This is a genomic window from Brevundimonas sp. 374 (genome assembly GCF_900102995.1).
GTDB classification, from domain to species: Bacteria; Pseudomonadota; Alphaproteobacteria; order Caulobacterales; family Caulobacteraceae; genus Brevundimonas; species Brevundimonas vesicularis_C.
This window is the reverse complement of sequence record NZ_FNKT01000001.1, coordinates 896,848-951,037: the sequence shown is the minus strand read 5'-3', so window position 1 is coordinate 951,037 and position 54,190 is coordinate 896,848. Positions and strand designations below refer to the sequence as shown.

The 54,190-nt window shown below is 65.8% G+C and carries 59 protein-coding genes and 1 tRNA gene (2 of these 60 running past the window's edge); 27 read left to right on the top strand and 33 right to left on the bottom strand.

The window, feature by feature from the left end; genetic code table 11:
- Positions 1 to 638: the 5' portion of a serine hydrolase gene (locus BLR19_RS04695; RefSeq protein ID WP_091747745.1), read on the bottom strand. 853 nt of this gene lie to the left of the window's left edge; the window shows 638 of its 1,491 coding nt (coding positions 1-638); the start codon lies at positions 636 to 638; its stop codon lies off the left edge, out of view.
- A gap of 275 nt (positions 639 to 913) precedes the next feature.
- On the opposite strand from BLR19_RS04695, the gene BLR19_RS04690 reads away from it, so the two are divergent.
- Positions 914 to 1,405, top strand: a complete 492-nt coding sequence (locus BLR19_RS04690; RefSeq protein WP_082465129.1) for a phasin family protein — start codon at positions 914 to 916, stop codon at positions 1,403 to 1,405.
- A 61-nt stretch (positions 1,406 to 1,466) separates the two neighbouring features.
- Here BLR19_RS04690 and BLR19_RS04685 read toward each other — a convergent pair whose 3' ends face one another.
- Positions 1,467 to 1,940 (bottom strand): nuclear transport factor 2 family protein, encoded by a 474-nt coding sequence (locus tag BLR19_RS04685; protein WP_091747742.1) that lies wholly within the window; start codon positions 1,938 to 1,940, stop codon positions 1,467 to 1,469.
- Between the two features lie 171 nt (positions 1,941 to 2,111).
- Here BLR19_RS04685 and clpS point away from each other — a divergent pair, with 171 nt between their 5' ends.
- Together clpS and clpA are read left to right on the top strand one after the other, a co-directional pair.
- Positions 2,112 to 2,441: an ATP-dependent Clp protease adapter ClpS gene (gene clpS, locus BLR19_RS04680; RefSeq protein WP_091747739.1), complete on the top strand. Its 330-nt coding sequence runs from the start codon at positions 2,112 to 2,114 to the stop codon at positions 2,439 to 2,441.
- Between the two features lie 13 nt (positions 2,442 to 2,454).
- Positions 2,455 to 4,755 carry an ATP-dependent Clp protease ATP-binding subunit ClpA gene (clpA, locus tag BLR19_RS04675; protein ID WP_091747736.1) on the top strand — a complete coding sequence of 767 codons (2,301 nt, stop codon included), beginning with the start codon at positions 2,455 to 2,457 and terminating at the stop codon, positions 4,753 to 4,755.
- Positions 4,756 to 4,807: 52 nt separating this feature from the next.
- Here the strand turns inward: clpA and BLR19_RS04670 are convergent, their stop codons facing one another.
- Both BLR19_RS04670 and BLR19_RS04665 read right to left on the bottom strand, forming a co-directional pair.
- Positions 4,808 to 5,953: a GNAT family N-acetyltransferase gene (locus BLR19_RS04670; protein WP_091747732.1), complete on the bottom strand. Its 1,146-nt coding sequence runs from the start codon at positions 5,951 to 5,953 to the stop codon at positions 4,808 to 4,810.
- On the bottom strand, positions 5,950 to 6,408 hold the full coding sequence (locus BLR19_RS04665; RefSeq protein ID WP_091747729.1) for a RidA family protein: 459 nt from the start codon (positions 6,406 to 6,408) through the stop codon (positions 5,950 to 5,952). The genes BLR19_RS04670 and BLR19_RS04665 overlap by 4 nt, the downstream gene beginning before the upstream one ends.
- Positions 6,409 to 6,513: 105 nt before the next feature.
- Between BLR19_RS04665 and BLR19_RS04660 the strand changes: the two genes are divergently transcribed.
- Positions 6,514 to 7,410, top strand: a complete 897-nt coding sequence (locus BLR19_RS04660) for a hypothetical protein (RefSeq protein ID WP_091747726.1) — start codon at positions 6,514 to 6,516, stop codon at positions 7,408 to 7,410.
- Positions 7,411 to 7,414: 4 nt separating this feature from the next.
- Here BLR19_RS04660 and BLR19_RS04655 read toward each other — a convergent pair whose 3' ends face one another.
- Genes BLR19_RS04655 through BLR19_RS04645 form a run of 3 tightly spaced genes read right to left on the bottom strand, consistent with a single transcriptional unit; the run spans position 7,415 to position 10,764 of the window.
- Positions 7,415 to 8,155: a polysaccharide deacetylase family protein gene (locus tag BLR19_RS04655; protein WP_091747721.1), complete on the bottom strand. Its 741-nt coding sequence runs from the start codon at positions 8,153 to 8,155 to the stop codon at positions 7,415 to 7,417.
- Positions 8,156 to 8,191: 36 nt separating this feature from the next.
- Positions 8,192 to 9,487 (bottom strand): nicotinate phosphoribosyltransferase, encoded by a 1,296-nt coding sequence (gene pncB / locus BLR19_RS04650; RefSeq protein WP_091747718.1) that lies wholly within the window; start codon positions 9,485 to 9,487, stop codon positions 8,192 to 8,194.
- An 8-nt stretch (positions 9,488 to 9,495) separates the two neighbouring features.
- Positions 9,496 to 10,764 (bottom strand): DNA polymerase IV, encoded by a 1,269-nt coding sequence (locus BLR19_RS04645; protein WP_091747715.1) that lies wholly within the window; start codon positions 10,762 to 10,764, stop codon positions 9,496 to 9,498.
- A gap of 106 nt (positions 10,765 to 10,870) precedes the next feature.
- On the opposite strand from BLR19_RS04645, the gene BLR19_RS04640 reads away from it, so the two are divergent.
- Positions 10,871 to 11,236 (top strand): response regulator, encoded by a 366-nt coding sequence (locus BLR19_RS04640; RefSeq protein ID WP_176758297.1) that lies wholly within the window; start codon positions 10,871 to 10,873, stop codon positions 11,234 to 11,236.
- Complete coding sequence (locus BLR19_RS04635) at positions 11,233 to 12,594, top strand: PleD family two-component system response regulator (protein WP_045810078.1); 1,362 nt, start codon at positions 11,233 to 11,235, stop codon at positions 12,592 to 12,594. The genes BLR19_RS04640 and BLR19_RS04635 overlap by 4 nt, the downstream gene beginning before the upstream one ends.
- A 75-nt stretch (positions 12,595 to 12,669) precedes the next feature.
- Here BLR19_RS04635 and rpmG read toward each other — a convergent pair whose 3' ends face one another.
- Complete coding sequence (gene rpmG, locus BLR19_RS04630; protein WP_003164451.1) at positions 12,670 to 12,837, bottom strand: 50S ribosomal protein L33; 168 nt, start codon at positions 12,835 to 12,837, stop codon at positions 12,670 to 12,672.
- Between the two features lie 126 nt (positions 12,838 to 12,963).
- On the opposite strand from rpmG, the gene BLR19_RS04625 reads away from it, so the two are divergent.
- Entirely contained in the window at positions 12,964 to 13,530 is a 567-nt protein-coding gene (locus tag BLR19_RS04625; RefSeq protein ID WP_091747708.1) for a hypothetical protein, read from the top strand.
- A gap of 2 nt (positions 13,531 to 13,532) precedes the next feature.
- Here BLR19_RS04625 and BLR19_RS04620 read toward each other — a convergent pair whose 3' ends face one another.
- The 3 genes from BLR19_RS04620 to rnr are packed head-to-tail and all read right to left on the bottom strand — an operon-like array spanning position 13,533 to position 16,970.
- Positions 13,533 to 13,946, bottom strand: a complete 414-nt coding sequence (locus BLR19_RS04620; protein ID WP_091747705.1) for a DUF5990 family protein — start codon at positions 13,944 to 13,946, stop codon at positions 13,533 to 13,535.
- 1 nt (position 13,947) lies between these two features.
- Positions 13,948 to 14,649 carry an NUDIX hydrolase gene (locus tag BLR19_RS04615; RefSeq protein ID WP_091747702.1) on the bottom strand — a complete coding sequence of 234 codons (702 nt, stop codon included), beginning with the start codon at positions 14,647 to 14,649 and terminating at the stop codon, positions 13,948 to 13,950.
- On the bottom strand, positions 14,646 to 16,970 hold the full coding sequence (rnr, locus tag BLR19_RS04610) for a ribonuclease R (RefSeq protein WP_091747700.1): 2,325 nt from the start codon (positions 16,968 to 16,970) through the stop codon (positions 14,646 to 14,648). Before rnr ends, BLR19_RS04615 begins: the two co-directional genes overlap by 4 nt.
- Before the next feature lie 118 nt (positions 16,971 to 17,088).
- Here rnr and BLR19_RS04605 point away from each other — a divergent pair, with 118 nt between their 5' ends.
- Positions 17,089 to 18,489 carry a pyridoxal-phosphate dependent enzyme gene (locus BLR19_RS04605; protein WP_218119314.1) on the top strand — a complete coding sequence of 467 codons (1,401 nt, stop codon included), beginning with the start codon at positions 17,089 to 17,091 and terminating at the stop codon, positions 18,487 to 18,489.
- Positions 18,490 to 18,493: 4 nt separating this feature from the next.
- Positions 18,494 to 19,657: a cystathionine gamma-synthase gene (locus tag BLR19_RS04600; RefSeq protein WP_091747694.1), complete on the top strand. Its 1,164-nt coding sequence runs from the start codon at positions 18,494 to 18,496 to the stop codon at positions 19,655 to 19,657.
- A gap of 2 nt (positions 19,658 to 19,659) precedes the next feature.
- Here BLR19_RS04600 and BLR19_RS04595 read toward each other — a convergent pair whose 3' ends face one another.
- From BLR19_RS04595 to BLR19_RS04570, 6 genes are all read right to left on the bottom strand, one after another.
- The gene (locus BLR19_RS04595) at positions 19,660 to 19,917 is read right to left on the bottom strand and encodes a hypothetical protein (protein WP_091747690.1); all 258 of its coding nucleotides are present in this window, start codon (positions 19,915 to 19,917) and stop codon (positions 19,660 to 19,662) included.
- A 23-nt stretch (positions 19,918 to 19,940) separates the two neighbouring features.
- Positions 19,941 to 20,135, bottom strand: coding sequence for a S1 domain-containing protein (locus tag BLR19_RS04590; RefSeq protein ID WP_055754798.1), 195 nt, complete (start codon positions 20,133 to 20,135; stop codon positions 19,941 to 19,943).
- A gap of 51 nt (positions 20,136 to 20,186) precedes the next feature.
- Positions 20,187 to 20,399, bottom strand: coding sequence for a cold-shock protein (locus BLR19_RS04585; protein WP_008260450.1), 213 nt, complete (start codon positions 20,397 to 20,399; stop codon positions 20,187 to 20,189).
- A 176-nt stretch (positions 20,400 to 20,575) separates the two neighbouring features.
- On the bottom strand, positions 20,576 to 21,277 hold the full coding sequence (locus BLR19_RS04580; RefSeq protein ID WP_091747687.1) for a TorF family putative porin: 702 nt from the start codon (positions 21,275 to 21,277) through the stop codon (positions 20,576 to 20,578).
- A gap of 38 nt (positions 21,278 to 21,315) precedes the next feature.
- Positions 21,316 to 22,248 (bottom strand): NAD(P)H-dependent flavin oxidoreductase, encoded by a 933-nt coding sequence (locus BLR19_RS04575; RefSeq protein WP_091747684.1) that lies wholly within the window; start codon positions 22,246 to 22,248, stop codon positions 21,316 to 21,318.
- Between the two features lie 270 nt (positions 22,249 to 22,518).
- Positions 22,519 to 22,929 carry an endonuclease domain-containing protein gene (locus BLR19_RS04570; RefSeq protein WP_255366434.1) on the bottom strand — a complete coding sequence of 137 codons (411 nt, stop codon included), beginning with the start codon at positions 22,927 to 22,929 and terminating at the stop codon, positions 22,519 to 22,521.
- 98 nt (positions 22,930 to 23,027) lie between these two features.
- Here BLR19_RS04570 and queF point away from each other — a divergent pair, with 98 nt between their 5' ends.
- Positions 23,028 to 23,489: a preQ(1) synthase gene (gene queF, locus BLR19_RS04565; protein ID WP_066554928.1), complete on the top strand. Its 462-nt coding sequence runs from the start codon at positions 23,028 to 23,030 to the stop codon at positions 23,487 to 23,489.
- A 43-nt stretch (positions 23,490 to 23,532) separates the two neighbouring features.
- On the opposite strand, the gene BLR19_RS04560 is transcribed toward queF, so the two are convergent.
- Complete coding sequence (locus BLR19_RS04560; RefSeq protein ID WP_091747681.1) at positions 23,533 to 24,300, bottom strand: EAL domain-containing protein; 768 nt, start codon at positions 24,298 to 24,300, stop codon at positions 23,533 to 23,535.
- Positions 24,301 to 24,458: 158 nt separating this feature from the next.
- On the opposite strand from BLR19_RS04560, the gene BLR19_RS04555 reads away from it, so the two are divergent.
- Positions 24,459 to 25,331, top strand: coding sequence for a DUF817 domain-containing protein (locus BLR19_RS04555; RefSeq protein WP_091747678.1), 873 nt, complete (start codon positions 24,459 to 24,461; stop codon positions 25,329 to 25,331).
- Here BLR19_RS04555 and BLR19_RS04550 read toward each other — a convergent pair.
- The gene (locus BLR19_RS04550) at positions 25,303 to 25,965 is read right to left on the bottom strand and encodes a DedA family protein (RefSeq protein WP_091747675.1); all 663 of its coding nucleotides are present in this window, start codon (positions 25,963 to 25,965) and stop codon (positions 25,303 to 25,305) included. The genes BLR19_RS04555 and BLR19_RS04550 overlap by 29 nt on opposite strands.
- 72 nt (positions 25,966 to 26,037) lie before the next feature.
- Entirely contained in the window at positions 26,038 to 26,631 is a 594-nt protein-coding gene (locus BLR19_RS04545; protein WP_091747673.1) for a nitroreductase family protein, read from the bottom strand.
- 45 nt (positions 26,632 to 26,676) lie between these two features.
- Here BLR19_RS04545 and BLR19_RS04540 point away from each other — a divergent pair, with 45 nt between their 5' ends.
- The gene (locus BLR19_RS04540; RefSeq protein WP_091747670.1) at positions 26,677 to 27,303 is read left to right on the top strand and encodes an NUDIX domain-containing protein; all 627 of its coding nucleotides are present in this window, start codon (positions 26,677 to 26,679) and stop codon (positions 27,301 to 27,303) included.
- A 20-nt stretch (positions 27,304 to 27,323) separates the two neighbouring features.
- The gene (gene cysE, locus BLR19_RS04535) at positions 27,324 to 28,151 is read left to right on the top strand and encodes a serine O-acetyltransferase (RefSeq protein WP_091749103.1); all 828 of its coding nucleotides are present in this window, start codon (positions 27,324 to 27,326) and stop codon (positions 28,149 to 28,151) included.
- Positions 28,152 to 28,163: 12 nt separating this feature from the next.
- Here cysE and BLR19_RS14770 read toward each other — a convergent pair whose 3' ends face one another.
- The 3 genes from BLR19_RS14770 to BLR19_RS04525 all read right to left on the bottom strand — a co-directional run bounded on the left by BLR19_RS14770 (position 28,164) and on the right by BLR19_RS04525 (position 30,730).
- Complete coding sequence (locus BLR19_RS14770; RefSeq protein ID WP_176758266.1) at positions 28,164 to 28,316, bottom strand: hypothetical protein; 153 nt, start codon at positions 28,314 to 28,316, stop codon at positions 28,164 to 28,166.
- Entirely contained in the window at positions 28,313 to 28,546 is a 234-nt protein-coding gene (locus BLR19_RS04530) for a hypothetical protein (protein WP_091747667.1), read from the bottom strand. The genes BLR19_RS14770 and BLR19_RS04530 overlap by 4 nt, the downstream gene beginning before the upstream one ends.
- A gap of 108 nt (positions 28,547 to 28,654) precedes the next feature.
- Entirely contained in the window at positions 28,655 to 30,730 is a 2,076-nt protein-coding gene (locus BLR19_RS04525; RefSeq protein ID WP_091747665.1) for a TonB-dependent siderophore receptor, read from the bottom strand.
- Positions 30,731 to 30,781: 51 nt separating this feature from the next.
- On the opposite strand from BLR19_RS04525, the gene BLR19_RS04520 reads away from it, so the two are divergent.
- Positions 30,782 to 31,981, top strand: a complete 1,200-nt coding sequence (locus BLR19_RS04520; protein WP_091747662.1) for an acetyltransferase domain-containing protein — start codon at positions 30,782 to 30,784, stop codon at positions 31,979 to 31,981.
- Between the two features lie 84 nt (positions 31,982 to 32,065).
- Complete coding sequence (locus BLR19_RS04515) at positions 32,066 to 32,275, top strand: DUF3126 family protein (RefSeq protein ID WP_017504669.1); 210 nt, start codon at positions 32,066 to 32,068, stop codon at positions 32,273 to 32,275.
- Positions 32,276 to 32,356: 81 nt separating this feature from the next.
- Here the strand turns inward: BLR19_RS04515 and BLR19_RS04510 are convergent, their stop codons facing one another.
- Both BLR19_RS04510 and BLR19_RS04505 read right to left on the bottom strand, forming a co-directional pair.
- Positions 32,357 to 32,608, bottom strand: coding sequence for a DUF2164 domain-containing protein (locus tag BLR19_RS04510; protein WP_091747659.1), 252 nt, complete (start codon positions 32,606 to 32,608; stop codon positions 32,357 to 32,359).
- Complete coding sequence (locus tag BLR19_RS04505; RefSeq protein WP_091747657.1) at positions 32,605 to 34,512, bottom strand: ABC-F family ATP-binding cassette domain-containing protein; 1,908 nt, start codon at positions 34,510 to 34,512, stop codon at positions 32,605 to 32,607. Before BLR19_RS04505 ends, BLR19_RS04510 begins: the two co-directional genes overlap by 4 nt.
- Before the next feature lie 151 nt (positions 34,513 to 34,663).
- Between BLR19_RS04505 and ndk the strand changes: the two genes are divergently transcribed.
- Both ndk and BLR19_RS04495 read left to right on the top strand, forming a co-directional pair.
- Positions 34,664 to 35,083, top strand: coding sequence for a nucleoside-diphosphate kinase (gene ndk / locus BLR19_RS04500; RefSeq protein WP_091747654.1), 420 nt, complete (start codon positions 34,664 to 34,666; stop codon positions 35,081 to 35,083).
- Between the two features lie 163 nt (positions 35,084 to 35,246).
- Positions 35,247 to 35,447, top strand: a complete 201-nt coding sequence (locus tag BLR19_RS04495; protein WP_017504673.1) for a YMGG-like glycine zipper-containing protein — start codon at positions 35,247 to 35,249, stop codon at positions 35,445 to 35,447.
- A 91-nt stretch (positions 35,448 to 35,538) separates the two neighbouring features.
- Here BLR19_RS04495 and BLR19_RS04490 read toward each other — a convergent pair whose 3' ends face one another.
- Positions 35,539 to 37,608 carry a M13 family metallopeptidase gene (locus tag BLR19_RS04490; protein ID WP_091747651.1) on the bottom strand — a complete coding sequence of 690 codons (2,070 nt, stop codon included), beginning with the start codon at positions 37,606 to 37,608 and terminating at the stop codon, positions 35,539 to 35,541.
- Positions 37,609 to 37,695: 87 nt separating this feature from the next.
- Positions 37,696 to 38,298: a phosphoribosylglycinamide formyltransferase gene (gene purN / locus BLR19_RS04485; protein WP_255366432.1), complete on the bottom strand. Its 603-nt coding sequence runs from the start codon at positions 38,296 to 38,298 to the stop codon at positions 37,696 to 37,698.
- Positions 38,299 to 38,440: 142 nt separating this feature from the next.
- On the opposite strand from purN, the gene BLR19_RS04480 reads away from it, so the two are divergent.
- Entirely contained in the window at positions 38,441 to 40,051 is a 1,611-nt protein-coding gene (locus BLR19_RS04480; protein ID WP_091747645.1) for a S10 family peptidase, read from the top strand.
- Positions 40,052 to 40,074: 23 nt separating this feature from the next.
- On the opposite strand, the gene purM is transcribed toward BLR19_RS04480, so the two are convergent.
- Positions 40,075 to 41,112, bottom strand: a complete 1,038-nt coding sequence (gene purM / locus BLR19_RS04475; RefSeq protein WP_091747642.1) for a phosphoribosylformylglycinamidine cyclo-ligase — start codon at positions 41,110 to 41,112, stop codon at positions 40,075 to 40,077.
- A gap of 79 nt (positions 41,113 to 41,191) precedes the next feature.
- Here purM and rnd point away from each other — a divergent pair, with 79 nt between their 5' ends.
- Entirely contained in the window at positions 41,192 to 42,340 is a 1,149-nt protein-coding gene (gene rnd / locus BLR19_RS04470; protein WP_091747639.1) for a ribonuclease D, read from the top strand.
- 163 nt (positions 42,341 to 42,503) lie between these two features.
- Here rnd and BLR19_RS04465 read toward each other — a convergent pair whose 3' ends face one another.
- The 4 genes from BLR19_RS04465 to BLR19_RS04450 all read right to left on the bottom strand — a co-directional run bounded on the left by BLR19_RS04465 (position 42,504) and on the right by BLR19_RS04450 (position 47,357).
- Positions 42,504 to 43,991 carry a Ppx/GppA phosphatase family protein gene (locus BLR19_RS04465; RefSeq protein WP_091747636.1) on the bottom strand — a complete coding sequence of 496 codons (1,488 nt, stop codon included), beginning with the start codon at positions 43,989 to 43,991 and terminating at the stop codon, positions 42,504 to 42,506.
- Positions 43,991 to 46,207, bottom strand: a complete 2,217-nt coding sequence (locus tag BLR19_RS04460) for an RNA degradosome polyphosphate kinase (RefSeq protein WP_091747633.1) — start codon at positions 46,205 to 46,207, stop codon at positions 43,991 to 43,993. The genes BLR19_RS04465 and BLR19_RS04460 overlap by 1 nt, the downstream gene beginning before the upstream one ends.
- Before the next feature lie 60 nt (positions 46,208 to 46,267).
- Entirely contained in the window at positions 46,268 to 46,948 is a 681-nt protein-coding gene (locus BLR19_RS04455) for a P-loop NTPase family protein (protein WP_091747630.1), read from the bottom strand.
- Between the two features lie 85 nt (positions 46,949 to 47,033).
- On the bottom strand, positions 47,034 to 47,357 hold the full coding sequence (locus BLR19_RS04450) for a YciI family protein (RefSeq protein WP_255366431.1): 324 nt from the start codon (positions 47,355 to 47,357) through the stop codon (positions 47,034 to 47,036).
- A 129-nt stretch (positions 47,358 to 47,486) separates the two neighbouring features.
- Between BLR19_RS04450 and aspS the strand changes: the two genes are divergently transcribed.
- From aspS to rplA, 8 genes are all read left to right on the top strand, one after another.
- Positions 47,487 to 49,319, top strand: a complete 1,833-nt coding sequence (gene aspS / locus BLR19_RS04445; RefSeq protein ID WP_091747627.1) for an aspartate--tRNA ligase — start codon at positions 47,487 to 47,489, stop codon at positions 49,317 to 49,319.
- A gap of 144 nt (positions 49,320 to 49,463) precedes the next feature.
- Positions 49,464 to 49,598 (top strand): hypothetical protein, encoded by a 135-nt coding sequence (locus BLR19_RS14960; RefSeq protein WP_255366430.1) that lies wholly within the window; start codon positions 49,464 to 49,466, stop codon positions 49,596 to 49,598.
- A gap of 95 nt (positions 49,599 to 49,693) precedes the next feature.
- Entirely contained in the window at positions 49,694 to 51,028 is a 1,335-nt protein-coding gene (locus BLR19_RS04440; protein WP_153923662.1) for a hemolysin family protein, read from the top strand.
- Between the two features lie 96 nt (positions 51,029 to 51,124).
- Positions 51,125 to 51,200 (top strand) — tRNA-Trp (locus BLR19_RS04435).
- 70 nt (positions 51,201 to 51,270) lie between these two features.
- A complete protein-coding gene (secE, locus tag BLR19_RS04430) occupies positions 51,271 to 51,585 on the top strand; it encodes a preprotein translocase subunit SecE (protein ID WP_017506693.1) in 315 nt (104 codons plus the stop codon).
- Positions 51,586 to 51,598: 13 nt separating this feature from the next.
- A complete protein-coding gene (nusG, locus tag BLR19_RS04425; protein ID WP_017506694.1) occupies positions 51,599 to 52,174 on the top strand; it encodes a transcription termination/antitermination protein NusG in 576 nt (191 codons plus the stop codon).
- 228 nt (positions 52,175 to 52,402) lie between these two features.
- A complete protein-coding gene (gene rplK / locus BLR19_RS04420) occupies positions 52,403 to 52,834 on the top strand; it encodes a 50S ribosomal protein L11 (protein WP_008259841.1) in 432 nt (143 codons plus the stop codon).
- 3 nt (positions 52,835 to 52,837) lie between these two features.
- A complete protein-coding gene (rplA, locus tag BLR19_RS04415) occupies positions 52,838 to 53,527 on the top strand; it encodes a 50S ribosomal protein L1 (RefSeq protein ID WP_017506695.1) in 690 nt (229 codons plus the stop codon).
- A gap of 64 nt (positions 53,528 to 53,591) precedes the next feature.
- On the opposite strand, the gene BLR19_RS04410 is transcribed toward rplA, so the two are convergent.
- Positions 53,592 to 54,190 carry the 3' portion of an NAD(P)-dependent oxidoreductase gene (locus BLR19_RS04410; protein WP_091747624.1) on the bottom strand. Its footprint extends 10 nt past the window's final position, so only the last 599 of its 609 coding nucleotides appear in the window; its start codon lies off the right edge, out of view; it ends in the stop codon at positions 53,592 to 53,594.

The window sequence follows — 54,190 nt, the reverse complement described above, 5'->3', positions numbered from 1 at the left end:
TTGCGATAGTTGCGGCCGTTGTAGGCCCAGTCGTGAAGACCGAAATAGCTGTAATACTGAGGGAAATCGCGCATGATCGCGCGCGCCAGAATGGCCTGGTCGCGTGCGGAGGTCACCTGACGTGCGTCCGGCAGGCCGTTTGCGGTGTAGTAGCGCGTCTGGGTCATGCCCAACTGCGCGGCCTTCTGCGTCATCATATTGGTGAAGCGGGCTTCCGATCCGCCGATGTGCTCGCCAATGGCCAAGGCCATGTCGTTGGCGGACCGCACGGCGGTGGCGCGCATGGCGTCGTCCAGGGTGATGGTCTGGCCAGCAGCCAGGCCCAGTTTCGATGGCGGCTGAGACGCGGCGCGCGGCGAGATCGTCAGCACGTCGTTCACATTGGCCTTGCCCTGAGACAGCGCCTCGAACGTCAGATACAGCGTCATCATCTTGGTCAAGGACGCTGGATAGCGACGGCTGTCGGCGTTGCGCGCGAACAGGACCTCGCCCGTGGCGGCGTCGATCACGATGGCGGCGTAGCGGCTGTTCTCCTGGGCCGAGTAGGCGGTCTGGGCCTCGATCGGCCTGACGTTTGCGCCCAGAACCAGCGAAAGCGCGAGGACGGCGAACAGGCCACGGCGGAGAAAAGCAATCATGGGCGGGACAACCCCTCGGTGAGCAGGGTGCGACAGGCCCCCCGGCCGTCACGAACAAACAGCTAGCATAGGAAGCGCGGGTTTCGTGGTGGTTAACCGCGCGTCAACGCAAATTTGACCGGCCGATCAAGGTTATCGCCGATCATATTGTGCATTGCACAAAACGCTTGAAAAACCTTCGCACGTGCAGCATATTGCGCGTCTGCGAGATCCTCTCGCGTCATTATTTCCGCCCTCAGGCCCGTCCCCAAGGGCCTTCTACCGGAGAGACGATCATGGCCGACGCCGCTGAAACCGTGAAGAAAACCGCCGACCAAGCCACCGCCGCCGCAACTTCGGCTGCCGCCAAGGTCAAGGCGCAAGCCGAAACCATGCAAGCCGCTGGCACCCAGGCCTTCCGTGAAGGCATCGACAAGTCGACGGCCTCGATGGCCGAGTTGAACGCGCACAGCAAGAAGACCCTGGAAGCCATGGTCGAGTCGGTCACCGTCGCCCAGAAAGGCGCCGAGGCCCTGTCGCAACAGGCGCTGGGCTTCGCCAAGTCTTCGTGGGAAGACGGCGTCGCCGCCTCCAAGGAACTGTCGACCGCCCGTTCGGTGCAGGAGTTCTTCGAGCTCCAGACCGCCTGGGCCAAGAAGTCGATGGAGCGCTATGTCGCCGAGCTGACCAAGACGAACGAGATCGTCACCGCCACGGTCAAGGACAGCATCAAGCCGATCAACGAGCGCGTCACCGCCTCGGTCGAAACCTTCCAAGCCGCTCGCTAATCCCGCGAACCGCCAGAAGAATCGAGAAGGCCCCGGAGTTCGCTCCGGGGCCTTTTTGCTGTCAGGGCAGGGCGGAATGGTCGTAGCTGAAGACCCGCGCCAGCTTCCACTCGGCCCCTTCCTGTTTCCACATCTGCGTGAAGCGGGCGCGACCGAGGCGCCGTTCCGGACCGTCGCCCTGCCGCTCGTAAAAGACGTGCTCGCCCGTTTCGACTGCGCCATAGTTGTTGATGGGATAGACCGCCAGACCGTCCCGCAAGGCCTCGCGCCGGGTCCGCCAAGCGTCTGGCGCGCTGCGGTCCTGACAGCGCGCGGCGTATTGCGCGACAAAGCCGTCGGCGTCGGTGGCCACGCGTCCGCCGCGGTCGTCGAAAAACTCGAAATCGTCGGTCAGCATGGCCCGAAGTCCGGCCGGGTCGCAGCCCTCGAAGAAGACAGCGAACAGTTTGGCGTCGGCCGCCATGACGGCGGTTTCCAGCGGCGTAGGCTGGGCGAAGGCGGCGAGCGAAAGGGCGGCGACGAGGGCGGCGGGCATGGCGATCGGGAGCTGTTCAACTGAGGCGCTCAACCTGAGCCGTTGACCTGCTGTGATCACGTGAAATCTTTGTCAGACGCCCTTCACGAAAGCCGTGACTGGACGCCGCTTCAATTCAGGCCATCATTCCCTATCTGAGAGCCAAGACGACTCCCCGATTACGGAACACGAATGCCCATACAAAGGCCCGGTGAGACCGGCGGCGGTGAAGGAACCGCCGTCGTCACCGAAACAAAGCCGAAGCTGCAAAAGCCCTCGCTCTATCGAGTGCTGATTCTGAACGACGATTATTCGCCGATGGAATTCGTCGTCTATGTGCTGGAGCGATTCTTCCAGAAGAGCCGGGAAGAGGCCACCCGCATCATGCTGCATGTGCATCAGCATGGCGTCGGCGTCTGCGGCGTCTTCACCTACGAAGTCGCCGAGACCAAGGTCGCGCAGGTCATCGAGACGGCGCGCCGCCACCAGCACCCTTTGCAATGCACGATGGAAAAGGACTGAGAGGAGCCTCCCTATGCCTTCATTTTCCCGTCCTCTCGAAGAAACCCTGCACCGCGCGGTGGGATACGCCAATGCGCGCAGGCACGAGTATGCGACGCTTGAGCACCTGCTGCTCGCGCTGATCGACGATCCCGACGCGACTGGCGTCATGCAGGCCTGCAACGTCGATCTGTCGGCGTTGAAAGCGGCGCTGACCCTCTATGTCGACAACGACTTGGCCGCCCTGGCCACCAGCGACGGTGAGGACGCAAAGCCGACCGCCGGCTTCCAGCGCGTGATCCAGCGCGCGGTGATCCACGTCCAGTCGTCCGGCCGCGAGGAAGTGTCCGGCGCCAACGTGCTGGTCGCCATCTTCTCCGAGCGCGAGAGCCACGCGGCCTACTTCCTGCAAGAGCAGGACATGACGCGCTACGACGCGGTCAACTTCATCGCCCACGGCATCGCCAAAAAGGCGGGCGCCAACGAGGCGCGCCCGGCCAAGGGCGCTTCGCCCGAAGAGGCCGAGGATGCTTCCGCCGTCAAACAGGGCGGCGAGGCGCTGGAAGCCTATTGCGTCGACCTCAACGAGAAGTCGCGCCAGGGCAAGGTCGATCCCCTGATCGGTCGTCAGGCCGAGGTGGATCGCTCGATCCAGATCCTGTGCCGTCGGACCAAGAACAACCCGCTTCTCGTGGGCGACCCCGGCGTCGGCAAGACCGCCATCGCCGAAGGTCTGGCCCGCAAGATCGTCAACGGCGAGGTGCCCGACGTCCTGAAGGACGCCACCATCTACTCGCTCGATATGGGCGCATTGCTGGCCGGCACCCGCTATCGCGGCGACTTCGAGGAACGTCTGAAACAGGTGGTCAAGGAATTGGAGAACCACGACAACGCCGTGCTCTTCATCGACGAGATCCACACGGTGATCGGCGCGGGCGCGACCTCGGGCGGGGCGATGGATGCCTCGAACCTGCTGAAACCGGCCCTTGCGTCCGGCACGCTGCGCTGCATGGGATCGACGACCTACAAGGAATATCGCCAGCACTTCGAGAAGGACCGCGCCCTGGTGCGTCGCTTCCAGAAGATCGACGTCAACGAGCCGACGGTCGAGGATACGGTGAAGATCCTGAAGGGCCTGAAGACCTACTACGAGCAGCACCACAAAGTCCGCTACACCGACAGCGCCGTCCGCACGGCGGTGGAGCTGTCTGCGCGCTACATGACCGACCGCAAACTGCCGGACAAGGCGATCGACGTAATCGACGAGGCCGGGGCGTCGCAGATGCTGCTGACCGAATCCAAGAGGAAGAAGGTCATCGGCCAGAAGGAAGTCGAGGCCGTCATCGCCAAGATGGCCCGCATTCCGGCCAAGTCGGTGTCCAAGTCCGACACCGAAAGCCTGCGCGAATTGGAAACCGACCTGAAGCGCGCCGTCTTCGGTCAGGAACAGGCCATCGAACAGGTGTCGGCGGCCATGAAGCTAGCGCGGGCGGGTCTTCGCGACCCGAACAAGCCGATCGGCAGCTTCCTGTTCAGCGGCCCGACCGGTGTCGGCAAGACCGAGGTCGCCAAGCAGCTCGCCGCCACATTGGGCATCGAGATGCAGCGTTTCGACATGTCGGAATATATGGAGCGCCACACGGTCAGCCGTCTGATCGGCGCGCCTCCCGGCTACGTCGGCCACGACCAGGGCGGGCTTCTGACCGACGCCGTCGATCAGCATCCGCACGCTGTCGTGCTGTTGGATGAGATCGAGAAGGCGCACCCGGATGTCTACAACATCCTGCTGCAGGTGATGGACAACGGCATGCTGACCGATGCGGTCGGCAAGAAGGTCGATTTCAGGAACGTCATCCTGATCATGACCACCAATGCCGGCGCCGCTGACAACGCCCGCGCCTCCATCGGCTTCGGCCGGGGCAAGGTCGAGGGCGAGGATGACAAGGCCATCCAGCGCCTGTTCGCGCCGGAGTTCCGCAATCGCCTGGACGCCATCGTGGCCTTCAAGCCGTTGCAGGCCGACACGATCCGCTCGGTGGTGACCAAGTTCGTCCTTCAGCTGGAAGCCCAGCTGGCGGACCGCAACATCACCATCGAACTGACCGACGAAGCCGCCGACTGGCTGGCCAAGAACGGCTTCGACGAACTGTATGGCGCGCGTCCGCTGGCGCGGGTCATCCAGGACTCGATCAAGAAGCCGCTGGCCGACGACATCCTGTTCGGCCGCCTGACGCGCGGCGGACACGTCAGGGTCCAGCTGAAGGACGGCAAGATCGACTTCGACATCACGAGCGCCAGCGCGCCCGCGAAGGCCGAGGAAGAACAGACGGCCTGATCCTTAAAATGGTGATGGCGAAAGGCCCGGCTGGCAGCAGCCGGGCCTTTTTCTATGCCTGCTTGTAGGGCGACAGTTCTTCGGTCATCGCCCGCATCTGCGCTGCGACAGCCGGGCGTTCGCCGTCCAGATAGCGGGCGACGGGATCGCGCAGGGCGGGGTCGGCGATGAAATGGGCGGAATAGACGGGGGAGGGCAGGTAGCCGCGCGCGATCTTGTGGTCGCCTTGGGCCCCGGCTTCGACGCGGGACAGGCCACGCGAAATGGCGAATTCGATAGCCTGATAGTAGCAAAGCTCGAAATGCAGGAAGGGCACGTCTTCCAGCGTGCCCCACTGACGGCCGTAAAGCGCGTCTCGGCCGATGAAATTCAGGGCGCCGGCGATGGGCGTCTCATCCCGAAACGCCATGACCAGGGCGATCCGGTCGGCCATGGTCGCGCCCACGCGGCTGAAGAAGTCGCGCGTCAGATAGGGCCGGCCCCACTTGCGTGAGCCGGTGTCCATGTAGAAGGCGAAGAAGGCGTCCCAGTGGGCCTCAGTGATGTCGGCGCCGGTCAGGACGCGGATATCCAGATCGGCCTGGGCGTCGCGGCGCTCGCGCTTGATGGTCTTGCGGCGGCTGGCCGACAGGGCGGCCAGGAAATCGTCGAAGGTCCGGTAGCCGTTATTGCGCCAGATGAACTGGATGTCCTGGCGCGGCAGCAGGTCCGCCTCGATCATGGCCGACCATTCCGGCTCGGTCGGGAAGTTGACGTGCAGAGAGGAGACGCCCAGCCGTTCGACCAAGGTCACCGCCCCCTGGATCAGGGCCTGACGCACGGTCGCGGCGTCGGTCTCGGGATGATGCAGGAAGCGCGGGCCGGTCGCGGGCGTAAAGGGCACGGCGCCCAGCAGCTTTGGATAATACCGGCCGCCGGCCCGTTCGTAAGCGTCGGCCCAGCTGTGGTCGAAGACATATTCGCCCTGGCTGTTGCCCTTCAGATAGAGGGGCATGACGCCCAGCACCGCGTTGTCTTCACCCCTCAGGGCCAAGTGGCGTGGAGCCCAGCCCTGGTGCGGCGCGGCGCTGCCCGAGGCCTCGCACGCGTGCAGGAAATCATAGGAGACAAAGGGATCGCCGGTGGGCAGCGCGCACGCGTCCCAGGCCTCTCGGCCGATGTCGGCGATCCCTTCGTGAACCGAGATCTGAAAGATCAGCGGATCTCCACGATCGCATCGATCTCTACGGCGAAGCCGAGCGGCAGCTTGTACACGCCGACGGCCGAGCGGGCGTGCTTGCCAGCGTCGCCGAAGACCTCGACCATCATGTTCGAGCAGCCGTTGATCACGGCGGGAATGGCGGTGAAGTCGGGGCCGGCCTGAACGAAGCCGCCCAGTTTCACGATGCGGACCACCCGGTCCAGATCACCATCGCAGGCGGCCTTGATCTGGGCGATCAGGTTCAAACCGCACAGACGCGCGGCTTCCAACGCCTGCTCCGGCGTTACGTCCACGCCGACCGTGCCCTTGATCCCGCCGTTCGCGTCGTTCGACAGCTGGCCCGAGATAGTGACCTGATTGCCCGAGCGGACATAGGAGACATAGCTGGCCACCGGCTTGGCGGGTTCCGGCAGTGTGAGGCCGAGTTCGGCGATGCGGGCTTCGATGCTCATGGGGGCTCCTGTTTATCTGGGCGCGGTTTAGCGCGGGGCAAGGGCGGCGTCACCCGTTCGGCGCGCTTTAAAGGTTCGCCAACCGCGCCGTGTCATGATGCGATCATGGATACGCACCTGACCCCCGACGTCGCCGCCTTCCATGCCGTGCTGGCACGGTTGTCCCCCAACGACCGCGGGCGCGTGGACGCCGCCGTGGTCCCGGCCGCCCAAAAGGCCGCCGAGGCCGCGCCGCATTGGGACTTCGAGATGCCCGCCAAGGCGGTGAATGCGCTGTTGGGCCCTGATGCATCCGATGATGTGCGTCGAGGCCTGGTCGCCGCCTGGGCGCTGCAACTGCCCGACCGAGCGGCGGCGATGAACCTGCCAGCCGAGGTCATGGCCCTCTATCCCTACTGGATCGAACAACTGGCGGGGTTTCTGGAGAAGGCCGAGGACGGGTACGTTTTCGACCACTGGTCCAAGGACGTGCGCTTCACCCTGGCGCTCAGCGTGCCGGGCGCCAAAAGCCAGGTCATAGACCTGTCGTCGCCGGTCGGGCCGGGCCAGATCGTCAAACACGTCCGCGACGGCTGGGGCGTCAAATCGCTGTTCCGCTATCTGGCGGCGGGCGCCAAGCGCGAGCCTTGGCTGGAGGTGCACACCGAGAGCCGCTGGCTGCGCGGCTTCAACGAGGACGGCTGGAACGAGGCCTGGGCCACGGCGGCGGAGTTGTGCCGCGCACGGCCTGAATTGGCGGGCATGATCGGCTCGAGCTGGTTCTACGATCCGCCCCTGACAGAGATCAGCCCCCGTCTGGCGCACCTGCGCCTGAACCCGTTGAAGGGCGGGGCCTTCATGGTCCACCAAGGACCGGGCGAGATTCACACCGAGCGCGCCGGCACGGCGTCGGCGTCGAGGAAGGCGCTGATCGACAGCGGCGAATACACCGCCCGGTCCTGGCTGATGATCTGGCCTCGCAAGGAGCTGATCGCCTGGGCGGATCGACGCAAGGCGGCCTGATCCCTCAGGCTGTCGCCATCCGCCACGCCGCCGCGACCGGCTGGATGTCCAGATCGGCCGCCTTGGCCAATCGGATCAACCGATCGATATCCTCCGGACGGCAACCATACGGCGTCGGCGCGTCGCTGACGTCGTGGCCATAGGCGATCAGCCAGCCTTTGGATGAAGCCGTCTCCGAAACCAGCGCCTCCAGATCGTAGCCGGGCAGGCGACGGCTCTCCAGGCCGATGGCCTGCAGCAGGTTGCGATCCGAACGCCCGGCGTTGATCCCGTCGCGGACGCCGCGCCCGCACAGGAAGCGTTTGTCGATCACGGCTTTCGATCCGAGGGCGCAATCGCCGAAGGGATAGGCGAAGGTCTGCATTTCGTACCCGTCCAGCCGCTCGGCCACCCAGGCGGCGTTGCGCGCCAGGCTGGCATCCAGTTCCGCCGGCGAGAAGGTCAGGGTCGAGACATGTTCATAGGTGTGGCAACCGACTTCGTGCCCGGCCTCATGGAGGGCTTGCAGGTGCCCCACCTCAAACTGGGGCAGGTCAAGATTGCGACCGCCGGCCAGGCCGCCGCAGACATAGTAGGTCGCCCTGACTCCGTGCTGAGCCAGGATCGGTCCGGCCTCGGTCCAAGCCGATGCCGGGATGTCGTCGAACGACAGGCTGAGGACGCCGCGCGCAGGTCGCACGTCGGCAGGACGAATATCGAGATAGCGGCCGGCGCGGCGACGCATCTTGTCGAAAAAGGCGCTCATGCCCGCCTTGTCGCACGACGGGCTTAAGGGCGGGTTTCAGACCGTGACGGGTTGAGCGGTCAGACCGCGCAAGCCGAAGACGCGGCGATACCGTTCGATCTCGGCGGGATCGCCGACCGCTTTCGCCGGATTGTCCGACAGTTTGACGGCGGGGCGTCCGCCCGCCTCGACCACCTTGCAGACCAGAGAGATGGGCTCCAGCTCGGGCGCGAAGGCGGGCGAACAGTCGCGAAAATCATTGGTCAGATTGGTACCCCAGCCGAAGCTGAGACGCGCGCGACCGTGGAAATGGGCGTGGGTCGCCTCGATCCCGTCGATGTCCATCCCGTCCGAGAAGATCAGCAGTTTCTCCTTTGGGTCTCGCCCATGCGCGCGCCACCAGTCGATCAGGCGGTCGCCTGCCGGGATGGGCGGGGCCGAGTCGGGACGGAACCCGGTCCAGTCCGCCACCCAATCGGGCGCCTGCTCCAGAAACGCCTCCGTGCCGAAGGCGTCGGGCAAGACGATCAGCAGATTGCCCGCATAGTGCCTGCGCCATTCGTCCAGCACCGCATACGGCACCTGGGCCAGCGCCGCGTCGTCTGGCGCCAGGGCCGCCAGAACCATCGGCAGTTCGTGGCCGTTGGTGCCGATGGCTTCCAGGTCGTTCTCCATGGCGTGCAGGACGTTGGACGTGCCGATGAAGGATTTGCCCAGCCCTTCCTTCAACGCCTGAATGCACCAGCGTTGCCACAGGAAGCCGTGCCGCCGCCGCGTGCCGAAATCCGATAAGGCGAGGTCGGGCAGAGCGCGAAGTCGCTCGACCTTGGACCACAGCCGCGTCTTGGCGCGCGAGTACAGGATGTCCAGTTCGAACCGGCCCAGCCGCCGCATCCCGACCCGGCAGCGCAGCTCGTTCAGAATGGCCAGCGCCGGGATTTCCCACAGCATCACCTCGGCCCAGGCGCCCGAGAAGGTCAGCACATACTGCCCGTCCTGAACTGACAGGTCGTAGTCCGGCAGGCGATAATCGGTCAGCCAGGCGATGAAGTCGGGCGAGAAGATCTGCTTCACACCATAGAAGCTGTTGCCCGCCAGCCAGACCAGTTCCTTGTTGGTAAAGCGCAGGGTGCGGGCGTGATCCAGCTGCTCACGCAGGGCGTCGATATCGATCTCGTCGGCCAGACGCACGGTCTTGGTGCGGTTGATGACCTGGAAAACGACCGGCACGTCGCGATGCTCGCGCCAGATCATCTGCAGCATCAGCAGCTTGTAGAAGTCCGTGTCCAGCAGGCTGCGGACGATCGGGTCCAGGCGAAAGCCATGGTCATAAGCGCGTTTGGCGAGATCCATGTCTTGTCCTACGGCTTCAACGCGCGGCCCGCCACCACCGCATCCTTGCCGAACTTTTCGCGCAGCACATCGACGGCGCGCTCCGTCTTCAAGGCGCGCGTTTCGGTGGTCTGGAACAGGCCGGCGGGCGCGTCCTCGGCGTCCTGCACGTCCGCCATGCCGATGCCGATCAGGCGATAGGGGCGGCCCAGCTCGGGTTTCAGCAGATCGCGCCCCGCGGCGAACAAGGCGCGCGCGGTCTGCACCGGGTCGGGCAGGGTGACGCGGCGGGTCACGATCTTGAAGTCGGTGCGCCGCAGCTTGAGCACCAGCACCCGGCTGGCGACGCCGTCGCGCCGGGCCTTGGATGCCAGTTTCTCGCACAGGGGCCACAGCTCGGCCTCCAGCGCTTCGGCCGACGTCAGGTCTTCGTTGAAGGTGGTTTCGGCGCTCATTCCCTTGCGGTCGCGCTCAGGGTTCACGGCGCGGGCGTCGCGGGCGTGCGCCAGATCGTGCAGGCGCAGACCGGATTCGCCGTAGCGTTTGACTAAATCGCGAACGTCGGCCCGCGCCAGATCGCCGATGGTCGAATAGCCGTCGCTGCGCAATGCCTTGCCGAACACAGGCCCGACGCCGGGCAGGGCGGTTACGGCGCGCGGCGCCAGCAGGGCCTGGGCGTTGGCGGCCCCGACGACGGAGAAACCGCGCGGCTTGTCCATCTCCGACGCCATCTTGGCCAGGAAGCGGTTGGGCGCCAGGCCGATGGAGACGGTCAGGCCGGTTTCCTCCTCGATCTGTTTCTGGAAGCGGATCAGCTGCAGCGCCGGCGGGCCGCCGTTCAGCCGCTCTGTGCCCGACAGATCAACCCAGGCCTCATCCAGCGACAACGGCTGGATCAAGGGCGTCAGCTGTCCCAACGCCCCCAGAATGCGCTGCGATTCGAAGACGTATTTGGTGAAGTCCGGCCGGATCACCACGGCCTCGGGACAGGCCTTCAGCGCCTTGAACATGGGCATGGCAGAGCCAACGCCATACTGGCGCGCAACATAGCAGGCGGTGGAGACCACGCCACGCTTTCCGCCGCCGACGATCACAGGCTTGTCGCGCAGTTCGGGCCGATCCCGCTTCTCCACCGAGGCGTAGAAGGCGTCGCAGTCCATGTGCGCGATCGACAACTGGTCCAGTTCGGCGTCTACGACCACGCGCCGCGATCCGCACGCCGGACAGCGGTTCTCGCGCGGCCCGGCGGGATCTTCGCCGGTCCACAGGCAGTCGCGACAGATGGCCTTGATGGCCACGCTTAAGGTCTCCGTAAGGTTGGCTTCACCCCAACTTAAGACTGGGCGCCTACGAATGCGACCAACGAGGCGTCCCGCGTTCGAGGGGCGCGCAGGTCAGGTGATGATGTCCAAGAAAGTCCTCATCGTCGAGGATAACGAGCTGAACATGAAGCTTTTTCATGATCTGCTCGATTCCCAGGGCTATGAGACCCTGCAGACCCGCGAGGGCATGCAGGCGCTCGCCCTGGCGCGCGCCCATCATCCCGACCTGATCCTGATGGATATCCAGTTGCCCGAAATCTCAGGCCTGGAAGTCACCAAATGGCTGAAGGACGACGAGGAGCTAAACCACATCCCCGTCATCGCCGTCACCGCCTTCGCCATGAAGGGCGATGAGGAGCGGATCCGTCAGGGCGGCTGCGAGGCCTATATCTCCAAGCCGATCTCGGTCATGCATTTCCTCGAAACCATCCGGCAGCACCTCGGATGAGCGCCCGTATCCTCGTCGTCGACGATGTGGACGTGAACGTCCGCCTGCTCGAAGCCAAGCTGACCATCGAATATTACGATGTGCTGACCTGTAACGACGGCCTGTCAGCCCTGGCCATCGCCGCCGAACATCAGCCAGATCTGATCCTGCTCGACGTCATGATGCCCGGCATGGACGGGTTCGAGACGTGCCGACGGCTGAAGGCCCAGGCCGAGACGCGCCATATCCCCGTCGTGCTGGTCACGGCGCTGGACGGGCGCGAGGATCGGATCAAGGGGCTTGAGGCCGGCGCCGACGACTTCCTGACCAAGCCCATCGACGACGTCATCCTGTTCGCGCGCGTCAAGTCGCTGACGCGGCTGAAGCATGTCATGGACGAACTGCGCGAGCGCGAGGAAAGCGGCCGTCGCCTGGGCGTCGATTCGGACAATGCCGCGCGGCTGCGCAGCGAGGGCGGGCGGGTTCTAATCGTCGATGACGACCAGCGTCAGGCCGAGAAGATCGCCCAGGAACTGGGCGGCGAACATCGCGTCACAATCGAAACCGATCCCGAGGCGGCGTTGGTCGCGGCCAAGGGCGCGCTGGATTTGATCATCGTCAACGTCGCCGCCGCCAGCTTCGACGGCCTTCGGATCGTCGCCCAGGCCAAGTCGGGCGATGCCCGCCGCGCGCCGATCCTGGCGATCGTGGAGCCGACCGAACGGCCGCGCATGATCAAGGCGCTGGAACTGGGCGCCGCCGACATCCTGCCGCGCCCCGTTGATACCGAAGAACTGTCGGCGCGGGTTCGCACCCAGATCCGGCGCAAACGCTACACCGACTTCCTGCGCCAGAAGCTGGACAGCAGCATGGAAATGGCCGTCACCGACGCGCTGACCGGCCTGCATAACCGGCGCTACATGACCGGCCAGTTGCAGGCGCTGGTAGGTCGTGCGGCCCAGGGCGGGGCCCAGGTGGCCGTGCTGGTTCTGGACATCGACCACTTCAAGTCGGTCAACGACAGCTTCGGCCACGACGCTGGCGATGAGGTGCTGGTGGAGTTCGCCGTGCGCCTGGCCACCAATGTCAGGGCCGTGGACCTGCCATGCCGCATGGGCGGCGAGGAGTTCGTGGTAGTCATGCCAGGCGCCAGTCTGGAAGACGCCGGCCGCGTCGCCGAACGGATTCGCCGCGACGTCGCCTCCGCGCCGTTCCGCGTCATGGGCGGTAAGGAGCAGATCACCATCACCATCTCGATCGGCGTGGCCGCCACGACCGGCGACGGCGATACGCCCGAGGGCTTGCTGAAGCGCGCCGACGAGGGAGTTTATGAGGCGAAGGCCGCCGGCCGAAACCGGGTCATCGCCAAGGCGGCGTAACGAGGGCGTCCAGACAACGAAAAACGCCCGGCTGGAGACCAGCCGGGCGTTCTCAATTCTCAGCGGATCAAGGACTTACTTGATTTTGCCTTCCTTGAACTCGACGTGCTTGCGCACGACAGGGTCGTACTTCTTGACGACCATTTTCTCGGTCATGGTGCGGGCGTTCTTCTTGGTGACATAGAAGAAGCCGGTGTCGGCCGTGGAGTTCAGGCGGATCTTGATGGAAGCCGGTTTGGCCATCGGAATTACCTCTGCGACGGCGAAAGCCGCTTAAAATAAGAGGCGCGGAACATACTCAGGATCGCCCCAAAGTCAACGGGCGCGATGCCACGTTGATGAGGCGGAACGCACATATAGTCTGACCGCATGAAAATCGCATCCCTGCTGGCCGCTGCGGCCCTGATGTCCTTGTCATGCGTCGGCGTCGCAACGGCCGATCCGGCTCAGTCCCAGGACGATTTCCTTGCGCGGTTGAACGCCCTGTGTGGCCAACGATTCGAAGGCCGTGTCGTCACCACCGACGCCGCCGACGCCAGGTTCGCCAGCGAGCGGCTGGTCATGAATGTCCGCGACTGTTCGCCGGATGAGGTGCGTATTCCCTTCGCCGTGGGGTCGGATCGTTCGCGCACCTGGGTCGTGACCAAGACCGACACGGGCCTTCGGCTGAAGCACGATCACCGACACGCGGACGGCACGACCGACGTGCTGCACTGGTATGGCGGCGACACGGTCAAAGCCGGCACGGCCGAGCGTCAGCAATTCCCGGTCGACGCCGAATCGATCGCCCTGTTCAACGAAAACGACGCGGCCGTTTCGACCACCAATGTTTGGGCGATGGAGGTTCATCCCGACCGAGTGTTCGCCTACGAACTGCGTCGTCCCAACCGGCATTTCCGCGTGGAGTTCGACCTGACCAAGCCGATGGCCGACTAGGGTCAGACTGCGCGCCAGGCCTGGATCGGCCGCACGGTGGCGCAGGCGGGGCCGCCGTCCTTGGTGCGGCCGGGCAGGACGACTTCCAGCACCACGCCCTGGCGCGCCTGGGCCAGCAGATCGGCGGGAATGTCGTGGACGTCGATTTTGGCGCGTCGGCTCCATTCGCTGGCGTGCTGGCCTGCTGACGTGCCGATCGCAATATAGACGAACCGCCGCGTTGCGCCCTCGCGCCGCACGAAGGGGCCGGTCAGGCGGCCATCCTCGGACACGGTGACGGGCGCGTCGAAGCTGATCGGACCGTCGGCGGCGATGCGCGGCTCGACCGGCATGTTCGCCTTGTTCTGCAGGCTGTAGGCGACGCCCGCGACCGGATCGGCGATCGTCAGGCGCAGGGTGATCGTCGTTCCGGCCATGTCAGTCCCTGTGCTCGACCGTGTGCCGACCCCGCACCATCCGAACGAAGGGCAGGGGGCGGTTCGGGTGTTCCAGCCGCTCGGCCAACTCCCCCAGCACGAAACGGGTGATGGCCGGCAGGTCCAGTGCGCGCGCCTCGTCCAACGGCAGCCAGGCGATCTCGTCCAATTCGCCCGACCCCGCGGTCGGCTCCGGGCTCAGCAGGGCATCGGCCGGGGCCATGAAGAAGCGGGCGTCGAACCGGCGGGTCCGGCCCGGCGGCGTAATGGCGCGCGCGACATAGGACAGGACCGACAGATCGGGCAGCGCGCCGGCCTGGCGATACTCGCGCCACGGGCCGGCGACGGAGGCGGGGGGCGCCGGCCGCCCCAGAATGAGCCCTGTCTCCTCGAACGTCTCGCGCACCGCCGTCAGGGCCAGGGCGCGCGCACGGCGAGCGGGCAATTCGCCTTCCAGTCGCCGCGCAACCTCGCCCGACAACTCATCCGTCGCGGCGGCGTTGAAGTCGCTGCGATCGATCCGCCCACCCGGAAACACCCACTTCGACGCCATGAACACATGGCCAGGCGCGCGCCGCCCCATCAGCACCTCGGGCCGATCGCCGCCACGCGTCAGGATCAGCGTCGCCGCATCCTTCGGCCGCTGAGCCCCGCCGACACGCGGGGCGTCGGCCAGATCCTGAGCGGCGTCGAAAGGGGTCACTTGCGCCTGCCCTTCCTCACACCCTTCAGGCCGCCGGAGGGTTTGGAGCCGTTGCGGGGCTTGGGGCCGCCGGGACGGTTTTTGCCACGCATGGGCGGGCCGTCGCCGCCTCTTCCCCGCATGCCGTAGCGTGGGGCCGGAGCGTTGGGATCGCGAGGTTCGGGCTCGCTGAGCATTTCGAACACCAGACCGCCGGTGACGGGCGTGGCTTCGCGCAGCTTGACCTCGACAATTCGCCCGAGAGTGAAGCGTTTGCCGGTGCGTTCGCCGACCAGGGCGTGGGCGCGATCGTCATGGGTGAAATATTCGCTGCCGAGCGTCGAGACAGGCACCAGGCCGTCCGCGCCCGTATCCTCCAGACGAATGAACAGGCCGAACCGCGTCACGCCGGTGATCCGCCCGGCGAAGGTCGCGCCGACGTGCTCTTCCAGATAGGCGGCGATGTAGCGATCCATGGCGTCGCGCTCGGCGGCCATCGACCTGCGCTCGGTCATGGTCACGCCCTCGGCGATGGCCGGCAGTTCGGCGATCTCGCGGTCGGTCAGTCCGTCCTTGCCCAGATTCAGCGCCCGGATCAGGCCGCGGTGGACGATCAGGTCGGAATAACGCCGAATCGGCGAGGTGAAGTGGGCGTAGCGATCCAGGTTCAGGCCGAAGTGGCCGATGTTCTCAGGAGAGTAGATCGCCTGCATCTGGCTGCGCAGGACCACCTCGTTGACGACATCGGCGTGTTCGGTGTCGCGCGTTTCGTCCAGCAGCTTGTTGAACCGCTTGGTCGTGCCGGGCTCGCCCTTGTTCCAAGGCTTGCCGATGGTCGACAGGAAGTCGGCCAGGTTGAAGATCTTCTCCTGGCTGGGCGTATCGTGGACGCGGTAGATCAGCGGCGTCTTCTTCTGCTCCAGCGTTTCGGCGGCGCAGACGTTGGCCTGGATCATCATCTCTTCGATCAGCCGGTGCGCCTCCAGCGAAGCGCGCTTTTCGATGGAGGCGATGCCGCCCCCTCCTTGTTCATTGGCGGGCGCCATGCGGATGCGGCGTTCAGCCGATTCGATCTGCAGCGGGCTGCGCTTCAGCCGGCCCTTCAGCATGGCGTGATAGGCGTTCCACAGCGGATAGAGGATCGCCTCCATGATCGGGCCGGTCGTGTCGTCAGTTTGCCCATCAATGGCGGCCTGCGCCTGCTCGTAGCTGAGCCTGGCGTGCGACCGCATCAGGCCGCGCACGAACCGGTGGCCGGTCTTTCGTCCGTCCTTGTCGAAGACCATCCGCACGGCGAGACAGGCGCGGTTCTCGCCCTCCTTCAGGCTGCACAGACCGTTCGACAGCACTTCCGGCAGCATCGGCTCGACGCGATCGGGGAAATAGGTCGAGTTGCCCTTGTCGCGCGCCTCGCGGTCCAGCTGGCTGCCGGGGCGGACGTAGGCGGCGACGTCGGCGATGGCGACCCAGACGATCCAGCCGCCTTCATTCTTCGGATCCTCGTCGCGCGCCGCATAGACGGCGTCGTCGTGGTCGCGCGCATCGGCGGGGTCGATGGTGATGAAGGGGACCTCGCGCAGGTCTTCGCGCCCCTTCAGAGTCGGCAGGGCCTGATCCTCGGCCTCGCGTTCGACCGCTTCGGAGAAGCCGGTCGGGACGCCGTGGGCATGGATAGCGATCAGGGAGGCGGCGCGGGGATCATCCTCCTTGCCGATGTGCTCCAGGATCTTGCCGCGCTTGGGACCATAGCGCTGCTCGCCCTTTTCGATGGCGGCCAGGACTAGGTCGCCGTCGCGAAGGTCGCCGGATTGGGCCTGTGGCACCAGCAGCACGTCCTTGGAGCGGCGATCGACCGGCTCGACACGGGCTTCGCGCGCTGACTTGCGGATCACGCCCAGGACGCGATTGGTCCCCACGTCCAGCTTCTTGATCAGCCGGGCTTCCCAACCCTCCGCGCCGCGCTGGAACTTCACCAGCACGCGGTCGCCCAGGCCAGGGGCGGCCTTGGACTTGTCGGGCATCAGAATGGCGCTTGGGGCGTCGGGACTGGCCTCGACCAGGCGCACATACAGTTCGCCATCTCCATCGCGTTCGATCACATCGGCGACGCCGACGGGGGGCAGGGCGCCGGCTTCGGAAAAGCCCTTGCGACCGCGCTTGCCCAGGCGCCCTTCGGCTTCCAGTTCGCGGATCATTTCGCGCAGGGCCCGGCGGTCACCGCCTTTCAGCCCGAAATAGCGCGCGATGTCGGTCTTCTCGGCCGATCCGGCCTCGCGCAGAAAGGCGACGAGGGTGTCTTTGTCGGGGAGACCGGCGGGCGGCCTCTTGGATGATTTGGTCATTATGTCTTTCGTAGCGCGGAACCGCGCCCTTGAGTAAATCTTGAGGGGTCAAATCTTGCGTGAGTTGACCATGTGAAGGCGGGGCTTCAGCTTCCGCCCGCCCCGAATGGAGTTTTCGATGTCCCTGACCGCCCCCGCCCTGAGCGCGACCGTCTCGTCGCCGCTGGATCTGATCGGCAAGACGCCGATGGTGGAGGTGACGAAGATCGACACCGGCCCGTGCCGCCTGCTGCTGAAGCTTGAGTCCCAGAACCCCGGCGGTTCGATCAAGGACCGGATCGCCATCTCGATGCTGGACGCCGCCGAGCGCGAAGGCTTCCTGAAGGAAGGCGGCACCATCGTGGAGGCGACGGCGGGCAACACCGGCCTGGCGCTGACGCTGGTCGGTCGGGCCAGGGGATATAAGGTGCTTCTGGTCATCCCGGACAAGATGTCCAAGGAAAAGATCCAGCATCTCAGGGCGATGGGCGCCGATGTTCGTCTGACGCGTTCGGACGTGCCGCACGGCCACCCGGAATACTACACCGACATGGCCGAGCGTCTGGCCCAGGGCATTCCCGGCGGCTTCTACGTCAATCAGTTCGCCAACGCCGCCAACGCCGAGGCCCATGTGAAGACGACGGGCCCCGAAATCTGGGAGCAGACGGGCGGTCAGATCGACGCCTTCGTCGCCGGCATCGGCTCGGGCGGCACGATCACCGGCACGGCGCAGTTTCTGAAGAGCGTGGGCTCGAAGGCCCAGATCATCCTGGCCGATCCGGTCGGCTCGACCCTGGCCGGCATCGTCAACGACGGCGTGCCGGGACCGGAAGGCAGCTACACCGTGGAGGGAATCGGTCAGAACTTCGTGCCCGACACGGCGGACATGAGCCTGATCGACAAGGCCTATTCGATCCCCGACGCCGAGGCGATCGCCACGGCGCGCGAGCTGCTGCTGAAGGAAGGCATCCTGGCCGGCTCTTCGTCCGGCACCCTGATCGCCTCGGCGCTGCGCTGGTGCCGCGAGCAGACGGAAGCGAAGACCTGCGTGACCTTCGTCTGCGACACCGGGGCCAAGTACCTGTCCAAGGTCTACAACGACGCCTGGCTGGCGGATCAGGGCCTGGGCGAGCGCGAGCTGCATGGCGACCTGTCGGACCTGATCAACCGCAAATACGAGAAGGGCGATGTCGTCGTCGCCGGGCCGGGCGACACCTTGGACACCGCCTTCAAGCGGATGAAGGGCGCCGACGTCTCGCAACTGCCGATCATCGAAGACGGCCGGCTTGTCGGGATTCTGGACGAAAGCGACCTGATCCGCATCATGAACACCGACGAGATCACGCGAAAGGAACGGTTCGCCAAGCCGGTGGCCTCGGCCATGACCCGCGATCTGGACACGCTTCAGGTCAATGAGCCGCTGGACGCCCTAATCCCTGTCTTCGACCGCGACCGCGTGGCCATCGTGCTGGACGGCGAGCGGTTTGTCGGCCTGATCACCCGCACCGACCTGATCAACCACCTCAGCCTGAACCGGTAAGTCCATGAGCGACAAGAAGAACAGCCAGGGCTTTTCGACCCGCGCCATCCATGCCGGCCAGCATCCTGACCCGACGACGGGTGCAGTGATGACGCCGATCTACGCCACCTCGACCTACGCCCAGGAAAGTCCGGGCGTGAACAAGGGTTATGAGTATGCGCGGGGCAAGAATCCGACGCGCGAGGCGTTCGAGGCCTGTATCGCGGATCTGGAGGGCGGCACGCACGGGTTCGGCTTCGGCTCGGGCATGGCGGCGACCTCGACGGCGCTGGAGTTGCTGGATGCGGGCGATCACATCGTCACGGGCGACGACCTGTATGGCGGCTCTTGGAGGCTGTTCGAGCGGGTGCGTCGGCGAACCATGGGGCTGGACTTCGCCTATGTGGACCTGAGCGACATCGCGGCGGTCGAGGCGGCGATCACGCCCAAGACGAAGATGCTGTGGGTCGAGACGCCCACCAATCCCCTGATGAAGCTGGCTGATATCGCCGCCCTGTCGATGGTGGCCAAGGCCCATGGGTTGCTGCTGGTGGTGGACAACACCTTCGCCACCCCGTTCTGCCAGCAGCCGCTGGGCCTGGGGGCGGACGTGGTGATGCACTCGGCGACCAAATACCTGAACGGCCATTCGGACATCATCGGCGGGGTGCTGGTGACGGCCGACGCCGAGTTGGCGACGCGGATCAAGTTCCTGCAGAACTCGGTCGGCGGTATCATGGGGCCGTTCGACGCCTTCCTGGCCAACCGGGGACTGAAGACTCTGGCGCTGAGGATGAAGGCGCACTGCGAGAATGCGCTGACCATCGCGCGCTGGCTCGAGGCGCGCGCGGGGATCGCCAAGGTCATCTATCCCGGCCTGATCGCCCACCCGCAGCATGAGCTGGCCGCGCGCCAGATGAGCGGCGGTTTTGGCGGCATGGTGACGGTGATACTGGACGGCGATCTGGAGCGCACCAAGCGGGTGCTGGAGCGGGTTCAGGTCTTCACCCTGGCCGAGTCGCTAGGTGGGGTCGAAAGCCTGGTGAACCACCCGGCCATCATGACCCACGCCAGCGTGCCCAAAGAGGTTCGCGAGGCGGGCGGCGTGACTGACAACCTGATCCGGCTGTCGGTCGGGGTCGAGAATGTCGAGGACCTGATCGCGGATCTGGATCAGGCCCTGGGCTGATCTCAGCTGGAGGGAAGGGCTGTCTGGTGGCCGGTGACCGGCGGCAGCTTCTTCTTGGGGGCGGCGCGCTTGACCGGGGCCTTTGCGGGCTTGGGCAGGGCCGCGCGGCGAGCTATTTCGGTGTCGATGACCGGGATGATATCGCTGGCGGCCATGACCTGGGTCGAGGCGCCGTGTTCGACCAGGCGGGCGGCGTTGGCGCGCAGCGTCGTCAGGTCGGCGTCGGTCATCGCGGGGATCATGTCGGCGAGCGGGGTCATGTCGGCATCCGTATGCAGAAGCCTCAGGGCTGGCGCGACAGGCGCCAGCCCTTCAGCTGATTGAAGGCGATTTCCACCGTCACGCGGTCGCCCAGCAGCGAGACGCCCGTCTGGGCGCCCAGCGAAGGCAGGACTGTGATCAGGTGGCCGTTGTCCAGGCGAACGCGACGGCCGCCGAGCGGCATCAGTTTGATGACCTCGCCGTCGAAGGCGATCACGCCGGCCCTGGTCGGGGCCGGCTCGTTCGTGTTGGACGCGTGGTGCGTGTCCTACTCCGCCGCCGTAAGGCGACCGGCGGACTCTTTGCCGGAGCGCGAATCGCGCTCGATTTCGTAGGAAATCTTCTGGCCTTCGTTCAGCGAGCCGACGCTCGAGGTTTCGACGGCCGAGGCGTGGACGAAGACGTCCTTGCCGCCGTCATCGGGCGCGATGAAGCCGTAGCCTTTGGTGGGGTTGTACCATTTTACAGTGCCGGTAGCCATTTGGAGACCTCCGTCTGGCGTTGACCGCAGGGAGGGATCCCTGGTCGGCCTGTCGGGTCTGAATGGGATCGGCTTTTGGACCTCGGTGCGTGATGCAAAGGGAGCAGCGGCGTTACGCAGAGAGATCGACCAGACCTAGATGGGCGCCCGACAACCGTTACGCAAGGGTCTGGCGATCAGAAGGCGTAGGCGACCTTGGCGACCAGGGCGTCCTCATATTGTTCGCCGAAGGTGTGGGCGTCGGTGTCGTAGTAGCGCAGGTCCAGTTCCAGGGCGTCGGTGAGGGCGTAGGTCACGCCGGCGTTCCAGCCGGTGTAGTCGGGCGCGCCGTTCTGTTCGCGGCGACCGACGGCGACCGTGCCGTTCAGCTGGGGCGTGAAGTCCCAGCCCAGGCGGCCCTCGATCCAGGTGAAGCTGTCGGTCGAGCCGGCGGCGTCGGGCGAATACTGGACCTGCAGTCGCGCGCTGGCCGGGCCGATCGAGCGGCTGGCGTTGCCGGTGATCTCCCAGGCGTCCTGATCATAGCCGGCTTCGGCGTCGAGGCGGTTCTTGTAGGCGACGTTGAAGTCGAACCGATAGCCGAAGGCCTCGGGCTGATAGCCGACCACGAACTCGGCCTCGACGTTGGAGCCGCCGGCCTGGATCGTCTGGAAGCCGGGGCCGACGTAGAACAGGCCGTCAGTGCTTTCCCAGGTCGCCGAGCCGAAGGCGTAGCCGTCGTTGCCGGACTTGGACGCATCCTTGGAGCGGTTGTCCGTGCCCGCGCCCAGTTCGAAGGACCAGGCGTCGCGCGCGGCAGGCGCCGACTGAGCGGCGGCCGGCAGGGCGACGGCGAGCGCGGAAACGGACAGGGCGGCGAGGATGGTCGTGCGGATCATGGGGGCTCCAACGCGCGAGGTGCGGATTGGCGCCGCCTTTAGCGTGCTCCGGCCTTGATGGCGAATTCCTCCGTGGCCTGAGCGAACTCTTGTCGCAGGCGCGCGAACAGTTCGGCGGTCGGCAGGACGTCGTGGATGGCGCCCGCGCCCTGGCCGGCGGACCAGACGGTCTTCCAGGCCTTGGCCTCGTCGCCCATGTCCAGCTTGTGCTCGGGCAGGGTCTTCGGATCGATGCCGTTCTCGATCAGCGACTTGCTCATGAAGTTGGCGGGGATGCCGGACACGGCGGGCGTGTGGACGATGTCGGTCGCGCCGCTGTCGATGACCATCTGCTTGTAGGCGTCGGCGGCCATGGCCTCGGTCGTGTTGATGAAGCGCGTGCCCATATAGGCGAAGTCCGCGCCCAGCATCAGGGCGGCCGCCACGTCCTGACCCGTCGAAAGCGCGCCCGACAGGATGATGGTCCCCTTGAAGAAGCTACGAACCTCATTGACCAGGGCGAAGGGGTTGATGATGCCCGCATGGCCGCCCGCGCCGTTGGCGACCAGGATCAGACCGTCGACGCCCGCCTCGGCCGCCTTTCGCGCATGGCGAATGTTGGCGATGTCATGGAAGACCTGACCGCCGTAGCCATGGACCGCGTCGACCACGTCGCGCACGGCGCCCAGGGAGGTGATGATCAGCGGCACCTTCTCCTCGACCGACACCATCATGTCGGCCATCAGCCGGGGGTTGGTCGGGTGGACGATGTGGTTGACACCGAAAGCCGCGGCCTCGGGCTTCAGCCGGCCTTTGATTTCATGAATCCAGTCGCGATAGCCCTCGGTCGTGCGCTGGTTCAGCGACGGGAAGGTGCCGATCACGCCCGCATTGCAGGCCTCGACCACCAGATCCGGTCCGGACACCAGGAACATCGGCGCCGAAATGATCGGCAGGATCAGACCTTTTTGCAGCGAAGCGGGAATGGCCACGGACGTCTCCTTTGGTTTTCTTTCGCTACGCTTAGCGGGCTGTCGCCGGGGAAGGCAATCGGGGGGATTTCAGACGGTGGCGCGAAAAAATGAGTCTAATTCGTCTAATCTCGGGTCGTAAGCGGGGTGACAGCGGGCAGGGGCTGGCGGCGGGTGAAAACCGGCCATCATACGACGGTTCGGGCGTAGGGTCGGTCGATTGACGCTGGTCGCTGCGAAGGCGTTGAAAGGGCGAGGGAAGCCGTCCGGGATTAGGATGGCTGGTCCGTCTCAATCCTCCCCCACCGGGGGAGGGGGACCGCGAAGCGGTGGAGGGGGCTGATCGCGCACCTGCCGATAAATATGGTCCACCACGGCAGCCAGTTCGCTCAACACATCCCGCGCCGGGATACGAAGGACGGAAATACCGCGTGCGTTGAGCCATTCTGTCCGCCGTTTGTCGTGCTCCACCGCCTCAGCTCGGGAATGGCTTTCGCCGTCCACCTCGACCGCGAGGCGGGCGTCCTCGCAATAGAAGTCCAGAATGTACGGACCGATGGGGTGCTGGCGGCGAAAGCGAATGCCGTCGAGCCGGCGCCCTCTGATGTGCTGCCACAGGAGGACTTCCGGCAGGGTCATCGTGCGGCGCAGGTCGCGGGCGCGGGCGACGGTTTTCTTAGGTGCATAGGTCATTTGCGTCATGGACCGCATACGCGGCCGGCCCCCTGCACCGCTTCGCGGTCCCCCTCCCCCGATGGGGGAGGATTTTCATCTGAGCGGCAAGCGCCTAAATGCCCGGCATGACACACTACACCGACAACCTCAGCCAGCTCGGCGCCCAGACCGCCGCTCCGACCAGTCCCGAGACGGCGGTGCTGGAGCGGGTGCCGAACCCGCATGCGGATACGCTGTATCTGGCCCGGTTCACGGCGCCGGAGTTCACCAGCCTGTGCCCGGTGACGGGCCAGCCGGATTTCGCGCACATCGTCATCGACTATGCGCCGGGCGACTGGCTGGTCGAGTCCAAGAGCCTGAAGCTGTATCTGACCAGTTTCCGCAATCACGGCGCCTTCCACGAGGACTGCACCGTCGCCATCGGGCGGCGGCTGGCGGACTTGCTGGAACCCAAATGGCTGAGGATCGGCGGATACTGGTATCCTCGCGGCGGCATCCCGATCGACGTCTTCTGGCAGACCGGTGCGCCGCCCGAAGGGCTGTGGCTGCCGGACCAAGGCGTGCCGACCTATCGCGGGCGGGGATAGTCAGAGGTCGCGCGGCCGCCGTTCAGCGGCTGGCGCGTGGCGATCAGGCGCTCAGGGCCACAGGCGCAGCCTGGTCAGGCCAGGCGACAGGAGACAAGGCTTCCAGCGCCGGCTTCGCCAGCAGATAGCCCTGCATCAGATCGACGCCGAGATCGCGCAGGACATCATGTTCGGCCAAGGTTTCGATGCCTTCGCAGACGGGCTGGATGCCCAGGTCCCGCAGCATGTTCAGCGTGTTGCGCACGATGGTGCGCTTGACCGTGTTGGTGTCGATGTCGCGCACCAGGGCCATGTCCAGTTTGACGATGTCGGGCTGGAACAGGCTGAGCAGGCCCAGACCCGCATAGCCGGCGCCGAAGTCGTCGATGGCGGTCTTGAAGCCCATGGCGCGATAGGATCGCAGGATATTCAGGATGTGGTCGGTGTCCATCACCTCGCTCTCGGTGAATTCGAAGATGATCCGATCCACCGGGAAGTTGGTGCGCATCGCCGCCGCCAGGGTGGCGCGGATGCAGGCGCGCGGCTCATAAACGGCGTTGGGCAGGAAGTTGATCGACAGGCTGGCGCCGCCCGCCGTCATATCCAGACCGGCGGCGAGATCGATGGCGGTCGTGCGGCACAGCTGATCGAAGGCATAGCGGTTGTCGTGGGAGATATGCGACAGAACCTGACCCGCGCCCCGGCCGTCCTTGCCCCGCACCAAGGCTTCGTAGGCGAAGACCGTCTGGTTCGTCACATCGACGATCGGCTGGAACGCCATGGTGATCGGCAGGTCAAACCCCGCCCCATCTCTGCAGCCTGCGCAAGACATAAGCTTCTCCTACTGGCCGGCAAGTCTATGGCGGCAGGCGTTAAAGACTGATGTCGAACAGGAAATTCGCTCTCGGGTTCCTTTCGTGCGGTTGAAACTCCGCAGCGCGGGAGCGGTCCGCTCTTGAAGTTTCTCGCTGCGCCGTCACGGGTAATGCGATGAACCACGCACTTCCGCTCGAAGCCTGGGGGCGCCGTCTGATGACGCGGGCGGAGGCGTGGGCGGATCGGTCGTGGGCGCGGCGCCAGGCCTATGAGTTCCTGTGGTTCGGGCTGAAGCAGGGGTGGGCGTGTCTGTTCGGGGGGCTGATGCTGGCCCTGATCCTGGGGACGTTTCTGCTTTGGCCGGAAGGGGCGCCGGTGTCCCGTTACGATTTCCTGGCGGTCGGGGCGGTGGTGATCCAGGCGGCGATGCTGATCTTCCGGCTGGAGAGCTGGGAAGAGGTGCGGGTGATCTTCCTGTTCCATGTAGCGGGGACGATCATGGAGCTGTTCAAGACCGCGCACGGGTCGTGGGTCTATCCCGAGGACAGTCTGCTGCGGATCGGGGCCGTGCCGCTGTTCTCGGGCTTCATGTATGCGGCGGTGGGCAGCTATATCGCGCGGGTGCAGCGCATCTTTCATATCCGGGTGCGGGGGTATCCGCCGCTGTGGACGACCTGGGTGCTGGCGGCGGCGATCTACATCAACTTCTTCGCCCATCACTGGCTGCCGGACGTGCGCATCGCGCTGTTCATCGCGACCGCCGTGTTGTTCGGGCGGGGATGGTTCTATTTCACGGCGGACCGGAAGCGGCGATCGATGCCGCTGCTGCTGGGGTACTTTCTGGTGGCCCTGTTCATCTGGTTCGCCGAGAACCTGGGCACGCTGGGGCGGGCCTGGGTTTATCCAGGGCAGGCCGACGGGTGGGAGATGGTGTCCCTGGCCAAGCTGGGCAGCTGGTTCCTGCTGATGATCATCTCGGTCGTGCTGGTCTCGTTGGTGCACCGGCCCGAGCCGGAGATCAGCGGCCCTGTAGCGCCCCGCGCATGACGGCGGATTTGCGGCTCATGCGAGCCTTCACCAGTCGATAAACGACGGCGACGATCAGGATGGTGACGGCGAGGCCGCCGATCAGCAGGGTGGGGCCGTGGGCCTCGCTGAGGACTTCCATCTTCGCCAGGCCCTGGGCGGCGAGATAGCCCGGCGCCAGCATGGCAAGCACCCAGACGATCCCCGATGTGACATTGCCGAACTGGAAGGCGCGCTGACGCATCCTGAGCATGCCCAGCGTCAGCGGCACGAAGGCGCGCAAGGGGCCGAAGAAGCGGCCCACGAAGATCGACATGACGCCGTAGCGACGGCAGTACAGGCGCGTCCAAGCGATGCGACGGCGGTGCGCCTTGAACATCGGGCGCTGGAGGAAGCGCACGCCCAGCCGACGCCCGGCCCAGTAGGAGATGGCGTCGCCGATCACCGCGCCAACGACGCAACCGACGATGACGTTGACAGGGTCCAGCACGCCGGCCGCGATCAGGCCGCCCGCCGCGACCAGCAGGCCGGTGGCGGGCACAAAGGCGCCGACGACGGCCAACGACTCGACGAACACGACAAGGCCCAGCATGACGCCGGCCCACATATGGTTGCGGGCGACGAAATCGCCTACGGCTTGCAACAGGGAATCCATACGAAGGCCTTGGGGGAGGAAGGCGGGGTCGGTCGAGGTCAAACCGACGTAGGGCGACCTTATGTCACCCGCTTACGGCAGGCGTGTGACCTTGGCGGCCATGTCGGGACGCGGGCGTTCCAGCGCAGGTTCGTTCAGCGTGCCGATGTGGATGAAGCCGGCGACGTTCTCGCCCTCGGTCAGGCCGAACAGGGCCGTGGCCTGGGGATCGTAGCTATACCAGTCGGTGATCCAGCTGGACGAATAGCCGAAGCCTGAGGAGGCGTGTTCCAGGTTCATGCAGACGGCGCCCGCCGACAGCTGTTGCTCCCAGATCGGCTTGGATCCTTCGACCGGCGTCGAGACGACCAGTATGGTGACGGGCGCGGCGGTCAGCTTGGCCAGCACGGCCTGATCCTTGGCCGGGCCGTTCCTGAGTTCGACCAGCACGGCGAGGCGGGCGGCGATGTCGGCGCGCGATTGAGGCCCCAGGACGACGAAACGCCACGGGAACAGCTTGCCATGGTCGGGTGTGCGGGCGCCCAGCGTCAGGATCTCGTCCAGTTCGGCCTCGGACGGGCCGGGCGCGACCAAGGTCTGGGCCGGGGCGGAGCGCCGCTGGGCCAGGCGGTCGCGAAAATTTTTCGACGGAACGGGCGGGGGCAGGGGTTCGTTGAGGGCGACCATGCCGTCTAGCTAGGCTTTCATCCGCGTCTTCGCCATAGGTGGCCCATGCGCAAATCCAACGAACCGAAATGGGCTGAGGCGCTGGCGAAACCGCCGGAGTGGCGCAGCGACGGAACCGAGACCGTGTTCGACAGCCCTTGGATGGCCCTGACCCGGCATCCGGCGACGGCCCCGACGGGGGTGAAGGCCGACTATGCCGTGGTGCGGTTCAAGAACGTCGGGACCGGCGTCTTGCCGGTGCATGACGACGGGACGGTGACCTTGGTGGGCCAGCAGCGGTTCGCCCACGCCAACTACAGCTGGGAAATGCCCGAAGGCGGCGCGCCGCTGGACGAGGATCCGTTCGACGGCATCCGGCGCGAACTGGCCGAGGAGGCGGGATTGCAGGCCGAACACTGGCTGCCGGCGCTGAAGGTCGAGATGTCGAACTCCATCACCGACGAGATCGGCATGACCTGGATCGCGTGGGGCCTGTCGCCCGCGCCGACCGATCCCGATCCCACCGAGATCATCGCCGTGGTGCGCGTGCCGTTCGTGGATCTGCTGGACGAGATCGGGCGGGGAACGGTGCGCGACAGCCTGACGGTGGCGACGGCCTATAAAGCCTATCATATGGCGATGAACGGCGAACTGCCCGAGGCGCTGGCGCGCGCCTTGCTGGGGCGCGTATGATGTCGCCGAAGGAGCCGGTCATGGCCAAGCTGGAAGTCGTCGCAGAACCCGAAATGGACAGCGTGTGGCGTCAGCTGCGCGCCTCGGCCGAGGCGGCGTCGCGCGAGGAGCCGCAACTGGGCTCGCAGATGAATGCGGTCATCCTGTCGCACGACGACCTGGCGGGCGCGCTGAGCTTTCAGATCGCGCGCAAGCTGGCGGACGGCGAGATGAGCGCCATGTCGGTGCGCGAAGTCTGTCTGTCGGCGTTCAAGGCCGACCCGTCGATGGTCGAGGCGGCGGAGGCGGATCTGCAGGCTGTGGCCGAACGCGACCCGGCGATCCGCAACCTGTTGCAGCCCTTCCTGTATTTCAAAGGCTTCCAGGCCCTACAGGGCTGGCGCGTGGCGCACTGGCTGTGGGGACAAGGGCGCGAGACGCTGGCCTTCCACTTCCAGAGCCGGATTTCCGAACTGTTCCAGCTGGACATCCATCCGGCCGCGCAGATGGGCAAGGGGCTGTTTCTGGATCACGGCACGGGCATCGTGATCGGCGAGACGGCGGTGGTCGGCGACGACGTGTCGATGCTGCACGGCGTGACCCTGGGTGGGACGGGCGCCGAACGCGGCGACCGCCACCCCAAGATCGGCAAGGGCGTCCTGTTGGGCGCCGGGGCAAAGGTGCTGGGCAATATCCATGTCGGCGACTACGCCAAGGTGGCGTCCGGCTCGGTGGTGCTGAAGGCTGTGCCGTCCGGCTGCACCGTGGCGGGGGTGCCGGCCCGGCTGGTCAACTGCCCGACCAACGCCGAACCGGCCCGCACCATGGATCACACCCTGGCCGATGTGGTGTACGACTTCGTCATCTGACGGCGGACGTCTTCATTCAGCCGGCGCCACAAGCTGAATCTCCACCGTCTCATCGACGTAACTGAACTTGTCGAACACGCGACCGATCATGATCGCTGCGACAAGGATTGCGACAGCGGCGCCCACGCCTGCCCAAACCAGAAAAGTCCGGGTCTTCGCCTTCATGCGGAAATGTCCTTGGACGCTGTCCTTTTAGGCAGGATGACGATGAGAACCGCAAACACGAGGAAGGCGAGGATCGTCAGCGCGCCGAGCAGTTTTGCAAGTTCGAACGCAAAGTTTGCGATCCCGCCGAAGCCAAGAACGGCGCACGCGAAAGCTGACACCATAGCCATGACGCCGACCACGAAGCTGACAATCGAAACGATGAGCGATGTACGGACGACAGGGTGCATTGACCGGCTCTCTCGATGTTCGGCGCGCAGCCGGTGTGAAGTTTCTAGTGGCGCTTAACAGGCTTTGGACGCGTGTCCAGTGAGGCAGTGCTTGTCATCTAAGCGGCATCACAACGCGATCCTGAGCGAGGCGCGGACGCTGCGCGGGGCGCCGGGGTAGATCCACAGGGCGCTGTAGGAGCTGGCGGCGTAACGCTCGTCAAACAGATTATCGATCTCGACGCGGGCGGTGATCTGGGGCGTCAGTCCGTAGTCCAGCGCCGCCTTGGCCTTCCAATAGGCGGGCAGTTCGGGCGCGCCGAGCGCCAGGCCGCCGGCCCGGTCGCCGACGTAGGCCGCGCCGGTCATGAACGACCAGGTCGTGCCGTGGATGGTAGGGAAGCGACCGATGACGAAAAGCGAGCCGGAATGTTCGGGCACGTTCAGCACGGCGTCGGTGGCGAAGGCGCTGTCGTCGGCCTTCGCGTCGGTCCAGCCGTAGTTGGCCACCACCTGCCAGGCGTCGTCGATCTTCAAGGCGCCGTCCAGCTCGATCCCGCGCGTCGTCAGCTTGCCGACCGGGGCCAGGAAGTTGGGATCGACGGGATCGGTCGTCAGAATGTTCGACTTCTCGATGTCGAAGACTGTGGCGGCGAGGTCCAGTCCGTCCCAGGCGCCGGCCAGGCCGATCTCATAGCCCTTGCCATCCTCCGGCGCGAAGCCGGAGCCGTCGCGACCTGTGCCCGAGTTCAGAACGAAGGACTGACCATAGCTGGCGTGGGCGGTCAGGTTGTCGGTCAGGCGATAGCGGGCGGCGAAGCGGTATTTCAGGGGCGTATCGCGGGCCTCGCCGACGGCGCCGGTGCGGTTGTTTCGGATGGTCTGGTCGTAGTCGTCGAACCGCAGCCCGGCCAGCAGGCTGAGGCGGTCGTTCACCTCCCACAAATCCTGGGCGTACAGGGTGACGACGTCGCGCGTTTCCAGATTGTCGGTGAAGGGCAGGGGCGTCGGCGGCGTGATCGCGCCATAGACGGGATTGAGGACATTGATCGGATAAGGATTGGCCGCAGTCGGATTGATGCGCAGCCACTTCTCGCCATAGGTCAGCTGATAGGCCTTCACCCCGAAACCGAGGTTGTGAACGCCCAGCCCCGTTTCGACCACGCCGTTCAGCTCGAGCCGGGCCGACAGGTCCTCGACCGAGAAGTCGCGTCCGCGACGCTGACGCCACAGCTGGTCGCCGACCAGGCGCGACTGATCGCTGGACAGGCCCTTCAGCGAGCCGCCGCGCCAGGCGACGCCGCCGTTCAGGCTCCAGTCGTCATTGATCCGGTATTCGCCGGTGATCTGATGCCGTTCGTTGCGGAAGCGGGTCACGCCGTCGCCGGGCTCGCCGTAGTAGTTCGAGGGCGGCAGGAACAGGGAGTCGCCGTTGATCGCCGGCATCCCCCGGTCGAACAGGGTGGTGAAGGTGGTGAACTCGCCCACATAGGTCAGGCGCAGATCGTCGGTGGGACGCCAAGTCAGGGACGGCGCCACCACGGTGCGGTCCAAGCCGACATAGTCGCGCCAGCCGTTCGAGGTCTCGCCCGCCACCACAAGCCGTCCGGCCAGGGAGTCGTTGATCGGGCCGGTCAGGTCCAGTTCGCTGCGGCGCAGGCCGAATGATCCCACCGTGGCGGTAAAGGCGGCGGCGGCGGCAAAGCGGGGGGTCTTGGAGACGATATTGATGCGTCCGGCCGGGTCGATGTCGCCGAACAGGGCGCCGGACGGCCCCTTAAGCACCTCGATCCGCTCGGACGTCGCTGGGTCGCGAGGCGGGGCCATGCCGCGATTGGCCAGAAAGCCGTCGACGTAATATTCCGCCCCGCCGTCGGGCGTGCCCAAGAAGCCGCGGATGGCGAAGTTGTCCATGACGCCGCCGCGATTGTTCTGCTGGCTGACGCCGCTGACCAGTTCCAGCGCATCGGCAAGGCGCGTCGCGCCCACGGCCTTGATCAGATCGTTCTCGATGGAGCGGCTGGACGGCGACATGGCCTCGGTGATCGATCCTGCGCCCAGAGTCAGGTCACGCGGTGCCGAACGGCGGCCCAGAACGACGATCTCCCCCACCGTCTCAGGCTCGACCGCCTCGACAGCGACGGGGGCGGGGGCGTTGGCGGCGACCAGCAGGCACGCGCTGGCGCAGCTCAGAAGGAGGGACAAGGCAGGCTCCGTTTGAAATGTTATACTGTATCGGCTATCCGCTTCCGCCTGATGATGTCAACCGCTGCAACGCTTGTTCCCGCTTCCGCTTCTTCGACTGCCGCGCCAAGCCGTGCGGTCGGTCGGATCCGATCCATCGACGCCCTGCGCGGGCTGGTGATCCTGCTGATGCTGGTCGATCACGCGCGGGAGTTCTTCTTCATCCACGCCCAGGTCTCGGACCCGATGAATGTGGAGACGACCTCGCCGGCGTTGTTCTTCACGCGGCTGTCGGCCCATCTGTGCGCGCCGGTGTTCGTGGCCCTGACGGGCTTGGGGGCTTGGCTGTACGGAAACAAGCAGGCGGGCGGTGGGAACGGAGCCGGCGCGGCATCGGCCTTCCTGCTGAAACGCGGTCTGTTTCTGGTCGTGCTGGAGCTGACGGTGGTCAACTTCGCCTGGACCTTCTCGATTACGCCCGAGTTGATCTATCTGCAGGTGATCTGGGCCATCGGCCTGTCGATGATCGCGCTGGCGGCCCTGGTGCATCTGCCGCGCGCGGTGCTGATCGGCGTGGGGTTGGTCATCGTGCTGGGTCACAATCTGCTGGACCCGATCAGCGTCGCGGCAGGGCAGCCAGGCCATGCGATCTGGGCTGTGCTGCATGATCGCGGTTTCATCGATTTGCCGTGGAGCGGTCAGGCGAGGACCTCCTATCCGCTTCTGCCGTGGATCGGGGTGGCGGCTTTGGGCTACGCCATCGGGCCGTGGTTCGCAGGCGAGCAGCGGGCGCGGCTGAGGCGGCTGGTGCTGACGGGGCTGGGCGCGCTCGCTCTGTTCGTCGTGCTGCGGGCGATCAATGTCTATGGCGATGCGCCGTGGGCCGTGCAGGCGACGCCGATCCAGACGGTGATGAGCGTGCTCAACCTGACCAAATATCCGCCGTCGGCCGATTTTCTGCTGCTGACGCTGGGGATAGGCGCGCTGATCCTGGCGGGGCTGGAAAAGGCGCCGGTTCGGTTGGTCGGCGTGCTGGCGGTCTTTGGCGGAGCGCCGCTGTTCTTCTATCTGATCCACCTCTACGGGCTGCATCTGCTGAATCTGGCGGCCCTAATGTTGTTCGGCGCCAATCAGGGCGAGGGCTTCGGCGTGCCCGGCGTCGGCTGGGTGTGGTTGCTGGCGGGCCTGGTCGCCGTGCCTTGCTGGTTCGCCTGCCGGTGGTTCGGCGGGGTCAAGCGGCGCAGTTCGCAATGGTGGATGAAGTATCTCTGAGGCGGGAAAATGCGCGGCGCCAGTTTCCCTGAACCGCCGATGTCTCTAGGGTCCGCCGCCAACGTCCAGACCATGAGGCCCCCCGTGAAAGACACCGACCTGAAGCGCATCGAGGCTCACCTCAAGCGCACCTTCAACACCGGCGGCATCATCGTGAAGGCCCGCCCCAAGCAGAATGACTCGGCCGAGGTCTATGTCGGCGACGAGTTCATCGGCATCGTCTTCGAGGATGAGGACGAGGAAGGCTCGTTCATGTTCGAAATGGCGATCCTGGCCGAAGATCTTCCGGCCTAAAACGCCGACCGATCCGACCGCCCGGCGTGAATGCGCCGGGCGGTTTTCGTTTGGGCCGACTCGTTCAGCGATGCGGGCCGGTCAGCGCGTGGGGGCCGCGCGTTCGAGGCAATATAGCGCCTCGACGATGTCCTCGGCCTTCTGCTGGACCAGTTGCTGGGCGTCGTGGACGCCGCGATTGTAGAAGGCGCCGCCGATCGCCGTGCCGATGAAGTCCAGCAGCATATCGGCCGGAAGCTGGCCGAGTTCCTGATCCAGTTCTCGGGCGAAGTAGTCGCGCAGTTTGGCGGTGATCGCCGCGCGTTCTTCCTTGGAAAATTCGATCGGCTTCATGCGACTTCGGCCAAGGCTTCTTCGGCGGCGACCCAGGCGGCTTCGGCGGCGGCGAGATCCGCCTCGGTCTTGGCGCGGGCGCGGGTCAGGCCTTCCAGGGCCTTGGGATTGCTGACCGAGGCGGTGGCCATGTCGTCGTCGATACGGGCGATCTCGGCCGCAAGGCGGGTCATGGTCTCCTCCGCCTTCTTGACCGCGTGGCGCAGGGTGGAAGGCGAGGGGCCGGATCGCTTCTTGTTGCCCCTATCGTTCGCGCCGCGGGCGCTCTCTGCTTGAGGGGCGCCTGAGTTCGCCTTGGCCTCTTCCTTCTTGATCTGGCTAGGCTTGGCGATGGCCTGTTTCGCGCGGTCGAGGACGAACTTGGCGTAGTCGTCCATGTCGCCGTCGAACGGCTTGACCGTGCCGTCGGCGGCCAGCCACAGGCGATCCGCCACCATTTCCATCAGCGAGCGGTCGTGGGTGATCAGGATGACGGCGCCGTTGTAGTCGTTCAGCGCGTCCAGCAGCGCGCGACGGCTGTCGATATCCAGGTGGTTGGTCGGTTCGTCCAGGATCAGGACGTGGGGCGCGTCCATCGCCACCATGTTCAGCAGCAGCCGCGCGCGCTCGCCGCCCGACAGGCTATCGACCGTGGTTTCCTGCTTCTCATAACCCAGGCCGAACTGGGCCAGTTTGGAGCGGCGGGCGCTTTCGGGCGCGTCCGGCATGGCGCGGCGGATGATTTCCAGCGGCGTGTCGGTCGGGTCCATCGCCTCGATCTGGTGCTGGTGGAACCAGCCGACGCGCATCTTCCTGTCGCGGTGAAGCTCGCCCTCGGACACGTCCAGAGCGCCGGCGATCATCTTGGCGAAGGTCGACTTGCCCGCGCCGTTGACGCCCAGGAGGCCGATGCGGTCGTCCAGGTCCATGCGCAGGTTCAGATTGCGCAGGATCGGCTTGCCTGGCTCATAGCCGACATTGGCCCGCTCCAGCCGGATCAGCGGCGGGGCCAGCGGACGCGGCGGCGAGGGCAGGGTGAAGGGGGCGACGCGCTCCTCGATCGTGGTGGCGACGGGCTGCATCTTCTCCAGCCGCTTCATGCGCGACTGGGCCTGGGCGGCCTTGGAGGCCTTGGCCTTGAAGCGATCGACGAAGGCCTGAAGGTGGGCGCGCTCGGCGTCCTGCTTAGCCTTGGCCGACAGCTGCAGCCGCGCCTTTTCGGCGCGCGCCTTTTCGAAGGCGTCGTAGTTGCCGGTGTAGAGGGTCAGGGTGTGGTTCGCGAGGTGCAGGATATGGGTGCAGACCTCGTTCAGCATCTCGCGGTCGTGGGAAATGATCAGGGCGGTGTGCGGGTATTTCTTCAGCCGCGCCTCAAGCCACAGGGCGCCTTCCAGGTCGAGGTAGTTCGTCGGTTCGTCCAGCAGCAGCATGTCCGGCTCGGCGAACAGGGCCGCCGCCAAAGCGACGCGCATCCGCCAGCCGCCCGAGAACTCCGACATCGGCCGGGCCTGGTTCTCCTGGTCGAAGCCCAGACCGACCAGGATTTCGGCGGCGCGCGCGGGCGCGGCGTCGGCGTCGATCTCGATCAGGCGCGACCAGATCTCGCCCATCTCTTCCGGTTCCGCGGTCTCGAGCCGGCCCAGCAGGGTGTGGCGCTCGACGTCGGCCTCGAGGATGGTGTCGATGACGCTGACGGGGGTCGCCGGATGCTCCTGATCGACCGAGCCGATACGGGCGGTCTTGGGCAGGCTGATCTCGTCGCCGGCGGCGTGAAGCTCGCCCAGGATCAGCTTGAACAGGGTCGATTTGCCGATGCCGTTGCGGCCGACCAGGCCGACCTTGGAGCCGGGCGGCAGGCTGACGGAGGCGTCCACGAGAAACTTGCGGCCCCAGGCGTTGAAGGTCAGGTCAGTGATCTGGAGCATTGCGGCGAAGGTTCTTCGATTGATCGGCGTCCCTCAATCGGCAGGTCGCCATGCGGCGTGCGTCAGGGATGCAAAAAGGGACGGTTGGAAACGCGGGAGGTGGTCGCTATAAGCCCGCGACACTCAATCTCCCAACAAGAAGTCAATTCCCATGACCGAACGTACCTTCTCGATCATCAAGCCCGACGCCACGCGCCGCAACCTGACCGGCGCGATCAACGCCGTGATCGAAGGCGCCGGCCTGCGCATCGTGGCCCAGCGCCGCGTCAAGCTGACGACCCAACAAGCCAAGAAATTCTACGAAGTGCACGCCGAACGCCCGTTCTACGGCGAGCTGGTCGAGCAGATGACGGCCGAGCCGGTCGTCGTTCAGGTGCTGGAAGGCGACAACGCCGTCGCCGCCTATCGCGAAGTCATGGGCGCCACCAACCCGGAACAGGCCGCCGAAGGCACCATCCGCAAGCAGTTCGCCCTGTCGATCGGTGAAAACTCGGTCCACGGTTCGGACAGCCAGGACAACGCCAAGATCGAGATCGCCCAGTTCTTCACCGACGACCAGATCGTCGGCTAAGCGCTCAAGTCGCGAGGAACCGCGTTCCGAGCGTAGCGCCGAAACAAAGCGATACGAGAGCGAAGCCTCTCGCATAGCGTGACTATATAGGCCCGCGCCCGGAACCGGACGCGGGCCTTGTCGTTTGGTGGTCATTATCTCGTTCGTCTCCCGGAGAAGACCCATGAAGACCATGATCAAACTGGCCCCCGTCATCGGCGTCGTGGCCCTGCTGGCCGCCTGCGGCCAGACGATGGAACAACGCGCCGCCACCGGCGCCCTGGGCGGCGCCGTCGCCGGTCAGGTCATCGGCGGCAACACGGGTTCGACCGTGGCCGGCGCCGCCATCGGCGCCGTCGCCGGCGCGGCGACCAAGCCCCGCTAAATCCGTCTAGGTCTTTCGGGCGAAAGCCCGGATGGCAAAAAGGCCCGGAGCGTTCGCTCCGGGCCTTTTCTACGTCTGACGTCCGGCGCCCTTACCAGATGCGGGCGCGGGCCTCGGGCGCGATATACTCCTTCTGGTCCGGCGAGACGCCGAAGGCCGCATACCAGGCGTCGATGTTGCGCGGCGAGGTCGCAGCGCGCACCGGGCCGGGCGAGTGCGGGTCGGTGGTCAACTGCTCCTTCAGCGCCGCCTCGCGCGACTTCTCGCGCCAGACCTGCGCCCACCCCAGGAAGACGCGCTGATCGCCCGTCAGGCCATCGATAACCGGCGCCGGCTGGCCGTTCAGAGACTTGTGATAGGCGTCCAGGGCCAGCAGCAGGCCGCCCAGGTCGGCGATGTTCTCGCCCATCGTCAGGTCGCCGTTGACGTGCACGCCGGGGATCGGCTCCAGCTTGTCATAGATGTCGCCCAGCACCTTGGCGCGCGCCTCGAAGCGGGCGGCGTCTTCGGGCGTCCACCAGTCGCGCAGCACGCCGTCGCCGTCGGACTTGCGGCCCTGATCGTCGAAGCCGTGGGTGATCTCGTGGCCGATGACCGCGCCGATGCCGCCGTAATTGACGGCCGGGTCGGCGTTCGGATCGAAGAAAGGCGCCTGGAGGATGGCGGCCGGGAAGACGATCTCGTTGCGCGGCGGGTTATAGTAGGCGTTGACCGTCTGGGGCGTCATGCCCCATTCTAGCGGATCGACCGGCTTGCCGATCTTGCCGCGCTTGTAGGCCCATTCGAAGGCCGAGGAGCGTTCGACGTTGCCGTACAGGTCGTCGGCCTTCAGCTCCAACCCGTCATACGAGCGCCACTTGTCGGGATAGCCGATCTTCACCCCGAACTTGGACATCTTGTACAGGGCCTGCTCGCGCGTTGGCTCGCTCATCCAGTCCAGGGTCTTCAGCCGCTCGGTCATGGCGTCGCGGATGTTGCCGACCAAGGCTTCCATCTGGGCCTTGGAAGAGGCGGGGAAATGCAGGCGGACGTATTCCTGGGCCAGGACCTCGCCCAGTTGGCCATCGACCAGAGCCACGCCCCGGTTCCAGCGGGGACGGTTTTCGGGCTGGCCGCGCAGGGTCTTGCCGCGGAAGTCGAAGCGGGCGTCGACGAAGGCCTTGGACAGATAGTGGCTGGCCTGATCGACGACGTTGAACGCCTGCCAGGCCTTCAGCGTCTCGATGGGGGTGTCGGCGAACACCTGGGCGATAGCGGGAATGGCGGTGTTTTCCATCAGCACCAAGGTGTCGACGTCTGACACCTGGGCGCCGGTCAGGAAGCCGGCCCAGTCGAAGCCGGGAGCCAGGGTCGCCAGGTCCGAGGCCTTGGCCGGATTGTACAGCTTGTCGATCTGGCGACGCTCGACCGTCGTCCACTGCTTGTCGGCGACCTTGGTTTCGAAGGCGAGGATGTCGGCGGCGGTCTTGGCCGGATCGGCCCAGCCGATGGCGGTCAGGGTGGTCGTCAGATAGGCCAGATAGGCCTCGCGCTGGGCGGCGAAGTCGGGCTTCAGATAGTAGTCGCGGTCCGGCAGGCCCAACGACCCCTGACCCAGATAGGCCGAGTTCAGATTGGGGTTCTTCAGATCCTCGAACACGTCGATGCCGAACAGGGAGCCGCCGAAGCCCGAATGGCTCTCGCCCATCAGGCGCGCCATGCCGGCGTGGTCGGTGACCGCCTTGACGGCGGCGAGGTCGGCGGCCAGCGGCGTTGCGCCCAGCTGCTCGATCTTCGCCTCGTCCATGAAGCTGGCGTACAGGGCGCCGACCTTGCGGGCGTTCTCGTTGGCGGGATTGGCGGCGCTGGTCTCGATGATCGACTTCAGCTGGGACTGGGCGTTCTCATACAGGACGTCGAACGGGCCGAAGCGCGACTTGTCGGCCGGAATCTCGGTCGTGCGCAGATAGGTTCCGTTGGCGTATTCGTTGAAGTCGTCGCCGGGCTTCACCGAGGCGTCGCGACCGGCCAGATCGAAGCCCCAGGCGCCGAAGGGGCTATGGGCCGCGCCGGCCGTGCCGTGCGAATGCTGGGCCGAAGCGTCCTGGGCCGAGGCCGCGCCGCCGGTGAGAGCGACGACGATACAGGCCGAGCAGGCGGCCATCAGACGAATGCGAGTCATGGAGAGAGAGGGTCCCGATTGAGGTCGGGCGCACCATTGCGCCGGTGCGGCGGTCTGTCGCATGACGTTTTTGTAATCTTCGCGCCGCTAAGGGCGGGGCAGGACTCGGCAGAAGCCGGCCAGCACCTGCGGGTAAAGCTGATGCTCCGCCGTCTTGACCCGTTCGGCCAGGGCCTCCGCCGTGTCGCCCTCGACGATCGGCACGCGCGCCTGGCCCAGGATCGGGCCTTCATCGACGCCTTCGGTCACCAGATGGACCGTGCAGCCGGCCTCGGCGTCGCCGGCGGCGATAGCGCGGGCGTGGGTGTCCAAGCCGGGATAAAGGGGCAGCAGGCTGGGGTGGATGTTCAGCATCCGCTCGCGCCAGCCGCCGACCAGCCAGGGCGTCAGAACACGCATATAGCCGGCCAGCGCTACGACCTCGACACCGACGTCGCGCAGGACCGCGTCCACCGCCCGCTCATGCGCCTCGCGATCCTTCCCGAACGGTTTGTGCGTCACGGTCGCCGTCGCCACGCCCTTGGCGGCCGCAATCGCCAGACCGCCCGCGCCCTCGATGTTCGACAGCACCAGCACGACCTCATAGCCGCTGTCCGGCGCCTGACCGGCGTCGATCAGAGCCGCCATGTTGGAGCCCGCCCCCGAGATCAGGACGGCGACGCGGACGGGCGGGGCGGCTTGGGGCGACATGGCGCCTCGCATGACGGCGCGGGCGACGCTTGGCAAGTTTCAAACGCGATCCACCCTTGTTGTCGGCTGGATTCGGGCGTTAGCGTGTAACGCCGACCGCATGGCGAGGGGTCGTGGGTCGGCGCGTACAGGGGACTATCGCATGAAGAGACTGATCTGCCTCGCGGCCATCGCCGCGATGCTGGGCGCGCCCGTGGCGGCGCTGGCCCAGGAAAGCGGGACCAACAGCAGCAGCAACAATGGCGGGGGCGCCGCCATGCGCTCCGCAACCGACCGGTTCCGCAACGCCAACGCCGAGGCGATCGAAAAGGACTGGGCGCGCGCACCGGTCGAGGAGACCGAGGTCACGACGGCCCATTCGGTCAACGCCCACGGAAAGACTCTGCGCTACAAGGCGACGGCGGGCACCCTGACGATCCGCGATGACGCGGGGATGCCGACCGCCAGCCTGTTCTACACCGCCTATACGCTGGATGGTCAGCCGGTCGGGACGCGGCCGGTGACCTATCTCTACAACGGCGGACCAGGCTCGCCGACCGTGTGGCTGCATATGGGCTCGTTTGGGCCGATGCGGGTCCAGACCGATGAGCCGACCGTGGTGCGGCCGGCGCCCTTCGCCTTCGGCCCGAACGACCAGACCCTGCTGGATCAGACGGACCTGGTCTTCATCGACATGGTAGGCGCGGGCTTCTCGCGTCCGTTGGGCGAGACGCCGGGTTCGACTTTCTGGGGCGTGGACGGAGACGCCGACGCCTTCGCCCGCGCCATCATGCGCTACACGACCAAGTTCAGCCGTTGGTCCAGCCCGAAATACATCATCGGCGAATCCTACGGCACGCTGCGCACCGGTGCGGTGGCGTTCCAGCTTGAAGATCGCGGGATGTCGCTGAACGGCGTGGTGCTGCTTTCGTCGATCATGAACTATGGCGTGCGTCAGCCTGGCTATCCGCAGAACTTCGTCACCCTGTTGCCGACCTATGCGGCGACGGCCTGGTATCATCGCAAGCTGACGAATCCGGCCGCGACGGTCGAGGAACAGGTTCAGCGGGCACGCGACTTCGCATTGGGGCCGTATGCCTCTGCTCTGGCCAAGGGACACATGATTTCTGACGCCGAGCGCGCGGACATCGTGCGCCAGATGAGCGACCTGACCGGCCTGTCGACCACCTTTATCGACAACGCCAATATGCGCGTGGACCTCGGCGCTTTCCGCAAGGAACTGCTGCGCGACCGGCGCCAGACGATCGGGCGGCTGGACACCCGCTACATGGGTCTGGATGAAGATGCGGCGGGCGGCGAGCCGGAGGATGATCCGTCCAGCTCGGCCGTGACGGGGGCCTATTTCGGCATCTTCCGCGACTACGTGGCCAATGAACTGAACTACAAGACCGACGTCGAATACCGAATGTCGGCGCGGGGCCTGCCGGGCTTCAACTGGAACTGGAGCCACCGTCCGCCGGTGGGAGGGCCGCAAACCACGCCGAATACGGCCATCGATCTGGCCACGGCGATGCGACGAAATCCGTACCTGAAGGTGATGTCGCTGAACGGCTATTATGACGCCGCCACGCCCTTCTTCTCGACCGAGTTCGATCTGGCGCAAATGATGCTGGAGCCCAGCCTGCGGCCGAACCTGGAGTTCACCTACTACGAGGGCGGGCACATGATGTACCTCAGCCACGACGCTCTGGTGAAGCTGCACGCCGACCTGTCGCGCTTCTACGCCGAGACGGCGAACGGCGGGGTCCGGTAAGCCCCGCGGGACCTGGGAGCGGCTTAGGCCGCTTCCAGTTGTCCGCAGACGAAGGCGACTTCGCCGGCGTTGAGCAGAGCCGCCAGCACCGGCTCGGCGTTCTCGGGCGAGACGATCAGGATGAAGCCGACGCCGCAGTTGAAGGTGCGGCGCATCTCGTGGTCGCTGATGCCGCCGGTCTCCGCCAGCCACTGGAAGACGGCCGGCATGGGCCAGGCGTTCCAGTCGAAGCGGGCCTGCAGACCCTCGGCGATGCAGCGCGGCGGGTTCTCGATCAGGCCGCCGCCGGTGATGTGGGCCGCGCCCTTGACCAGGCCCGCCTTCATGATCGGCAGGACCGGCTTCACATAGATGCGGGTCGGCTCCATCAGGGCCTGGGCCAGCGAGCGGTCCTTGGCGAAGGGGGCGTCGTCGCCCCAGGCCAGACCGGACTTCTCGACCACCTTGCGCACCAGCGAATAGCCGTTCGAGTGCGGGCCGGTGGAGGCCAAGCCGATGATGACGTCGCCGGCCGCCTGGCGATCCAGATAGGGCAGGGCGTGGCCGCGCTCGACGGCGCCGAGACTGAAGCCGGCCAGATCGTAGTCGCCTTCGGTGTACATGCCCGGCATTTCGGCGGTCTCGCCGCCGACAAGGGCGCAGCCGGCCTGACGGCAGCCCTCGGCGATGCCGGCGACCACGCGGCGGGCGGCGTCGATCTCGAGCCGGCCGGTCGCGTAATAGTCGAGGAACAGCAGGGGCTCGGCGCCCTGGGCCAACAGGTCGTTGACGCACATGGCGACCAGGTCGACGCCGACGCCGTCGTGACGGCCGGTCTCTATGGCGATCTTCAACTTGGTGCCGACGCCGTCCGTCGTCGTGACGATCAGCGGATCTTCAAAGCCGGCGGCCTTGAGGTCGAACAGGGCGCCGAATCCGCCCAGCGAGGGCTCCGATCCAGGGCGCGCCGTCGATTTCGCCAGCGGCTTGATATGTTCGACCAGCATTTCGCCCGCGTCGATGTCCACGCCCGCATCGGCGTAGGTCAGACCGTTTTCGAGAGGCTTTTGGGTGTCGCTCATGGGATCTCGGGCCTGAATCGGGGCGGAAATGCAGCGCGGCTCTTGCCACAGGTAGGATGCGCGGGGCTATAGCATCGGAATGACGCCGATCACCACCACCGAGGCGCTGGCCGATTTCTGCGCCCGCGTAGCCAACGCTCCTTTCATCACGGTCGACACCGAGTTCATGCGGGAAACGACCTATTGGCCGAAGCTCTGCCTGATCCAGGCGGCCTCGGCCGATCACGCCGCCATCATCGACCCGATGGCGGAGGGGCTGGATCTGGAGCCGTTCCTGGACCTGCTGCGCGACGAGAAGATCGTCAAGGTCTTCCACGCCTGCCGCCAGGACGTGGAAATCTTCGTGCGCCTGGGGGCCATGCCCAAGCCGATGTTCGACACCCAGGTCGCCGCCATGGCCGCCGGGTTCGGCGAACAGGTCGCCTATGATTCGCTGGTGCGGCAGATGCTGCGTATCGAGGTGGACAAGGGCAGCCGCTTCACCGACTGGGCGCGCCGACCGTTGTCGGACAACCAACTGGTCTATGCGCTGGGCGACGTGACCCACCTTGCGGCGCTTTATCCCAAGCTGCGCGACCGGCTGCAGAAGGAAGGCCGGCTGGAGTGGGTGATGTCGGAGATGGAGAGCCTGACCGATCCGGCCCTCTACGACACCAATCCCGAAAACGCCTGGAAGCGACTGAAGCCCAAGAAGTTCTCGGCCAAATATCTGGCGGCGTTCAAGGCCGTCGCCGTCTGGCGCGAGCGGGCGGCGCAGGAGCGCGACCAGCCGCGCGGCCGCATCCTGAAGGATGAGGGCATCGACGAGATCGCCCAACAGACCCCGACGGATGTCGAGGCCTTCAATCGCCTGCGCTCGGTGCCCAAGGGCTTTGGTGGTTCACGGCTGGGTCTGGAACTGGCTGAGGAGCTGAAGCGGGTTCTGGCCGATCCCGAGTCGCATGCGCCCGAGATGGAGCGCCCCGCCCACCGCCAGCCGGCTCCGCCGTCGGTGGTGGAGCTGTTGAAGGTGCTGCTCAAGGCCAAGAGCGACAACGCCGGCGTGGCCTCCAAGCTGATCGCCACCGTGTCGGACCTGGAAAAGATCGCCATCAGCGACGACGCCGACATCGACGCCATGAAGGGCTGGCGCCGCCAGATCTTCGGCGAGGATGCGCTGAAGCTGAAGCGCGGCGAGATCGCTCTGGTGCTGAACGGCGCGCGGGTGGAAGTCGTCGAGATCGAGTAGGATTTACAGGTCTCCTCCCCGCTTTGCGGGGAGGGGGACCGCGAAGCGGTGGAGGGGCTCTTGAAGTCTCACAGGTGCCTGCGATGCGGCTTAGAACCCCTCCGTCACGGCGCTGAAGAAGCGCCGCGCCACCTCCCCACCAAGTGGGGAGGAGACTTCGAAATCAAATCTTCAGCCCCAGGTCCATCGCCTCGGCGAGGGCCTTGGCGCGCTTCTTGGTCTGTTCGCCCAGGAGGACGTCGGCGTAGCCTTCGGTCGCGGTCAGGCGCAGGTCGCCGCCTTTGACCTTGGCGGTGGCGTTGGCCATCAGCTGAGGCGATCGCCCGGACAGATCGCAGGCCAGACGGATCGCCAGGCCAATGGCGCGCGCGCGTTTTGCGGCGGCGGCGTCGAGCAGGCGGTCGATGACCTCGGGCTGAGGCGTGGCGGGCGCGCCGCCGTAGCGGGCGTTCATGGCGCTGGCCAAAAAGGCGCGTTCGGTATGGCTGATCCCAGCGACCGGCGCGCGCAGCACCTGGTCGAAAACAAGCTCCAGCCGGTGATCCGGGTGCAGCCGTGCGCCCAGGTCCGCCAGACGGCAGGCGGCGCTGACCAGTACAGCGTCGCGTTTCTCGCCAAACACCTCTGGCAGGGCGGCGACGATTTCTGAAATCCAGCCGTTGAGCGCGCCGGGCAGGGCGGGAGCAACGCCCTGACGACCGCCCAGGGCGGTGCAGCCGGCCAGCAGCGGATCGGCCGTGCGCGTCGCCTCGTCCAGCGTCTCGAAAAGCAGGCCCTCGCGCACGCCCCAGGCCGACATCTCGATCTGTTTGAGACCGAGATGTTTGATCAACGCCTCAAGCACCAGCCCGGCGTAGGGCAGGGTCTCGGCGCGCTTCTTTGATACGCCGGGCAGTTTGGCCAGGCTGGCCGCCGACTGTTGCGCGACCAGACGCGCGGTCTCCAGCGCCTCCTCGGCCGACATCTGATACTGATGCACGACCTTCAGCGGATAGGATTTCAAGCCCATCTGCACCTGGGCCAGGGTCCGCCAGGCGCCGCCGACGGCGTAGAGGCGCTCGCTCATGAACTGGCCTGCGACCGGTTTCAGGGCCTGATCGATACGGGCCTTGATGCGGTCGGCGTCGAAGGCCTTGCCGTCAGCCAGAGCAAACGGACCCAGCGGCAGTGTCAGGCCATTCTCGACGCCGTCTCCGTTCAGCCGGGTCAGCTCAAGACTGGCGCCGCCCATGTCGGCCGAGACGCCGTGAGCCAGGGGGGCGCCGGCCAAAACGCCCATGGCCGCGTATTTGGCCTCTTCCTCACCCGACAGGACGCGGATTTGGAGGCCGGTCTCGGCGGCGACCCGTTCACAGAACTCCGGCCCGTCCAAGGCTTCGCGCACGGCGGCGGTGGCGGCGATCAGGGTCGCGTCAGGCCGCACGCCTTCCAGCACGGCGGCGAAACGGCGCAGCGCCGTCATCGCCATCACCACGCCCTCGGGCGACAGCTTGCGGGTCGTCGGCAGGTCGCGGCCCAGGCCGGCCAGAACCTTTTCATTATAGACGGTCCAGATCGCGCGGCCTTCCAGCCGGTACAGGACCAGTCGAACCGAGTTTGAACCGATGTCGATCGCGGCGATGTCGCGGTCGGTAAGCGTGATGTCGGGCATCAGCGGCCTGGACGCTCGTAGCGCAGGACGGCGGGCAGGCTCTTGGCCTTACGGCCGCGCCCGGACAGGCTGGGATTTGTCATGAAGTATTTGTGGGCCGAGAAGGGCCGCTCAGGATCGGCGGGGGTGACGCGTGTATAGCGCCCTTCGGCGTCCAGCACCCAGCTTTGTGCGTCGTCCTTCAGATTGGCGACCATGATCTGGTCCAGCACCTGATCGTGGACGGTGGCGTTGCGGATCGGCGTCATCAGCTCGACCCGGCGATCCAGGTTTCGCGTCATCCAGTCGGCCGAAGAGATAAAGACCTTGGCCTTGTCATGCGGCAGGTCCTTGCCATTGGCGAAACAGACGATGCGGCTGTGTTCCAGGAAGCGGCCGACGATCGACTTGACCCGGATATTCTCCGACAGGCCCGGGACGCCGGGACGCAGGCAGCAGATGCCGCGCACCACCAGATCGATCCGCACGCCCCACTGGCTGGCCCGGTAAAGGGCGTCGATGATCTCGACATCGACCAGGGCGTTCAGCTTGACCCAGATGGCGGCGGGCTTGCCCATGGCGGCGGCCGACATCTCCTTGCCGATCAGTTCGATCAGCGTGGCCTTCATGTTCAGCGGCGAGACGACCAGGGCTTCGAGGTGGTCCGGCGTCGCATAGCCGGTGATGTAGTTGAACACCCGCGTCGCGTCGCGCCCCAGCACGGGATCGCAGGAGAACAGCGACAAGTCGGTGTAAACCTTGGCCGTCACGGGGTGATAGTTGCCGGTGCCGAAGTGGCAGTAGGTGCGCAGGCCCTCGCCCTCGCGCCGGACCACGACGCTGACCTTGGCGTGGGTCTTGTATTCGACGAAGCCGAAGACGACGTGGACGCCGGCCCGCTCCATCGCGCGCGCCCAGCGCAGATTGGCCTCTTCGTCGAAGCGGGCCTTCAGTTCGACCAGGGCGGTGACGTTCTTGCCGTTCTCGGCCGCCTCGATCAGGGCGGCGACGATGGGGCTGTCCTTGGAGGTGCGGTACAGCGTCTGTTTGATGGCGATGACATTGGGGTCGCGCGCGGCCTGACGCAGGAATTGAACCACCACGTCGAAGCTCTCGAATGGGTGGTGGATCAGCAGATCCTTTTCGCGAATGGCCGCGAAGACGTCGCCGCCATTGTCGCGGACGCGTTCGGGATAGCGCGGCTCATAGCCCTTGAACTTCAGGTCCGGGTGGCCGCCGGGGATCAGGTCCGACAGTTGGGCCAGGCCCAGCATGCCGTCGACCAGAACCACGTCCTGGGGCGCGGCCTCCAGCTCGCCGACGATGAAGTCGCGCAGATCGACAGGCATGGACGCCTCGATCTTGACCCGCACCACCGAGCCCAGACGACGCTGCTTCAGCGCCTCCTCGAACTCCAGGACCAGGTCCTCGGCCTCTTCCTCGATCTCGATGTCCGAGTCACGGATCAGGCGCAGAACGCCCTTTTCCTGAACCTCGCAGCCGGGGAACAGGTGGTCGATGAACAGCAGCAGCACGTTTTCCAGCGTGATGAACCGCTTGTGCCCCGGCGTGGAGCGGCCGTCGGTCGGCAGTTCCCAGAACCGGCGCACCTGGGTCGGCACCGGCACCAGGGCGTAGAAGGTCTTGGTCTCGCCCTTGCGCTTCAGCTTCAGCGCCAGGGAGAAGCCGAGGTTGGGCAGGAAGGGGAAGGGGTGGGCCGGGTCGATGGCGAGCGGCGTCAGGACGGCGAAGAGCTGGTTCAGGAACTCGGGTTCCAGACGCTCCTTCTCGGTCTTGGTGATCTTCTGGCGATCGACGATCTCGATGCCGGCGACGGTCAGCTCCTTCTTCAGCTGGCGCCAGCGCAACTGCTGTTCGGCCATCAGCTCGCCAGCGGCGATGTTGATCTGCTCCAGCTGTTCGGCGGGGGTCAGGCCATCGGCGGACAGAACACGCAGGCGTTCGCGCAACTGGCCCTTCAGGCCGGCGACGCGGGTCATGAAGAACTCGTCCAGATTATTGGCCGAGATGGACAGGAACCGCAGCCGCTCGAGCAAGGGATGGTTGGGGTTGGCGGCTTCTTCCAGCACGCGTTCGTTGAATGCCAGCCACGAGGTTTCGCGATTGAAGAACCGGCTGGGAGAGGCCATCAGCTCTTCGCTCAGCGCCAGTTGAGGGGCGCGAGAGGCGGGAACCTCTTCGCCTCGGGTGTCGTCATGGATCGCGGCGTCGGTCATGAACCGGTTCTCGCGCGCGTGTGTGACGGCCGCAAGCGGGCGCCGAGAAAATGTCGCGGGTCAGTCGGCGGCGGCGTCCATAGCGTCCAGCACCTGACGCGCCAGAACGCGCGTGACCGGGCGGTGGAGGGCGTCCAGACGTTCGACCACCGAAGCGGCGGTCTCGGCCGAGCGGTCCAGGCGTCGAACCAGATAGTCGATCACGTCGTCGGATGGGGTGATGCTGCGTTCGGCGAAGCGGGCGCGCAGGATGGCCGACAGGACGGCGTCATCGGGCGCGGCGATGGCGACGGCGCGCACGGCGTCCAGCCGCGAACGCAGGTCGGGCAGATCGACCGACCACTGGCGCGGGGCCGAACGCGACACCAGCAGCAGAGCGCCGCCGCCGGAGTTGGCCAGATTGATCAGATGAAACAGGCTTTCGTCGTCGGCGTCCGCCGCACGGTCCAGCAGGACCGGCCGGCCTTCCAGCTCCAGCGGATCGATCAGCGCGGCCTCGGCGCCGTTCAGGGGCACAGCGCCGACCCGCTCGGCCCAGTCGGCGGCGAGGCGGCTCTTGCCCGACCCTGGCGGGCCGTGAAGCGCCAGCACCGCGCCCACGCCGTCGGGCCAGCGGGCCAGAACGCGCACGGCCTCGGCGTTGCTGTCGGACGTCACGAAGACCTCGCCCGCAACCGGCCGCTCCAGCGGCAGACGCAGCTGTTCGGTCGTCGTCGGGGGCAGGGCGCTCAGCGCGGACATGCGCCTGTCATAGCAGAGGCCGGCGTTAACCGCGTCAGGTCCGCGCTGTTGGTTGCGGGGAGCGAACCGCGCCCCTGTGGATGAATCAGGCGAATTCGGCCAGGGCGGGATTCAGCTTGCCGGCCTTGAACTCCGTCACCGTGTAATCGGCCAGGCCGTGAACCTGGAACGGATCGTCCTTCAGCAGCGTCTCCAGCTCTTCCTTGGTTCCGCCGCTGCGCACCACCAGAATACCGCCGGTGCGCGGGACCATCGGCCCGGCGGCGATGATCAGGCCGCTGGCGACATGCTGATCCAGCCACGCGCGATGCTCGACCGTCCGCGCCTCGATGGCTTCGATGGGCTGGGTGTAGGTGATGGTGACGATGAACATGGCGGCCTCGGACGGGATGGAAGCGTCAGATATCATGCGCGGCGGCTGGCTTTGCAACGGCTGAAACCTTGACTTTCCGGGGCGATGATGCGCCCTACGCCGCTTCGATTTCGGGCGCCGACGGCGTCGGATTCCACCGCCCAGAGACTCCAGACGGTTCGTTTCATGCACGCCTATCGCTCTCACACCTGCGGCGCCCTGCGCGCCTCCGACGCCGGTTCCACTGTTCGCCTGTCGGGCTGGGTTCACCGCAAGCGCGACCACGGCGGCCTGCTGTTCATCGACCTGCGCGATCACTACGGCCTGACGCAGCTGGTTCTGCACCCCGAGACACCGGGCTTCGCCGCCGTCGAACGTCTGCGTGCCGAGAGCGTGATCAAGGTCGATGGCGAGGTGGTCGCCCGCGACGCCTCGGTGGTGAACCCTAACCTGCCGACCGGCGAGGTCGAGGTGCGCGTTCAGGGCGTCGAGGTGCTGTCCGAAGCCGCCGAACTGCCGATGCCGGTCTTCGGCGATCAGGAATATCCTGAGGATATCCGCCTGGCCAACCGCTTCCTGGATCTGCGTCGCGAGCGACTGCACAAGAACATCGTGCTGCGCTCCAAGGTGATTTCCTCGATCCGCCGCCGCATGGTCGATCAGGGCTTCCTGGAGTATCAGACGCCGATCCTGACGGCCTCGTCGCCGGAAGGCGCGCGCGACTTCCTGGTGCCGTCGCGACTGCACCCAGGCAAGTTCTATGCGCTGCCCCAGGCGCCGCAGCAGTTCAAACAGCTGCTCATGGTGTCGGGCTTCGACCGCTATTTCCAGATCGCGCCGTGCTTCCGTGATGAAGACCTGCGCGCCGACCGTTCGCTGGAGTTCTATCAGCTCGACGTCGAGATGAGCTTCGTGACGCAGGAAGACGTCTTCGCCGCCATCGAGCCGCTGATGCACGGCGTGTTCGAGGAGTTCGGCGAAGGCAAGCCGGTCTCGGCCATCGACGGCGTCCATACCTTCACCAACGACTTCGGCGAGACGTTCGAGCACAAGGGTTTCGAGCGCCTGACCTATGCCCAATCGATGGCCTGGTATGGCTCGGACAAGCCGGACCTGCGCAACCCGATCAAGATGCAGGTGGTGTCCGACCACTTCCGCGACGGTGGTTTCGGCCTGTTCGCCAAAATCCTGGGCGCGGACGACAAGAACGCCGTCTGGGCCATCCCGGCGCCGACCGGCGGTTCGCGCGCCTTCTGCGACCGCATGAACTCCTGGGCGCAGGGCGAGGGCCAGCCGGGCCTGGGCTATATCTTCTGGTCCGAGGATCAAAGCGCCTGGGGCGGTCCGATCGCCAAGAACTTGGGTCAGGAACCGACCGAGGTCCTGATGTCGTCGCTGGGTCTGGGGCAGGGCGACGCCGCCTTCTTCGTCGCTGGCCTGCCCGCGACCTTCGCCAAGTTCGCCGGTCTGGCCCGCACCCGCGTGGGCACGGAGCTGAAGCTGGTGGACGAAGACCAGTTCAAATTCTGCTGGATCGTCGACTTCCCCATGTTCGAATGGTCGGAAGAAGAGAAGAAGGTCGACTTCAGCCACAACCCCTTCTCCATGCCGCAGGGCGGGCTGGAGGCTCTGGAGAACCAGGATCCGCTGACCATCCGGGCCTATCAGTACGACATCGTCTGCAACGGCTATGAGCTGTGCTCGGGCGCGATCCGGAACCACAAGGCCGAGATCATGCTGAAGGCGTTCGAGATCGCCGGCTATGACGCCTCGGTGGTCGAGGAGCAGTTCGGCGGCATGCTGAACGCCTTCCGCTACGGCGCGCCGCCGCACGGCGGTCTGGCCCCCGGCATCGACCGCATCGTCATGCTGCTGGCCGGCGAGACGGCCATCCGCGAGGTCATCGCCTTCCCGCTGAACCAGCAGGGCGAGGATCTGCTGATGAACGCCCCGACCGAGGCCGAGGAGCGCCAACTGAAGGACGTCCACATCCGCTCGGCGCTGCCGATCAAGGTGTGATCGGCGAGATCTGATCAAGGACGACAGAGGGGGGACGCTTCGCGGCGTCCCCTTTTTTGCGTTCGCGCCCAGGGCGAGCACGATTGCCTGCAACCGCAAACCGGGATTTACGTTCGGATCGGACGTTAATCTTTCGGTAACCAAATGCGACGCGCCATTCGTCTGGGTATCTTCATCGGCACCGTGCTGGGCATGAGCGCCTGTGCGACCCAGTATGATGCCAATGGCCAGCCGGTTTCGGGCGCCTATGGCTCGGTCGAAGCCGGGCGGACGGGTTGAGCGCAAAGGAAAACGTGGCGCTGGTCGCGATCCTGCCCTAATGTAGCGCTGCGGACGCCGTCTGTCGCGCCGCGTCGGTCCCCAAAACCCCCTAGATGTTACTCATCGCTATTGCTGTCGTTCTGCTCCTGGTGGTGCTCAACGGCTTGTTCGCCATGACTGAATTGGCGGTCGTCTCCTCGCGGAAATCCAAACTACAGGCGAGGGCGGAACGGGGCGACCGGGGGGCCAGGGCGGCGCTGAAGCTGTCGGAAGAACCGACTCAGTTCCTGTCCGCGGTTCAGGTGGGCATCACCCTGATCGGCATTCTGGCGGGCGCCTATGGTCAGGCGACCATCGCGGGCGAACTGGATCGCATTCTGGAAGTCGCTTTCCCGGCGCTGGCTCAATATACCGAATTCTTCGCCACGGCCCTGGTGGTCGTGTGTATCACCTATGTCTCGCTGATCATCGGCGAACTGGTGCCCAAGCGCCTGGCGCTGATCTTCCCCGAAACGGTAGCGTCCAAGATGGCCGGGCCGATCTCCAAGCTGGCGATCGTGTTGAAGCCGTTCGTCCTGCTGCTGACCGCCTCCACCTCGGGCATACTGAAGCTGTTGGGCGTCAAGGATCGCGATGGCTCCGACGTGACCCAGGAAGAGGTTGCAACCATCCTGGCCGAAGGCACTTCGGCCGGCCTGATCGAGCCCGAAGAGCAGGTGATGATCGAGGAAATCCTGCGCCTGGGCGACCGTCCGGTGCGGGTGGCGATGACCCCGCGTCACGACGTGTTCTGGATCGCCTTGGACGACCCCGAAGAGATGCTGCGCGAAGAGATTCGCACCTGCCCCTATTCGCGGATCGTGGTTGCGCGCGAGAGCGACGTGGATAATCCGCTGGGCGTGGTTCACAAGAAGGATCTGCTGGACAGCCTGCTGACCAACGGCAAGTTCGACATCGAACCGCTGGTCGCCGAGCCGGCCTTCATTCCTCAGTCGACCTCGGTGTTGAAGGCGCTGGAGATCCTGAAGGGCTCGCGGGTCCACATGGCCTTCATCGTCGACGAGTACGGCGCCTTTGAAGGCGTGGTGACGGCGACCGACATCCTGGAAATGATCGCCGGCGACTTCAATGAAGGCCATGACGAAGAGCAGGCCTGGATCCATCAGCGCGCCGACGGCAGCTGGCTTGTCGATGGTCAGACGGACCTGGACGAACTGGCCGACAAGCTGGGCGAGGACTTTGGCGAGCATGAAGGCTTCCACACCGTCGCCGGCCTGATTCTGCACCAGATCTCGCGCGTTCCGGACGAGGGCGAAGTGCTGCAGGTTGGCCGATTCGAGGTCGAGGTCGTGGATATGGACGACCGCCGCATCGACAAGCTGATCTTCAAGGAACTGGTGAAGGCACAGGACGAGCGCGACGCCATCGCCGCGCATCTGGAAGACTGATCGCAAGTGTCACATCGCCCTTGAAATGGCGGGCGGTGTCGGGCATACGCCCCCCTCTGGCGAACGCACGGACCTTTCGGGTTTGCGCGGTTGTCTAGGAGTTTAGCTCAGCTGGTAGAGCACCGGTCTCCAAAACCGGGGGTCGTGGGTTCGAGTCCCCCAACTCCTGCCAATCCCCCCTGTCGCTTCCGGATGGGACTTCCCATCTGGGGCGACAGGAACAATTGTGTGAAGAGCAACTGATGGCCAAGGCCAAAACTCCCGGCAAGCGGCCTCAAGGCAGCGCGAAGCCCCAGATGGGCGCCAAGCCTCAGGCGGCCGGCGCCGCCGCCATCACGGTCGATTCGCCCGAGCCCAAGAAGCCCCGCACCAGCCCCGGCCAGTTCCTGAGCCAGGTGCGTGCCGAAGGCCGCAAGATCGTCTGGCCCAGCCGGAAGGAGACCTGGATCACCTCGGTGATGGTCTTCATCATGGTCATCATCGCCTCGATCTTCTTCTGGATCGTGGACACCGGCCTGGGCTACGCCTTCCGCTACATCATCGCTCTCGGATCCTGAGAAAGACGCGCCCATGACCGATGCAGCGCCCGCAAAGCCCGCCAATCCGCGCCACAAGTGGTACATCGTCAACGCCTACTCGAACTTCGAGAAGAAGGTCGCCGAGCAGCTGCGTGATCAGGCCAAGCAACAGGGCCTGGAAGACGCCTTCTCCGAAATCCTGGTTCCGACCGAAGACGTCGTCGAGATCCGTCGCGGTCGCAAGGTGAACTCGGAACGCAAGTTCTTCCCCGGCTATGTGCTGGTGAAAATGGAAATGACCGACCAAGCCTATCACCTGGTCAAGAACACGCCGAAGGTCACGGGCTTCCTGGGCGCCGCGGGCGGCACCAAGCCCCTGCCGGTCTCCGAGCGTGAAGTTCAGAACATCATCGGCGCCGTCGAAGAGGGCGTCGAACGTCCGAAGCCCACCATCCGCTTCGACATCGGCGAGAAGGTCAAGGTCATCGACGGCCCGTTCGCCAGCTTCGACGGTTCGGTCGAGAGCGTGGACGAAGAACACGCCCGCCTGCGCGTCGCCGTGTCCATCTTCGGCCGCGCCACGCCGGTCGAACTGGAATACGCCCAGGTGGAGAAGGTCGCGGGCTGAGGCTTACGCACCGGTCGAGATTTAAGCCGCGTCCGACAGGGCGCGGCTTTTTCGTTTCTGCGGCGACGGCGGGGCGGTGCGTTGCCTTTCCATCCCCCCTCTGTTAAACGCCCGCCTTCGCTCGGCGGGCCCTTGGTTCGCGGAGCGTCAAATCCGTGGGAGGCAGCCATGCCGCACCACGGCTCACCGGTCCCGGATCACGTTCGGGATCATTCATAGGAGAGACCAATGGCCAAGAAGATTCTCGGCTATATCAAGCTGCAAGTGCCGGCCGGTTCGGCCACGCCTTCGCCCCCGATCGGCCCGGCTCTGGGTCAGCGCGGCGTGAACATCATGGGCTTCTGCAAGGAGTTCAACGCACGCACCGAGAAGGAAGCCAAGGGCACCCCGCTTCCGACCGTGATCACCGTCTATCAGGACAAGTCGTTCACCTTCATCACCAAGACGCCGCCGGCGACCTGGTACCTGAAGCAGGCCACGGGCCTGAAGTCGGGTTCGAAGCTGGTCGGCCGTGAAGTCGCCGGCAAGATCACGCAGGCGCAACTGCGCGAGATCGCCGAAAAGAAGATGAAGGATCTGAACGCCAACGACCTCGACGCGGCGGCCAAGATCATCGAAGGCTCCGCCCGCGCGATGGGCCTCGAAGTGGTGGAGGGCTAAACCATGGCCAAGCAAACCAAGGCCTTCAAGGCCCGCACCGGCGTGACCCAGGACCTGCTGCCGTTCTCCGACGCCATCAAGCTGGCCAAGGAAAACGCCAAGGCCAAGTTCGACGAGTCGCTGGAAATCTCGGTCAACTTGGGCGTCGACCCGCGTCACGCCGACCAACAGGTCCGTGGCGTCGTCAACCTGCCGTCGGGCACCGGCCGTGACGTTCGCGTCGCCGTCTTCGCCAAGGACGCCAAGGCCGCCGAAGCCACCGCAGCCGGCGCCGAACACGTCGGCGCCGAAGATCTGTACGAAAAGATCGCCGGCGGCTTCATGGAGTTCGACCGCGTGATCGCGTCGCCGGACATGATGGCCCTGGTCGGCCGTCTGGGTAAGGTGCTGGGCCCGCGCGGCCTGATGCCGAACCCCAAGGTCGGCACCGTGACCCCGAACGTGGCCCAGGCCGTCAAGGACGCCAAGGGCGGCGCCGTGGAGTTCCGCGTCGAGAAGGCGGGCATCGTCCACGCCGGCATCGGCAAGGTCTCGTTCACCCAGGACGCCCTGGAAGCCAACGTGAAGGCCATCGTGGACGCCCTGGTGCGTTCCAAGCCGTCGGGCGCCAAGGGCACCTATGTGAAGCGCATCAGCCTGTCCTCGACGATGGGCCCGGGCTTCAAGGTCGACCCGGCCTCGCTGGGCGCCTAAGTCGAAAGACAAGCCACACTGAAGAACGGCGGGGAGCGATCCCCGCCGTTTTTTCTTGCCCGGATCAGTAGGCGGCGGTGAAGCGGGCGCGGCTGTGCTTGGGGTTTTCCAGCTCGTCGACCATGGCGATGGCGTAGTCGGAGAAGCCGATCTTGCTGTCGCCGTTGGCGTCCACGACCAGTTGGTCGGTCCCGGTGCGGTAGCGGCCCAGGCGCGGCGTTTCCTCGATCAGGGCGGCGGGGGAGAAGAAGGTCCAGTCGATGTCCGTTTCCTGACGCAGGTCGTCTAGGAAGGTCAGCCCGCCCTTGGCGATGGGCTTCCATTCGGCTGGAAACTGCGGCGTGTCGAACAGCAGAACGCCGGGCGCGACCTCCAGGCTGGCGGCGCCGCCGGTGACGAGCAGGCGCGGGACGCCGGCGGTCTTCAGCGCGCCCAGGATGGTCGCGGCGGGAACATCGAAGTGCAGGGCGCTGATGACCGCGTCCGAGCCCTTGATCAGGTCGGCGAGCGCGGCGGCGTCCGAGGCGTCGCCGGCGACAGGCGTGACGCCGGTGGCGCTCGGGATCGCTTCCGGCTTGCGGGCGATGGCGGTGACCGTGTGACCGCGCGCGGCCAGTTCCTTGGTGATTTCCGAGCCGGCGCGACCGCTGGCGCCGAGAACTG

Bases quoted from the DNA above. Each gene is read 5' to 3' on its own strand.
- BLR19_RS04690 (WP_082465129.1), top strand. From the start codon at position 914: ATGGCCGACGCCGCTGAAACCGTGAAGAAAACCGCCGACCAAGCCACC.
- BLR19_RS04685 (WP_091747742.1), bottom strand. From the start codon at position 1,940: ATGCCCGCCGCCCTCGTCGCCGCCCTTTCGCTCGCCGCCTTCGCCCAG.
- clpS (WP_091747739.1), top strand. From the start codon at position 2,112: ATGCCCATACAAAGGCCCGGTGAGACCGGCGGCGGTGAAGGAACCGCC.
- clpA (WP_091747736.1), top strand. From the start codon at position 2,455: ATGCCTTCATTTTCCCGTCCTCTCGAAGAAACCCTGCACCGCGCGGTG.
- BLR19_RS04665 (WP_091747729.1), bottom strand. From the start codon at position 6,408: ATGAGCATCGAAGCCCGCATCGCCGAACTCGGCCTCACACTGCCGGAA.
- BLR19_RS04660 (WP_091747726.1), top strand. From the start codon at position 6,514: ATGGATACGCACCTGACCCCCGACGTCGCCGCCTTCCATGCCGTGCTG.
- BLR19_RS04655 (WP_091747721.1), bottom strand. From the start codon at position 8,155: ATGAGCGCCTTTTTCGACAAGATGCGTCGCCGCGCCGGCCGCTATCTC.
- pncB (WP_091747718.1), bottom strand. From the start codon at position 9,487: ATGGATCTCGCCAAACGCGCTTATGACCATGGCTTTCGCCTGGACCCG.
- BLR19_RS04640 (WP_176758297.1), top strand. From the start codon at position 10,871: ATGTCCAAGAAAGTCCTCATCGTCGAGGATAACGAGCTGAACATGAAG.
- BLR19_RS04635 (WP_045810078.1), top strand. From the start codon at position 11,233: ATGAGCGCCCGTATCCTCGTCGTCGACGATGTGGACGTGAACGTCCGC.
- rpmG (WP_003164451.1), bottom strand. From the start codon at position 12,837: ATGGCCAAACCGGCTTCCATCAAGATCCGCCTGAACTCCACGGCCGAC.
- BLR19_RS04625 (WP_091747708.1), top strand. From the start codon at position 12,964: ATGAAAATCGCATCCCTGCTGGCCGCTGCGGCCCTGATGTCCTTGTCA.
- BLR19_RS04620 (WP_091747705.1), bottom strand. From the start codon at position 13,946: ATGGCCGGAACGACGATCACCCTGCGCCTGACGATCGCCGATCCGGTC.
- rnr (WP_091747700.1), bottom strand. From the start codon at position 16,970: ATGACCAAATCATCCAAGAGGCCGCCCGCCGGTCTCCCCGACAAAGAC.
- BLR19_RS04605 (WP_218119314.1), top strand. From the start codon at position 17,089: ATGTCCCTGACCGCCCCCGCCCTGAGCGCGACCGTCTCGTCGCCGCTG.
- BLR19_RS04600 (WP_091747694.1), top strand. From the start codon at position 18,494: ATGAGCGACAAGAAGAACAGCCAGGGCTTTTCGACCCGCGCCATCCAT.
- BLR19_RS04595 (WP_091747690.1), bottom strand. From the start codon at position 19,917: ATGACCCCGCTCGCCGACATGATCCCCGCGATGACCGACGCCGACCTG.
- BLR19_RS04585 (WP_008260450.1), bottom strand. From the start codon at position 20,399: ATGGCTACCGGCACTGTAAAATGGTACAACCCCACCAAAGGCTACGGC.
- BLR19_RS04580 (WP_091747687.1), bottom strand. From the start codon at position 21,277: ATGATCCGCACGACCATCCTCGCCGCCCTGTCCGTTTCCGCGCTCGCC.
- BLR19_RS04570 (WP_255366434.1), bottom strand. From the start codon at position 22,929: ATGACGCAAATGACCTATGCACCTAAGAAAACCGTCGCCCGCGCCCGC.
- queF (WP_066554928.1), top strand. From the start codon at position 23,028: ATGACACACTACACCGACAACCTCAGCCAGCTCGGCGCCCAGACCGCC.
- BLR19_RS04560 (WP_091747681.1), bottom strand. From the start codon at position 24,300: ATGTCTTGCGCAGGCTGCAGAGATGGGGCGGGGTTTGACCTGCCGATC.
- BLR19_RS04555 (WP_091747678.1), top strand. From the start codon at position 24,459: ATGAACCACGCACTTCCGCTCGAAGCCTGGGGGCGCCGTCTGATGACG.
- BLR19_RS04550 (WP_091747675.1), bottom strand. From the start codon at position 25,965: ATGGATTCCCTGTTGCAAGCCGTAGGCGATTTCGTCGCCCGCAACCAT.
- BLR19_RS04545 (WP_091747673.1), bottom strand. From the start codon at position 26,631: ATGGTCGCCCTCAACGAACCCCTGCCCCCGCCCGTTCCGTCGAAAAAT.
- BLR19_RS04540 (WP_091747670.1), top strand. From the start codon at position 26,677: ATGCGCAAATCCAACGAACCGAAATGGGCTGAGGCGCTGGCGAAACCG.
- cysE (WP_091749103.1), top strand. From the start codon at position 27,324: ATGGCCAAGCTGGAAGTCGTCGCAGAACCCGAAATGGACAGCGTGTGG.
- BLR19_RS14770 (WP_176758266.1), bottom strand. From the start codon at position 28,316: ATGAAGGCGAAGACCCGGACTTTTCTGGTTTGGGCAGGCGTGGGCGCC.
- BLR19_RS04530 (WP_091747667.1), bottom strand. From the start codon at position 28,546: ATGCACCCTGTCGTCCGTACATCGCTCATCGTTTCGATTGTCAGCTTC.
- BLR19_RS04520 (WP_091747662.1), top strand. From the start codon at position 30,782: ATGATGTCAACCGCTGCAACGCTTGTTCCCGCTTCCGCTTCTTCGACT.
- BLR19_RS04510 (WP_091747659.1), bottom strand. From the start codon at position 32,608: ATGAAGCCGATCGAATTTTCCAAGGAAGAACGCGCGGCGATCACCGCC.
- BLR19_RS04505 (WP_091747657.1), bottom strand. From the start codon at position 34,512: ATGCTCCAGATCACTGACCTGACCTTCAACGCCTGGGGCCGCAAGTTT.
- ndk (WP_091747654.1), top strand. From the start codon at position 34,664: ATGACCGAACGTACCTTCTCGATCATCAAGCCCGACGCCACGCGCCGC.
- BLR19_RS04495 (WP_017504673.1), top strand. From the start codon at position 35,247: ATGAAGACCATGATCAAACTGGCCCCCGTCATCGGCGTCGTGGCCCTG.
- BLR19_RS04490 (WP_091747651.1), bottom strand. From the start codon at position 37,608: ATGACTCGCATTCGTCTGATGGCCGCCTGCTCGGCCTGTATCGTCGTC.
- purN (WP_255366432.1), bottom strand. From the start codon at position 38,298: ATGTCGCCCCAAGCCGCCCCGCCCGTCCGCGTCGCCGTCCTGATCTCG.
- BLR19_RS04480 (WP_091747645.1), top strand. From the start codon at position 38,441: ATGAAGAGACTGATCTGCCTCGCGGCCATCGCCGCGATGCTGGGCGCG.
- purM (WP_091747642.1), bottom strand. From the start codon at position 41,112: ATGAGCGACACCCAAAAGCCTCTCGAAAACGGTCTGACCTACGCCGAT.
- rnd (WP_091747639.1), top strand. From the start codon at position 41,192: ATGACGCCGATCACCACCACCGAGGCGCTGGCCGATTTCTGCGCCCGC.
- BLR19_RS04465 (WP_091747636.1), bottom strand. From the start codon at position 43,991: ATGCCCGACATCACGCTTACCGACCGCGACATCGCCGCGATCGACATC.
- BLR19_RS04460 (WP_091747633.1), bottom strand. From the start codon at position 46,207: ATGACCGACGCCGCGATCCATGACGACACCCGAGGCGAAGAGGTTCCC.
- BLR19_RS04455 (WP_091747630.1), bottom strand. From the start codon at position 46,948: ATGTCCGCGCTGAGCGCCCTGCCCCCGACGACGACCGAACAGCTGCGT.
- BLR19_RS04450 (WP_255366431.1), bottom strand. From the start codon at position 47,357: ATGATATCTGACGCTTCCATCCCGTCCGAGGCCGCCATGTTCATCGTC.
- aspS (WP_091747627.1), top strand. From the start codon at position 47,487: ATGCACGCCTATCGCTCTCACACCTGCGGCGCCCTGCGCGCCTCCGAC.
- BLR19_RS14960 (WP_255366430.1), top strand. From the start codon at position 49,464: ATGCGACGCGCCATTCGTCTGGGTATCTTCATCGGCACCGTGCTGGGC.
- BLR19_RS04440 (WP_153923662.1), top strand. From the start codon at position 49,694: ATGTTACTCATCGCTATTGCTGTCGTTCTGCTCCTGGTGGTGCTCAAC.
- secE (WP_017506693.1), top strand. From the start codon at position 51,271: ATGGCCAAGGCCAAAACTCCCGGCAAGCGGCCTCAAGGCAGCGCGAAG.
- nusG (WP_017506694.1), top strand. From the start codon at position 51,599: ATGACCGATGCAGCGCCCGCAAAGCCCGCCAATCCGCGCCACAAGTGG.
- rplK (WP_008259841.1), top strand. From the start codon at position 52,403: ATGGCCAAGAAGATTCTCGGCTATATCAAGCTGCAAGTGCCGGCCGGT.
- rplA (WP_017506695.1), top strand. From the start codon at position 52,838: ATGGCCAAGCAAACCAAGGCCTTCAAGGCCCGCACCGGCGTGACCCAG.